Source organism: Lysobacter gummosus, assembly GCF_001442805.1.
Lineage (GTDB): Bacteria > Pseudomonadota > Gammaproteobacteria > Xanthomonadales > Xanthomonadaceae > Lysobacter > Lysobacter gummosus.
This window is the reverse complement of record NZ_CP011131.1, coordinates 5,728,598-5,784,903: the sequence shown is the minus strand read 5'-3', so window position 1 is coordinate 5,784,903 and position 56,306 is coordinate 5,728,598. Positions and strand designations below refer to the sequence as shown.

General features: G+C 67.6%; 53 protein-coding genes (2 of these 53 running past the window's edge). 22 read left to right on the top strand and 31 right to left on the bottom strand.

The window, feature by feature from the left end; all coding sequences use genetic code 11:
• The 4 genes from LG3211_RS23465 to LG3211_RS23450 form a co-directional block, all read right to left on the bottom strand.
• Positions 1-345 carry the 5' portion of a J domain-containing protein gene (locus LG3211_RS23465; RefSeq protein WP_057944960.1) on the bottom strand. It extends 9 nt beyond the left edge of the window, so only the first 345 of its 354 coding nucleotides appear in the window; it begins with the start codon at positions 343-345; its stop codon lies off the left edge, out of view.
• Positions 342-1,052 carry a hypothetical protein gene (locus LG3211_RS23460; protein WP_057944959.1) on the bottom strand — a complete coding sequence of 237 codons (711 nt, stop codon included), beginning with the start codon at positions 1,050-1,052 and terminating at the stop codon, positions 342-344. Before LG3211_RS23460 ends, LG3211_RS23465 begins: the two co-directional genes overlap by 4 nt.
• Entirely contained in the window at positions 1,049-1,912 is an 864-nt protein-coding gene (locus tag LG3211_RS23455) for a DUF2167 domain-containing protein (RefSeq protein ID WP_057944958.1), read from the bottom strand. Before LG3211_RS23455 ends, LG3211_RS23460 begins: the two co-directional genes overlap by 4 nt.
• A 313-nt stretch (positions 1,913-2,225) precedes the next feature.
• Positions 2,226-5,705: a PAS domain-containing hybrid sensor histidine kinase/response regulator gene (locus LG3211_RS23450; protein WP_057944957.1), complete on the bottom strand. Its 3,480-nt coding sequence runs from the start codon at positions 5,703-5,705 to the stop codon at positions 2,226-2,228.
• Positions 5,706-6,587: 882 nt separating this feature from the next.
• Between LG3211_RS23450 and LG3211_RS23445 the strand changes: the two genes are divergently transcribed.
• A complete protein-coding gene (locus LG3211_RS23445) occupies positions 6,588-7,832 on the top strand; it encodes a trypsin-like serine peptidase (RefSeq protein ID WP_057944956.1) in 1,245 nt (414 codons plus the stop codon).
• 447 nt (positions 7,833-8,279) lie between these two features.
• Here LG3211_RS23445 and rpmG read toward each other — a convergent pair whose 3' ends face one another.
• Both rpmG and rpmB read right to left on the bottom strand, forming a co-directional pair.
• Positions 8,280-8,444: a 50S ribosomal protein L33 gene (gene rpmG, locus LG3211_RS23440; RefSeq protein ID WP_031370656.1), complete on the bottom strand. Its 165-nt coding sequence runs from the start codon at positions 8,442-8,444 to the stop codon at positions 8,280-8,282.
• Between the two features lie 13 nt (positions 8,445-8,457).
• The gene (rpmB, locus tag LG3211_RS23435) at positions 8,458-8,694 is read right to left on the bottom strand and encodes a 50S ribosomal protein L28 (protein WP_057916198.1); all 237 of its coding nucleotides are present in this window, start codon (positions 8,692-8,694) and stop codon (positions 8,458-8,460) included.
• A gap of 319 nt (positions 8,695-9,013) precedes the next feature.
• On the opposite strand from rpmB, the gene LG3211_RS23430 reads away from it, so the two are divergent.
• Positions 9,014-9,409 (top strand): GFA family protein, encoded by a 396-nt coding sequence (locus LG3211_RS23430; RefSeq protein WP_057944955.1) that lies wholly within the window; start codon positions 9,014-9,016, stop codon positions 9,407-9,409.
• Positions 9,410-9,430: 21 nt separating this feature from the next.
• Here the strand turns inward: LG3211_RS23430 and LG3211_RS23425 are convergent, their stop codons facing one another.
• From LG3211_RS23425 to LG3211_RS23385, 9 genes are all read right to left on the bottom strand, one after another.
• Positions 9,431-9,766, bottom strand: coding sequence for a lipid-A-disaccharide synthase N-terminal domain-containing protein (locus LG3211_RS23425; protein WP_057944954.1), 336 nt, complete (start codon positions 9,764-9,766; stop codon positions 9,431-9,433).
• A gap of 10 nt (positions 9,767-9,776) precedes the next feature.
• Positions 9,777-10,502, bottom strand: coding sequence for a glycosyltransferase family 2 protein (locus tag LG3211_RS23420; RefSeq protein ID WP_057944953.1), 726 nt, complete (start codon positions 10,500-10,502; stop codon positions 9,777-9,779).
• Positions 10,503-10,885: 383 nt separating this feature from the next.
• The gene (locus LG3211_RS23415; protein ID WP_057944952.1) at positions 10,886-11,851 is read right to left on the bottom strand and encodes an NAD-dependent epimerase/dehydratase family protein; all 966 of its coding nucleotides are present in this window, start codon (positions 11,849-11,851) and stop codon (positions 10,886-10,888) included.
• Between the two features lie 177 nt (positions 11,852-12,028).
• Positions 12,029-12,460, bottom strand: coding sequence for a hypothetical protein (locus LG3211_RS23410; RefSeq protein ID WP_148649123.1), 432 nt, complete (start codon positions 12,458-12,460; stop codon positions 12,029-12,031).
• Positions 12,461-12,670: 210 nt separating this feature from the next.
• Positions 12,671-13,129, bottom strand: a complete 459-nt coding sequence (locus LG3211_RS23405) for a DUF4279 domain-containing protein (RefSeq protein ID WP_187313090.1) — start codon at positions 13,127-13,129, stop codon at positions 12,671-12,673.
• Between the two features lie 16 nt (positions 13,130-13,145).
• Positions 13,146-14,063 (bottom strand): ParB/RepB/Spo0J family partition protein, encoded by a 918-nt coding sequence (locus tag LG3211_RS23400; protein WP_057944949.1) that lies wholly within the window; start codon positions 14,061-14,063, stop codon positions 13,146-13,148.
• Entirely contained in the window at positions 14,060-14,878 is an 819-nt protein-coding gene (locus LG3211_RS23395) for a ParA family protein (protein WP_057944948.1), read from the bottom strand. Before LG3211_RS23395 ends, LG3211_RS23400 begins: the two co-directional genes overlap by 4 nt.
• 178 nt (positions 14,879-15,056) lie before the next feature.
• A complete protein-coding gene (gene rsmG, locus LG3211_RS23390) occupies positions 15,057-15,722 on the bottom strand; it encodes a 16S rRNA (guanine(527)-N(7))-methyltransferase RsmG (RefSeq protein WP_057944947.1) in 666 nt (221 codons plus the stop codon).
• A 207-nt stretch (positions 15,723-15,929) separates the two neighbouring features.
• Entirely contained in the window at positions 15,930-16,526 is a 597-nt protein-coding gene (locus LG3211_RS23385) for a 4'-phosphopantetheinyl transferase family protein (RefSeq protein ID WP_083512794.1), read from the bottom strand.
• Between the two features lie 300 nt (positions 16,527-16,826).
• On the opposite strand from LG3211_RS23385, the gene LG3211_RS23380 reads away from it, so the two are divergent.
• The 3 genes from LG3211_RS23380 (at position 16,827) to LG3211_RS23375 (ending at position 18,746) form a co-directional block, all read left to right on the top strand.
• Positions 16,827-18,113 carry an AMP-binding protein gene (locus LG3211_RS23380; RefSeq protein WP_057945699.1) on the top strand — a complete coding sequence of 429 codons (1,287 nt, stop codon included), beginning with the start codon at positions 16,827-16,829 and terminating at the stop codon, positions 18,111-18,113.
• 13 nt (positions 18,114-18,126) lie between these two features.
• On the top strand, positions 18,127-18,300 hold the full coding sequence (locus tag LG3211_RS26595; RefSeq protein ID WP_187313089.1) for a hypothetical protein: 174 nt from the start codon (positions 18,127-18,129) through the stop codon (positions 18,298-18,300).
• Between the two features lie 164 nt (positions 18,301-18,464).
• On the top strand, positions 18,465-18,746 hold the full coding sequence (locus LG3211_RS23375; RefSeq protein ID WP_057944946.1) for a GlsB/YeaQ/YmgE family stress response membrane protein: 282 nt from the start codon (positions 18,465-18,467) through the stop codon (positions 18,744-18,746).
• Positions 18,747-18,830: 84 nt separating this feature from the next.
• Here the strand turns inward: LG3211_RS23375 and LG3211_RS27610 are convergent, their stop codons facing one another.
• The 4 genes from LG3211_RS27610 to LG3211_RS23360 form a co-directional block, all read right to left on the bottom strand.
• Positions 18,831-19,028: a DUF6053 domain-containing protein gene (locus tag LG3211_RS27610; protein ID WP_222837550.1), complete on the bottom strand. Its 198-nt coding sequence runs from the start codon at positions 19,026-19,028 to the stop codon at positions 18,831-18,833.
• The gene (gene xth / locus LG3211_RS23370) at positions 19,029-19,799 is read right to left on the bottom strand and encodes an exodeoxyribonuclease III (protein WP_057944945.1); all 771 of its coding nucleotides are present in this window, start codon (positions 19,797-19,799) and stop codon (positions 19,029-19,031) included.
• Positions 19,800-19,868: 69 nt separating this feature from the next.
• On the bottom strand, positions 19,869-20,528 hold the full coding sequence (locus tag LG3211_RS23365) for a hypothetical protein (RefSeq protein ID WP_148649122.1): 660 nt from the start codon (positions 20,526-20,528) through the stop codon (positions 19,869-19,871).
• Positions 20,529-20,601: 73 nt separating this feature from the next.
• A complete protein-coding gene (locus tag LG3211_RS23360; protein WP_057944943.1) occupies positions 20,602-22,029 on the bottom strand; it encodes a coniferyl aldehyde dehydrogenase in 1,428 nt (475 codons plus the stop codon).
• Positions 22,030-22,262: 233 nt separating this feature from the next.
• On the opposite strand from LG3211_RS23360, the gene LG3211_RS23355 reads away from it, so the two are divergent.
• From LG3211_RS23355 to LG3211_RS23295, 13 genes are all read left to right on the top strand, one after another.
• Positions 22,263-23,618, top strand: a complete 1,356-nt coding sequence (locus LG3211_RS23355; protein ID WP_187313088.1) for a HEAT repeat domain-containing protein — start codon at positions 22,263-22,265, stop codon at positions 23,616-23,618.
• A gap of 122 nt (positions 23,619-23,740) precedes the next feature.
• Positions 23,741-24,283 (top strand): gamma carbonic anhydrase family protein, encoded by a 543-nt coding sequence (locus LG3211_RS23350; RefSeq protein WP_057944941.1) that lies wholly within the window; start codon positions 23,741-23,743, stop codon positions 24,281-24,283.
• A gap of 65 nt (positions 24,284-24,348) precedes the next feature.
• Positions 24,349-24,867, top strand: a complete 519-nt coding sequence (locus LG3211_RS23345) for an RDD family protein (RefSeq protein ID WP_057944940.1) — start codon at positions 24,349-24,351, stop codon at positions 24,865-24,867.
• Entirely contained in the window at positions 24,867-25,550 is a 684-nt protein-coding gene (locus tag LG3211_RS23340) for an RDD family protein (RefSeq protein WP_057944939.1), read from the top strand. The genes LG3211_RS23345 and LG3211_RS23340 overlap by 1 nt, the downstream gene beginning before the upstream one ends.
• Positions 25,547-26,560, top strand: a complete 1,014-nt coding sequence (locus LG3211_RS23335) for a stage II sporulation protein M (protein WP_057944938.1) — start codon at positions 25,547-25,549, stop codon at positions 26,558-26,560. Before LG3211_RS23340 ends, LG3211_RS23335 begins: the two co-directional genes overlap by 4 nt.
• Complete coding sequence (locus LG3211_RS23330) at positions 26,557-28,206, top strand: hypothetical protein (RefSeq protein ID WP_057944937.1); 1,650 nt, start codon at positions 26,557-26,559, stop codon at positions 28,204-28,206. The genes LG3211_RS23335 and LG3211_RS23330 overlap by 4 nt, the downstream gene beginning before the upstream one ends.
• On the top strand, positions 28,203-29,429 hold the full coding sequence (locus LG3211_RS23325; RefSeq protein ID WP_083512953.1) for a DUF4350 domain-containing protein: 1,227 nt from the start codon (positions 28,203-28,205) through the stop codon (positions 29,427-29,429). Before LG3211_RS23330 ends, LG3211_RS23325 begins: the two co-directional genes overlap by 4 nt.
• Positions 29,426-30,415 (top strand): AAA family ATPase, encoded by a 990-nt coding sequence (locus LG3211_RS23320; protein ID WP_057944935.1) that lies wholly within the window; start codon positions 29,426-29,428, stop codon positions 30,413-30,415. The genes LG3211_RS23325 and LG3211_RS23320 overlap by 4 nt, the downstream gene beginning before the upstream one ends.
• Entirely contained in the window at positions 30,412-31,806 is a 1,395-nt protein-coding gene (locus LG3211_RS23315) for a DUF58 domain-containing protein (protein WP_083512791.1), read from the top strand. Before LG3211_RS23320 ends, LG3211_RS23315 begins: the two co-directional genes overlap by 4 nt.
• Positions 31,807-31,978: 172 nt before the next feature.
• Positions 31,979-32,371 carry a hypothetical protein gene (locus LG3211_RS23310; RefSeq protein ID WP_148649121.1) on the top strand — a complete coding sequence of 131 codons (393 nt, stop codon included), beginning with the start codon at positions 31,979-31,981 and terminating at the stop codon, positions 32,369-32,371.
• A gap of 28 nt (positions 32,372-32,399) precedes the next feature.
• Complete coding sequence (locus LG3211_RS23305) at positions 32,400-35,486, top strand: FG-GAP-like repeat-containing protein (protein WP_148649120.1); 3,087 nt, start codon at positions 32,400-32,402, stop codon at positions 35,484-35,486.
• On the top strand, positions 35,425-38,514 hold the full coding sequence (locus LG3211_RS23300) for an FG-GAP-like repeat-containing protein (protein ID WP_187313087.1): 3,090 nt from the start codon (positions 35,425-35,427) through the stop codon (positions 38,512-38,514). The genes LG3211_RS23305 and LG3211_RS23300 overlap by 62 nt, the downstream gene beginning before the upstream one ends.
• 205 nt (positions 38,515-38,719) lie before the next feature.
• Positions 38,720-41,704 carry an FG-GAP-like repeat-containing protein gene (locus LG3211_RS23295; RefSeq protein ID WP_148649119.1) on the top strand — a complete coding sequence of 995 codons (2,985 nt, stop codon included), beginning with the start codon at positions 38,720-38,722 and terminating at the stop codon, positions 41,702-41,704.
• A gap of 88 nt (positions 41,705-41,792) precedes the next feature.
• Here LG3211_RS23295 and LG3211_RS23290 read toward each other — a convergent pair whose 3' ends face one another.
• From LG3211_RS23290 to aroE, 3 genes are all read right to left on the bottom strand, one after another.
• Positions 41,793-42,047, bottom strand: a complete 255-nt coding sequence (locus tag LG3211_RS23290; protein WP_083512788.1) for a YkgJ family cysteine cluster protein — start codon at positions 42,045-42,047, stop codon at positions 41,793-41,795.
• A 17-nt stretch (positions 42,048-42,064) separates the two neighbouring features.
• On the bottom strand, positions 42,065-42,403 hold the full coding sequence (locus tag LG3211_RS23285) for a hypothetical protein (RefSeq protein ID WP_057944929.1): 339 nt from the start codon (positions 42,401-42,403) through the stop codon (positions 42,065-42,067).
• A gap of 88 nt (positions 42,404-42,491) precedes the next feature.
• Entirely contained in the window at positions 42,492-43,355 is an 864-nt protein-coding gene (gene aroE / locus LG3211_RS23280) for a shikimate dehydrogenase (RefSeq protein ID WP_057945697.1), read from the bottom strand.
• 153 nt (positions 43,356-43,508) lie between these two features.
• On the opposite strand from aroE, the gene LG3211_RS23275 reads away from it, so the two are divergent.
• The 3 genes from LG3211_RS23275 (at position 43,509) to LG3211_RS23265 (ending at position 45,852) form a co-directional block, all read left to right on the top strand.
• Positions 43,509-44,360, top strand: coding sequence for a TolB family protein (locus tag LG3211_RS23275; protein WP_237049801.1), 852 nt, complete (start codon positions 43,509-43,511; stop codon positions 44,358-44,360).
• A gap of 62 nt (positions 44,361-44,422) precedes the next feature.
• Complete coding sequence (locus tag LG3211_RS23270) at positions 44,423-45,328, top strand: TolB family protein (protein ID WP_237049800.1); 906 nt, start codon at positions 44,423-44,425, stop codon at positions 45,326-45,328.
• 218 nt (positions 45,329-45,546) lie between these two features.
• The gene (locus tag LG3211_RS23265) at positions 45,547-45,852 is read left to right on the top strand and encodes a hypothetical protein (protein ID WP_148649118.1); all 306 of its coding nucleotides are present in this window, start codon (positions 45,547-45,549) and stop codon (positions 45,850-45,852) included.
• A gap of 96 nt (positions 45,853-45,948) precedes the next feature.
• On the opposite strand, the gene LG3211_RS23260 is transcribed toward LG3211_RS23265, so the two are convergent.
• The 9 genes from LG3211_RS23260 to LG3211_RS23220 form a co-directional block, all read right to left on the bottom strand.
• Positions 45,949-46,686, bottom strand: a complete 738-nt coding sequence (locus tag LG3211_RS23260) for a hypothetical protein (RefSeq protein ID WP_057944926.1) — start codon at positions 46,684-46,686, stop codon at positions 45,949-45,951.
• A gap of 100 nt (positions 46,687-46,786) precedes the next feature.
• A complete protein-coding gene (gene hemB, locus LG3211_RS23255; protein WP_057944925.1) occupies positions 46,787-47,779 on the bottom strand; it encodes a porphobilinogen synthase in 993 nt (330 codons plus the stop codon).
• A 303-nt stretch (positions 47,780-48,082) separates the two neighbouring features.
• Entirely contained in the window at positions 48,083-49,126 is a 1,044-nt protein-coding gene (locus tag LG3211_RS23250) for a sulfate/molybdate ABC transporter ATP-binding protein (protein ID WP_057944924.1), read from the bottom strand.
• A 35-nt stretch (positions 49,127-49,161) separates the two neighbouring features.
• The gene (cysW, locus tag LG3211_RS23245; RefSeq protein WP_057944923.1) at positions 49,162-50,034 is read right to left on the bottom strand and encodes a sulfate ABC transporter permease subunit CysW; all 873 of its coding nucleotides are present in this window, start codon (positions 50,032-50,034) and stop codon (positions 49,162-49,164) included.
• A complete protein-coding gene (gene cysT, locus LG3211_RS23240; RefSeq protein ID WP_057944922.1) occupies positions 50,027-50,893 on the bottom strand; it encodes a sulfate ABC transporter permease subunit CysT in 867 nt (288 codons plus the stop codon). Before cysT ends, cysW begins: the two co-directional genes overlap by 8 nt.
• A 1,097-nt stretch (positions 50,894-51,990) precedes the next feature.
• Positions 51,991-52,992, bottom strand: coding sequence for a sulfate ABC transporter substrate-binding protein (locus tag LG3211_RS23235; RefSeq protein ID WP_057944921.1), 1,002 nt, complete (start codon positions 52,990-52,992; stop codon positions 51,991-51,993).
• Positions 52,993-53,020: 28 nt separating this feature from the next.
• Complete coding sequence (locus LG3211_RS23230) at positions 53,021-54,472, bottom strand: OprO/OprP family phosphate-selective porin (RefSeq protein WP_057944920.1); 1,452 nt, start codon at positions 54,470-54,472, stop codon at positions 53,021-53,023.
• A gap of 150 nt (positions 54,473-54,622) precedes the next feature.
• A complete protein-coding gene (locus tag LG3211_RS23225) occupies positions 54,623-54,901 on the bottom strand; it encodes a HipA domain-containing protein (protein WP_057944919.1) in 279 nt (92 codons plus the stop codon).
• Positions 54,898-55,434, bottom strand: a complete 537-nt coding sequence (locus LG3211_RS23220) for an RrF2 family transcriptional regulator (RefSeq protein WP_083512787.1) — start codon at positions 55,432-55,434, stop codon at positions 54,898-54,900. Before LG3211_RS23220 ends, LG3211_RS23225 begins: the two co-directional genes overlap by 4 nt.
• A gap of 304 nt (positions 55,435-55,738) precedes the next feature.
• Between LG3211_RS23220 and LG3211_RS23215 the strand changes: the two genes are divergently transcribed.
• Positions 55,739-56,306, top strand: the 5' portion of a protein-coding gene (locus tag LG3211_RS23215; RefSeq protein ID WP_057944918.1) for an ABC transporter permease. The gene runs 293 nt beyond the window's last position; only the first 568 of its 861 coding nucleotides appear in the window; it begins with the start codon at positions 55,739-55,741; its stop codon lies beyond the right edge, outside the window.

Genomic DNA, 56,306 nt, shown 5'->3' with positions numbered 1-56,306 from the left:
GCCGCTCCCGTCGCGGCGCCCGAACCCCAACTCACGCATCGCCGCCGCATATGCGCGATCGATCTGCATGATCCGCCGCTGCGCTTGATTGCGCACGTCCGCGCTCAGATGGGCGACGCGCTCGGGCAGGTGTTCGGCGCGCTTGGCCCGATGCGCGGCGTCGATGGTGTTCCGATCCGCGTCCTCGGCCACGTCCAGCACTTCGTGCCACGGCGGATCGGCTTCGAACAAGGCCGGGCCGGGCGGCGCGTCGCCGCGATCGCGCCACAGCGGCCATACCACCGCGACCAGCCAGTAACCGAGCGCCGCGCCGCCGAGGATGACGATGAATTCGGTCGTGGTCATCGCAGCAGTTCCAGTCGTTGTTTCGCGGCGATCAGGCGGGCATCGCCGTCGTGGAAATCCAGGGCCATCGCCAGCCGGCCGTCGATGGCGTCGGCGATGCCGCCGCGTTCGGCGCCGGTGAGCAGGCGCCGCGCCGCGTCGATGGCGTTGCCGTGCAGGCCGCGCCGCGCGCACAGCCGGCGCACGACGTTGATCGCATGCGGCGGACAGCACAGCAGTTCGAAGCCCAGCGACAGCGCCTGTCTGTCGCTGAGCTCCAGCACCCGGCGATAGCGCCACAGGCGCAGGCCGATCTTGAGCACGACGAGGTAGATCAGCAGCGCCAGGCCGAGCATGACCGTCGGGCTCGCCGAACGCCACAACAACAGCGGCAGCCAGATCAACAGCAGGCTCCACAGTGTCCAGCACGCGGGACGAAAGGTATCCAGCGCCGCGAGATAGTGGCCGAAGCCGGCCCAATGCTCGCGCCGCGTCCGCGCCGGATCGGCCAGCCAGCCGCTGCGGAACAGCGGCGATGCCGGTTGCAGCGGATCGGGCAGATAGGGATAACGCCCGCCGATCTGGCTGGACGAGCCGACCGAAGCCTGCCAGCGGCGGCCGTGGCGCACTACGACGATTTCGTCGTAGTGCAGCAACATCGCCGAGTCCTGCAGATAGAACCCGATCACGCCCAATACCAGCAACAGTTCCAGCGGCGGCAGCGTCATTCCGGGCCGGCGTCTTTCTTGCGGCCGAACAGCTTGGCGATCACGCCGCCGGCGGCGGCCAGACCGACCAGCACCAGCTTCCAGGCCTTGAGCAGGAAGATGCCGATCGCGGCGAAGAAGCCCTTCTTGGTCGCCACCGCGGCGGCGCCGCCGGTGATCAGCGCGGCCAGTCCGAACTCGGCGACGTGATCGCCAGGCTTGAATTCGCTGTACTTCTCGCCGTCGTTGAAGGCGTAGCCCGGCACCAGTTGCTTGAACTGGCCGATGGCCTCCTTCAGGCCGGCCTGATCGGCGACGAGGATCACTTCGGTCACGCCGTGGCGGCCGAGCAGGCGGGTGTTGTAGTTGACGATCTTGTCGGCCGAGCCCGAAGTCGAGGCCAGCACCGCCCATTCCAGGTTGTGCGTGTTCTTGTCGTACTGGGGCTTGAAGCTCCAGCCTTCGATCTTCATCGTTTCCCAGCCGCGCTTGCGACGTTCGACGTTGCCTTCCTCGGTGCCTTCGCGGATCGAATCGAGGATGCCGTCCGGGTCCAGCGATTCCTCGTCCTTCACGTAGCCGATGTCGTTGTAGTGGAAGAACGAAAACCACTTCAGGTCTTTCGGCGCCAGCGTGTATTCGTCGGTGCCGGTCGGCGGGTTGTGCAGCAGCTCGTTGAGCTTGCGGGTGCCGGCGGCATCGAGGAAGGCGTAGCCCTCGGGCACCTTGATGCTCGCCTTTTCGGCGATCGAGCCCTGGGTGGGGCCGACCTTCCAGGCCAGATTGGCCACGGCATCGGCGCCGGAATCCTGCGCGGCGGCCGGCGCGGCGGCGGCGACCAGCGCGAGCGCGGTCAGAACGGATAGCAGGCGCTTCCGCATGGGTGATCTCCCTTTCGATTCAATACGTCTGTGATGAGACGCTGACGAGCATTCCCCGCGCTCGGCCCGCTATCGCGTCCTTGGATAGGCGCGGGCGGCACAAGCTTAGTGTGTTCTGCGTCACGCAAGCAACGATGGCCGGAGGCGGCCATCGCAATCAGCGCGCGCCGGTTCGCGTTTCGCGGTAAGCCGGCGCCGGGACCGGGACTCGCGCGCGCCGTATGCATGCCGGTGGTCCGGTCACCGCCGCGGCGTCGCGCCCATGTCGGCGCGCGTTACGAACGCACGCGACCGCAATCGATCCGCGAACCGATCAGGCCTGCACCGCCCGACGTTGCGCGGCGAGGAAGGCGCGCAGCGAGGCCGGCTTGATCGGCTTGGTCAGCACCCGGCAGCCGCGTTCGCGCGCGGCCAGCTTGAGCGCGTCGCTGCCGTCGCCGGTCAGCAGCGCGGCCGGCAGTGCGATGCCCAGGCGCTCGCGCAGGGCGTCGATGATCGCCAGGCCGTCGAGGCGGTCGTGCAGGTGGTAATCGACCAGGGCCACGTCCGGATGTTGATCGAGCAAGGCCAGCGCGTCGTCGACGGTCGCCGCCAACAGCGCGTTCGCGCCCCACCGGTCCAGCAGCGCGCGCATGCCGTCGAGAATCTCGCGGTCGTTGTCGATGCACAGCACGCGCAGCCCGGCCAGCGAATCGGTGAGGGTGGCGTTGACCGGTTCGGCCGCGACTTCGCGCGGCGGCTCGCCGCACGGCACCGCGATCGAGAACACGCTGCCGTGGCCGATGCGCGAACGCACCCGCAACGGATGATCGAGCGTGCGCGCGATGCGCTGGCAGATCGACAGGCCCAGGCCGAGTCCGCGTTCGCCGCCGATGCCGGGTTGGTCGAAGCGGCGGAACTCGTCGAAGATCTGTTCCAGGTGATGCTCGGGAATGCCCGGGCCGGTGTCCCAGACCTGCAGTTCGATGCGCTGCAGATCCGGCCGCGCGCGCGCGGCCAGCAGCACGCCGCCTTCGCGGGTGTAGCGCAGGGCGTTGGCGAGGAAGTTCTGCAAGGCGCGGCGCAGCAGGCGCCGGTCGCTGCGCACCGGCATGGTGTTCAGCGGCGCGCGCACGCGCAGTTGCAGGCCGCGGCCGGCGGCGCTGGGCGCGTACTGCGCGGCCAGTTCCCGCAGCAGTTCGCCGGCGTCCAGGTCGGCCAGTTCCGGCCGCAGCGCGCCGGCGTCCAGGCGCGAGATGTCGAGCAGGCCGTCGAGCAAGTCTTCGGCCGCGCGCAGCGAGGCGTCCACGCGTTCGGCCAGGCGCCGCTGTTCCTGCGCGTCGTCGCTTTCGCGCAGCGCGGTGGTGAACAGGCGCGCGGCGTTGAGCGGTTGCAGCACGTCGTGGCTGACCGCGGCAAGGAAGCGGGTTTTCGATTGCTGCGCCGATTCGGCTTCCTGCGTGCGTTGTTCGACGCGTTGTTCCAGGGTTTCGTTGGCTTCGCGCAGCGCTTGTTCGGCGCGTTTGTAGTCGGTCACGTCGCTGTAGCTGGTGACGTAGCCGCCGCCCAGCAGCGGCCGGCCGACCAGTTCGATCACCTGCCCGTTGCTGCGCACGCGCTCGAACACGTGCGGCGCGCCGGCGCGCAGGTGGGCGATGCGGCGGCGCACGAGTTCGTTGATGGTGTCTTCGTCGAGCGGCCCGGGGCCCATTTCGCCGCGCTCGGCGTTCCAGCGCAGCAGGTCGCTGACCGGGCGGCCGACGTAGAGCATGCCGTCGGGATAGTCGAACAATTCCTGATAGCGGCGATTCCACGCGACCAGGCGCATCTGCGGATCGACCACGCTGACGCCCTGGCTGATGTTCTCCAGCGTGGTCGACAGCACCTGGCGGTTGAAGCGCAGTTCCTGATTGGCCTCGTCGAGCAGCGCCACCACTTCGCCCAGTTCCATGCCCGAACCGCGCAGCGCGCTGGTCAGGGTCAGGCGCGCGGAAGCCGCGCCGATCGCGGCGGCGAGCAAGCGCTCGGTGAACTGCGCCAGCGCGCGATCGGCCGGCTGCTCGGGCTGCCATTCTCGGCCCTGCTGATGGGCGTAATCCTCGAACGCGCGCCGCGCATGACGCTCGCCGACGATGCGTTCGGCCAGCGCCAGCAACTCGCCGCTGCGCACCGCGCCGGCCCAGCCGCCCGGGCCGAGCGCGGGACGGCGCACGTAGGGATCGAGGAACGGCGCGGCCAGCAGTTGTTCCTGCAGGCGCGGGCGCTGCCGCACCGAGATGAACAAGAACGCGCCGACATTGAACAGCAGCGACCAGAACGTGCCGTGCGTCAGCGCGTCCCAACCGACCAGGCCGAACAACTGCTCCGGCCGCAGCCACAGGATGTCGAGCGGGCCGCTGCTGAGCCAGCCCTCGTCCAGCCAGCCGATCCGTGTCAGCGCCGGCAGCAGCAGGGTGTAGATCCACACCACCGTGCCGGCGAACAAGCCCGACACCGCGCCGGCGCGACTGGCGCCGCGCCAGTACAGCCCGCCGATCAGCGCCGGCGCGAACTGCGCGACCGCGGCGAACGCGAGCAGGCCGTGCTGGGCCAGACCGTTCGCGCCGATCGAGGCGCGGTGGTAGGCATAGGCCATCAGCGCCAGCAGCACGATGGTGATGCGGCGCACCCACAGCACCTGCCGGTCGACGCCGGTGCTTTCGTGCGGCGCGCCTTCGTGCAGCGCGCCGCTGCGCAGCAGCAGCGGCATGACCAGATCGTTGCTGACCATGGTCGACAGCGCGACCGAAGACACGATGACCATGCCGGTCGCGGCCGAGAAACCGCCGATGTAGACCATCAGCGCCAGCGCCTGCTGATCGAACTGCAGCGGCAGCGCCAGCACATAGGTGTCCGGCGACACGCCGCTGCCGCCGAGCATGGCCTGGCCGGTCAGGGTGATCGGCACCACCAGCAGGCTGATCAGCACCAGATAGCCGCCGAACAGCCAGCGCGCCGAGCGCAGATCGTTGGGGTCCTGGCATTCGACCACGGCGACGTGGAACTGGCGCGGCAGGCAGATGATCGCGGTGAAGGCGAGCAGGGTCTGAGTGACGAAACCGGCCGGCAGGCCGGGCTGCATGACCACGCGCGCGGCCTGTTCGACGCGCTGCGCGTAGTTGCCCAGGCCGGGCAGATGGATCAGCGCGAACACGCCGATGGCGATGAAGGCGATCAGCTTGACCAGCGATTCCAGCGCGACCGCCAGCACCATGCCGTGGTGGTGTTCGGTCGCATCGACCCGGCGCGTGCCGAACAGGATCGCGAACACCGCCAGCATCATCGCCACGTAGAAGGCCGGATCGGCGAGCAGGCCGGCATCGGACGGTACCCCGGCCAGCACCTGCACGCTCATCGCCACCGCCTTGAACTGCAGTGCGACGTAGGGCACCGCCGCGGTCAGCGCGACCGCCGCGACCAGCGCCGCCAGCCCGGGCGCGCGGCCGTAGCGCGAGGACAGGAAGTCGGCGATGGAAACGATGCGGTGCTCGCCGGAGATCAGCACCAGCCGCTCCAGGATGCGCCAGCCGAACAGCAGCATCAGCAGCGGGCCGAGGTAAATCGGCAGGAACCCCAATCCGGTGCGCGCTGCGGTGCCGACCGCGCCGTAGAAGGTCCACGAGGAGCAGTACACCGCCAGCGCCAGCGAATACACCGCGGTGCGCAGCCAGCGCGCGCGCGGCGTGCGTTCGCGCTGATCGCCGTAGTAGGCGACCGCGAACAGCAGGCCGACGTAGCCGGCCGATACCAGCAGCAGGATCCAGCCGGGAATCAAGGGCGTTTCAGGCTTGGGTGGGAGGTCGGTCGAGTGTAAGGCCTGGGATTGGGCGCGGGGCCGCGGCGGGGGTTCGACCTTTGGGTAGGTGGGTGGAGGGCGGGTGGCGGGTGGAGTTGGGGCGGCGGTGGCCGGGTGGGTGCGGCTCGGGCCTGGGAGTGGCGGCCAGTGCGTCGACGCGGGGCGATCTGCGCCGAAAGCGGCGCGCCGGCTTGGCTGTCCGGATGTTGTCCCCACCCTCGCAGGCGTCGCATGCAAGGCGAAGCGGCTCGGCGTGTCCGCGCTGCGTCGACAGCGAGATGGACGATTCGGTCTACGACGAACGCGCATCCCTGTCTTGCCTCGCTATTTCATCAGCGATCACGGAATCGGCGCACGTATCCGATCGGCAGTACTGGAAAATTTCGCGAAGACGAGATCGCCGATGCGCATCGAGTGCGCGAGATGCGATTCGCGCAATTGGACGACGCATGACGGCATATGCACGTCGTTTTCGATTTCACCGATCCTGCGCATGCAGCCAACGAAAACGCTCTTCGCGATGGCTGAAAAAGCCAACGCGCACTGGTGGCGAAGCGACGCGACTCACCCCGCAGCGCAGCGCTCAGGCTGAACTTGCCCCACCTTCGGCACGATTCAGCTGAGTCGGCGGTCAAGCTTCCAATCATCGATGCGGCGTAATCCACTGCGATCACGGTTTCGGCCGCGCGCATTTGCCAGTGTCGCCGCGCACGGCAGCCGTCGCTGTCGGTGCGCAATCCAACTCTCACATCGGCGCATGCAACCGCCATGCACGTTCGCCGCCGCGTTCGCGGTGCGCGCCACGTGCGCCTGCCCGTTTCGATTGCGACCGCGCCGCCACCGTTCCAGGAGGAACACCCTATGAAGTATGGACAGTGCAAGCAGTTCGCCCCGGCCCTGCTGCTGGGCGCGTTGTGTCTGGCGTTGCCGGCGCTCGCCGCCGCGCAGACCGAACCGGCCGCGCCGGTGCCGTTGAAGATCGCCGAGCAGCGCAGCATCGACCTGCAACTGGGCGCCCCATCCGGCCGCGTCGGCCGCGCCGGCAATGACGCCGGCACCAAGCCGGTGGAGATCCGCACGCCGGACGCGTCCTTCATCAAGGTGCACTTCGATCGCTTCTCGCTGCCGGCCGGCGTGAGCCTGGAAGTGTCCAGTCCCGATGGTCGCGAGATGTATCGCTACAGCGCGCAGCAACTGGGCCCGCACACCGTCGCGGCCGATCTGGGCCAAGACGGCAAGACCAGTTTCTCCGCGATGTCGATCAGCGGCCCGGTCGCGGTGCTGCGTCTGGTCGGCACCGCGCGCGAACCGTGGCGTGCCGATCACGGCGTGAAAGTGTCGCGTTATCTGGAAGGCTATCCCGAAGACATGCTGCCGGAATTGCAGAACGAAGGCTTGCTCGGCACGCAGGTCGGCGGCAAATCGATCTGCGGCAGCGACGACAAGCGGGCCGCCGCCTGTTACGCCACCAGCGACACGCAGGCCTTCAACGGCTCCAGGCCGGTCGCGCGCGCGGTCATGAGCAGCGGTAGCCTGTGCACGGCGTGGCGGGTGAGTTCGAGCAATCGCATGTTCACCAACAACCACTGCATCAGCACCGCCGCGGGCGTGGCCGGCGCGGAGTTCTGGTTCAACTACCAGCGCAGCACCTGCACCGGCGCGCAGGCGACGGTGACCAAGGTCGCGGGCGATCAGATGCTCAAGACCAACACCACGCTCGACTACACGCTGTTCACGGTGAAGAACTTCGCGAACATCTCCAGCTTCGGCTCGCTGGGCCTGGACGTGCGCGCGGCGAACGCAAACGAAGGCATCTTCATTGCCGGCCATCCGGGCGGACGCATGAAGGAGCTCAGCGTCGCCGACACCCAGAACAGCGGCGGCAAATGCCGCGTCGACGCGCCGAGCGTGACCGGCAACGCGCCCAACAGCGACGTGGGCTATTACTGCGACACCGAGGGCGGCAGCTCGGGCTCGCCGGTGATCGCGCGCGCCACCGGCAAGGCGATCGCCTTGCATCACTTCGGCGGCTGCTTCAATTCCGGCGCGAAGATTTCGCTGATCTGGCCGCAGGTTTCGACGTATTTCGGGGGTGTGATTCCCTGAGGTCGGCGGTTCGGCAATGCGAAGAAACCCGCCTTCGGGCGGGTTTCTTTTTGTGCTTTGGCAGACGGCACCCGACAGGTGGCCGTTGCCGTTGTTGTTGCTGTTCCCCCCCCTTTGAAAAAGGGGGGAGGGGGGGATTCGCTTTTGCTCTTTCTCGCACCCGCCAAATCAAAGCAAATCCCCCGCGCCATCAGCGACGGTCCAGACATCCAGCGGCCGCCGGGCGTCCGCCCCCTTTTTCAAAGGGGGCAACGGTGGCGCGCTTGTTCGGGGTATTCGTTCGTAACGCCGATGCAATTCATCGCAGCGCATCTACGCGCCACGAAATCGTCGGCCAAAAAAAACCCGCCGAGTAGGCGGGTTTCTTCTAAAGGCGCTGGATCCCCGTTTTCGCGGGGATGACGTCTTGGCAAAGCCGTTCGCGCTAAGCGCGAACGGGCCAAGACGTCACTTGATCTTGCCTTCCTTGTAAATCACGTGCTTGCGAACGACGGGGTCATACTTCTTGACCTCCATCTTCGCCGGGGTGTTCTTCTTGTTCTTGTCGGTCGTGTAGAAGTGACCGGTGTTCGCCGTCGAGATCAGGCGGATCTTGTCGCGCTTGGAAGCCATGGTTCGATCCTCCTCAGATCTTTTCGCCGCGTGCGCGGAGTTCGGCGAGGACGGAATCGATACCGTTCTTGTCGATGGTGCGCAGGGCATGGGCGGAAACGCGCAGCTTCACCCAACGGTTCTCACTGGCGACCCAGAAGCGGCGCTCGTGCAGGTTGGGGAGGAAACGGCGGCGGGTCTTGTTCATGGCATGCGAGACGTTGTTGCCAGTCGTCGTTCGCTTGCCCGTTACTTGGCATACGCGGGACATTACGCACCTCGAAAGGAGTCTTGCTTCCCTTGGCCAGGGAGGCGGCGGCCCCGGCACCGCGTTCTTTCGAAGGCTGGCACCGCGCGATACAGGTAAGGATTCTCGCCGTACGTGGCGGCCCGGAATCGCGCTTCCGAGGGCCGCCCGGTGATGCCCCTAAGGGCAGCCGGACACAGCGAGCCGCGCATTATGCCGGCAAATCCAAGTCGGAACAAGCACTTGCCGGCCACGCTCCCGGCGGCCGGGCGGAAAGCCGCGATATTCTCCCGAACTGGGCCGCGAGCCCCTATCCCGTCTCAGCCCAGCTAAGGAGATTCGCATGATCCGTCGCACTGCATCCTGCGATTGCGGCCAACTGAGCCTGACCTGCGAGGGCGATCCGGTACGGGTCTCGGTCTGCCATTGCCTGTGCTGCCGGCGCCGCACCGGCAGCGCATTCGGCTGGCAGGCGCGGTTCCCGCGCGAGGCGGTGGCGATCCAGGGTGAGTCGCGCGAATACGTGCGACAAGGCGACAGCGGCAGCTCGGCGCGGTTCGGCTTCTGCCCGAACTGCGGCTCGACCGTCTACTGGCGCGCCGAAGGCCTGGAAGCGTTCGTCACCGTCGCGGTCGGCGCCTTCGCCGAGCCGGACTTCCCGCCGCCGTGGGTGTCGGTCTACGACGACAGGCGCTCGGGCTGGATCCGGATGCCGGAAGGCTGCGAGATCCTCGAATGATCCGGGCGTCCGGCTCGCGCCTCAGTGGCTGGCGCGGTCGCGGCGCCAGCCGCGGTGCTTGATGTCCAGGTACAGGCTGTAGGCGGCGGTGAAGGCCGGGAACAGGTTCTGGATGACGCCCACCGAGTCCTGCTTCTGCGAGAACACGAAGTAGCTCAGCGTCATCACGCTGCCGAGCAGGCTCATGTACCAGAACGCGCGCGGGATCACCGGCTTGCCGTGGCGCTTGCTGGCGATGAACTGCACCAGCCAGCGGCCGCCGAACATCAGCGCGCCGATCAGGCCGATCAGCTTCCACGGCGACATGTGCAGGCCGGTCCAGGCCAGCCACGCGATCGGCGAATTCATGAAGTCCATGGCGGCGACCTCAGCGTTCGACGATCTGGGTGAGCTTGCCGCGGCGGATCAGCCATGCCACCCCGCGCAGGTCGCTGATGCCGACCAGGGCGCGGTTGAGGTTGTTGTACTTGGACACGCCGGTGCTGCGCTGGCGGTGGTTGACCGGCACGCTCAGGGTCTTCCAGCCGGCGCGCTGCATCAGCGCCGGCAGGTAGCGGTGCATGTGGTCGAAGTAGGGCAGTTCCATGAACGCGGCGCGCTCGAACAGCTTGATGCCGCAGCCGGTGTCGGGGGTGTCGTCGCGCAGCATGCGGCTGCGGATCGCGTTGGCCCACTTCGATGCCCAGCGCTTGCTGCCCGAGTCCTGACGGTTGACCCGCCAGCCGGCGAACAGCTTGACCTCGGGGCCGGATTCGGCGCGCTTGGCCAGCAGCTTGGGGATGTCGGCCGGATCGTTCTGGCCGTCGCCGTCCAGGGTCGCGATCCAGGCGCCGCGCGCGGCCTTGACCCCGTTGCGCACCGCCGTGCTCTGCCCGCTCTGGGTGAGGTGGTGCAGCACGCGCAGTTCCGGCACGCCGGCTTTCAGGGCTTCCAGCGCGGCCAGGGTGCCGTCGCGCGAGTGGTCGTCGATGTAGACGATCTCGAAATCGGCCACGCCGCGCAGGGCAGTGACGATCTCCTGGACCAAGGGGGCGACGTTGTCCTGTTCGTTGAATACCGGGACCACGACGGACAACTGGGGGGTTTGCGTCATGAATGAAGCTCGCGAGTAATACGGGTATTTGCGCCCGAGGCCTTGTCGGCGCGGGGTGATGGTGATGAGCGCGGCGGCTAGGCCGGGCCGGGTCGCATCGAGGCGAGCCCGTCCTGGGGCGACAGCGGACTGCAGAGTGTTAAAGCGTGCCGTGCGCGGACGACAAACGTCACAAGATCTGCAAAAAACACGCGCAGCTTAAGCTTCTGATGTGCCTGAGTGAACGGCCCGGAGGCGGGTTCGGGACGCCGGACCATGAATGAGCCGATGTCGGCGGGATGTCGGCGCGGGATCGATCGACAATCGCGCCGCCCGCCCGCGGCGACCGACGGGCCGAGAACATCGGTGAACTATCGACTTTTCCGCGCTATGCGGCCGAAACGTCAGGCATTGTCGCCGAAATAGCTCCGGCACCATTCGACCACGCGCGGCAGTCCGACCTCGATCGTCGTCGCCGGCTCGAAGCCGAACGCGGCCTGAGCGCGCGAGGTGTCGGCCATGGTCTCGACCATGTCGCCGGGCTGCATCGGCTTGTAGACCTTCTGCGCCGGGCGGCCGGCGGCGTCGGCGATGACCTGGATGAAGCGTTCCAGCTCGACCGGGGTGTGGTTGCCCAGGTTGAATACCCGGTGCGGCGGGTCGGACGCGGGCGGATGGTCGAGCGCGCCGATCACCCCGGCGACGATGTCGTCGATGTAGGTGAAGTCGCGGCGCATCTTGCCGTGGTTGAACACGTCGATCGGCCGGCCCGCCAGCACCGCGCGCGAGAACAGCAGCGGCGCCATGTCCGGCCGGCCCCACGGCCCGTAGACGGTGAAGAAGCGCAGGCCGGTGGCGCGCAGGCCGTACAGATGCGCGTAGGTGTGCGCCATCAATTCGTTGGCGGCCTTGGTCGCCGCGTACAGCGAGCGCGGCTGGTCGATGCGCTGGTCTTCCGAGAACGGCGGCGTGGCCGAATCGCCGTACACCGAGGACGAACTCGCATACGCCAGATGCTGCACGCCGCGGTGGCGGCACAGTTCCAGCAGATTGACGAAGCCGACCAGGTTGCTGTCCACGTAGGCATGCGGATTGGTCAGCGAGTAACGCACGCCGGCCTGCGCGGCCAAGTGCACCACCTGCTCGAAGGCGAACTCGTCGAACAGCGCGGCCAGGCCGTCGCGATCGCCCAGGTCCAGCGCGCGGATATCCACGTCCGCGCACAGCGCGGCAACGCGGTCGCGCTTGATCTGCGGATCGTAGTAATCGTTGTAGTTGTCCAGGCCGACGATCGCGCGGCCTTGCGCGCGCAGGGCGCGGCAGACGTTGGCGCCGATGAAGCCGGCTGCGCCGGTGACTAGGATGGTCATTCGAAGTGGAGTCGGCTGTTGAGGCGCGAAGTGTCGCCTAATTCGTGTTCCGGTTTCGCGTCGATGCGCACGCGGAAAATCCGCCCGGTGCCTGCGGCGTGCGCGGAAAACGCGCTGGCCTGGGCCGCGTGCGCGCTTCCGGGCGGCGTCCGCCCGGCGCGCGCTGCGGCAGCGGGATTACTGCACCGCCACCTGCTTGGCCAGGGCGAAGCCCTCGTTGAGCTGCTCGGCGGTGGCCGCGTCGATCCATACGTAGACCTTGACCTTGCTCTTGGGCTTTTCGCCCGGCAGGTTGACCAGGGTTTCGCGCGAGTACGGACGCAGGTTGTTGACGGTTTGCTTGGTGAACCACTGGACCTGTTGGCTGCCCACGCTGCCCTTTTCGGCGCGGGCCTTCTTGGCCGGCTTGAAGGTGCGCGTGCCCAGGTAGACGCCGAAGCCGGTGCCCGTGCCCAGGCTGTTGGGCAGTTCGAGGTAGCAGATCGTGTAGTTGGCGCCTTGGCGCTGATTCCACTTCAACTCGGGATTCTTCAGTTCCGGGCACGACCCGGTCTGCGCCCAAGCCATAACCGGTGCCAGCATCAATGCGGCGGCGGCCATCCATTTCATGTGTATCTCCTTCTCGGTGGTGTGGTTCGTAGTACGGCGACGACGCTTCGACCCGGCCGGGAAGACCCGACAGGCGTGTTCAGCGAAAGCGAATGCACAAGTTTAGTGGATTACCCCAATCCCGCCGGCGCGAATCGTCACAGGACAGTCGTTTTCCGGCCCGCCTGGCGGCGGTGCGCTCAGGCTAGTGGGAAAGAATCGAGCCGGTGCTCAAGCCGGAGTGTCGCCGGTACCGGGCGGGTCCGGTGGATAAATATCGAATCCGAGCCCGATCCCCAGCGCGGCAGCCTTGGCCATCAGAGCCGGTGACAAAACCAAGCCGGTGTTGGCATCGCAGAACAGGCCGATGAAGAACATGGCGCGCCCACCGTCGTCGTGGAAGGCGCGCAACCGGCCGGAATGTTGGCTCAGGCGGTCGAGCTGCGCTTCCAGGAAGGTTTCCAGAGGCTCGTCGTCCGAGGTCCGGGCGTCGTCGGTTTCGGGAGACAGGTCGCCGCCCCAACTCGATTCGCGGTACGCACCCGGCAGCAGGGTACCTTTCGGGGTGATGCGCCGGTCGCCGGCTTTGACAGCGCGGGTGGGGCGGACTTCCAAAACTTCGCCCAGTTCGCGCAAGTCGGCGTCGGGATGGCTCAGGCTCAAGGAAACACGGTAGCGATAGGGATGCACGTGGCTCGGACGCGGATCAGGCGTCGACCTTGCCGCGCAGCCTCTCCAGCACCCCATCCAGCGAATCCAGGTCGGTGTAGTGGATCACCAGCCGGCCCTTGCCGCCGCGGCCGTGCAGGACGTTGACCTTGGTGTTGAGCGATTCCGACAGCTCGCGCTCGAGCGTGGCGATGTCGGCCTGCGGCTTGGCCTTGACCGGCTTGGCCTTGCCCGACACCGGAATCTTGCCGGCGGCCAGCTGCTGCACGCGGTGCTCGACGTCGCGCACCGACCAGCCCAGTTCGGCGGCCTGGCGCGCCAGCGCGATCGCCGCTTGCGGCTGCAGGGTCAGCAGGGCGCGGGCGTGGCCCATCTCCAGGGCGCGGGTCTCGACCAGGACGCGGATCTCGCCCGGCAGTTCCAGCAGGCGCAGCAGGTTGGACACCGCCGCGCGCGAACGGCCGACCGCTTCGGCGGCCTGGGCGTGGGTGAGGTCGAATTCGTCGATCAGCCGCTGCAGCGCGGTGGCTTCTTCCAGCGGGTTGAGGTCTTCGCGCTGGATGTTCTCGATCAGCGCCATCGCGACCACGGTGCGGTCATCGACTTCGCGGATGACCACCGGGATTTCCGCCAGCCCGGCCAGGCGCGAGGCGCGCCAGCGGCGTTCGCCGGCGATGATTTCGTAGGTCTTGCCGCCCTTTTCGCCGATCTCGCGGACCACGATGGGCTGGATCACGCCCTGGGCCTTGATCGATTCGGCGAGCTCGGCCAGCTTGGCTTCGTCCCAGTGCTTGCGCGGCTGGTACTTGCCGGCGCTCAGCGAATCGACCGGCAAGTTGCGCAGCATGTCGCCGGGCTGGGCTTCGACCAGGGTCGGCGCCTCGGCGGCGGCTTTCGGGCCGAGCAAAGCTTCCAGGCCGCGGCCCAGGCCGCGCTTCTTGGCGGGGTTACTCATGCAGGGGTCTCCGCGCCCACGGCGGTCTTGGCGGCTTTGGCGGCTTGTTCGCGTTCGCGCTGGCGGCGCAGCACTTCGCCGGCCAGGCCCAGGTAGGCGATGCCGCCACGGCTGGTCTTGTCGTAGCCGACGATGCTCTGGCCGTAGCTGGGCGCTTCGGCCAGGCGCACGTTGCGCGGCACGATGGTGCGGAACACGCGGTCACCGAAGTGGGTGGTCAGGTCGGCCGACACGGCATTGGCGAGGTTGTTGCGCACGTCGAACATGGTGCGCAAGACGCCTTCGATTTCCAGTGAAGGGTTCAGGTTGGCCTTGAGCGCCTCGATGGTATCGACCAGCGCGCTCAGGCCTTCCAGGGCGTAGTACTCGCACTGCATCGGCACGATGATCGAATCGGCCGCGGTCAGCGCGTTCAAGGTCAGCAGCGACAACGCCGGCGGGCAGTCGATCAGGATGTAGTCGTAGTTGCCGCGCAGCGGCGCCAGCGCGCGCTTGAGCCGCTGCTCGCGCGCGTCCTGGTTCATCAGGCTGATTTCGGCCGCGGTCAGGTCGATGTTGGCCGGCAGCAGGTCGAAGTCTTCCGGCGCGCGCACGATGGTCGCGGCGGCGTCGGCTTCGCCGAGCAGGACGTCGCAGACCGTGTCCTCCAGCTGGCGCTTGTCCACGCCGCTGCCCATCGTGGCGTTGCCTTGCGGGTCCAGATCGACCAGCAGCACCCGCTTGGGCGTGCGTGCGAGCGCGGCGGCCAGGTTGACCGCGGTGGTGGTCTTGCCGACCCCGCCTTTTTGATTGGCGACGGCGATGATGCGGGCCATGCGGCTCGTCCCCTGCTTGTTGCGGAGTGAATTGAGTAACGACGGCGTCCGGCGCCAGGCGCCGACCGGACTGGGGATTATGCCCGCGCCGGCTGCCTCGCGCTTGACGCGGGCTCGCGGCCGGGTGAGCCGCGCGAGACAGACGGTTGCGCGGCCCGGCGTATGGTCGCAGGCGGGCTCAGCCTTCGCCTTGGCGGCCGATCACGACCATGTGGCGCTCGGCGGCCAGCCCGGGCACCGTCATCGGCTCGACCGCGCGGACTTCCCAGCCCTTGGGCAGCGCGGCGATTTCCTCGTCCGGGCGCTGGCCCTTCATCGCCAGCAGCACGCCGCCGGGCTTGAGCAGGTGGCCGCCGAGTTCGAGGATCAGCGGCAAGGTGGCCAGGGCGCGCGCGGTGATGGCGTCGTAGGCGCCGGGTTCGGCGAAGGCCTCGATCCGGGATTCGGCCACCCGCGCGTCCTTCAGGCCGAGCTGGCGCAGCGCCTCGCGCATGAAGCGGGCCTTCTTGCCGGCGCTTTCGACCAGGGTCACGCGCAGGCCGGGCTTGACGATCGCCAGCGGAATGCCGGGCAGGCCGGCGCCGGTGCCCAGGTCGGCCAGGGCGCCGCCGCGCGCGGCCAGCGCATCGACATAGCGGTGCATGGCCAGCGAATCGAGCAGGTGCTTGCCGACCATGTCCTGCGGATCGCGCACCGCGGTGAGGTTGTAGGTGCGGTTCCAGCGCGCGAGCAGGGCCAGGTAGTCCAGCAGCGGCGCGGCCAGGGCCGGGTCGAGGGCGAGCGCGGACAGGCCGGCTTCGAGCTCGGTGCGCAGCCCGGGCGGAAGGGAGACGGGGGTATTCATCGCGGCGATTATCGCCGATGGCGCGGGTGCCTGGAGTTGCGTCGCGGCTTGGGTCGGGGCTGAAGCTCCCTTCCTCGGAGACATCGGCGATTGCGCCGCGAACATCGGAGACGTTGCCGGGGAGTCTGCGTGCGCTCGGAATCTATTGTGAGAGGGAGCTTCAGCCCCGACTCGAACCCCACTTGCGACGAAACCGCAGCCGGCCCCTCAACCCCAAGGCCGCCACGCCAACGCACCCAGATATCCCGGTGCCGGCTCGATCTCGCAAAACCGCCATTGCTGCGGCATTCCAAGGCCCGGATCGCATTCGACCAGCACCAGCCCCCCGCCGCGTTCCTCGAAACGCAACTTGTCCAGGCCGTACGACAGCCCGTGCCCATGCGCCTTCAGCACCGCCTCCTTCGCGCACCACAGGCGCAGGAAGGCGAGATCGCGATCGGCGTGCGCGGTCAGCCACTGCGCTTCGGGCGCGGTGAAGTAGCGCTGGGCGATCTCGACCGCGCGCGGCCGCCGGTGCAGCCGCTCCAGGTCCACGCCGACCTGGGCGCGATGCGCCAGCGCGACCAGCAGGTGCTCGCCGCTGTGGCTCCAGTTGCAGTCGTAGTCCTGGTGCGGCGGGTCCAGGTGCGGGCGTTGGCGATCGTCGCGCGACAGCGTCAGTCCGGCATCGTCCAGTTGCCCGGCGAGCCAGCCGCGCGCCTGCGGCTCGGCCGGCGCGCCGTGCGGGTGCGGCAGCCAGACCCAGCGCGGCGTCGCGTCGCCGGACGCGGCGACGGACGAAGGTGAACGAGCGGACAGGGACATGAACGAGGGCAGTTTGGCGGGTGGCGGCCCAGTCAGCGTAAGCTAAACGCCTGGGGACCGGGTTCGTTCGAGGTGTGCACGCGGGGGCGTGGCATCGTTGCTGAAGTGGAGCTGGGCGGCCGCGACGGCCGTCAGCCTGCGATCAGGCGCAGCCGGGCAAGTTGCAGGCAATGAAAGCGGCCATGGCCGCGGGAAACCATATTGATGTCAGCGGTTATCGATCCGAGCCAGGTTCCGCTCAGCCAGGGTCTAGCGCGCAGCGCGCAGTGGTTCGATCTGGTCGCCGGCGCGCCCGGTCGCATGCTCGCCTTCGGCGGCGGACCGCGGATCGAGCGCGAACGTTTCGAGCGCGAAGTGCGCGCCCTCGCCGCGCGCCTGCCGCAGGCCGCGTGCGCGGTGAATCTGTGCGAGAACCGCTATCGCTTCCTGGTCGCGCTGTGCGCGGTGGCGCTGCGCGGGCAGGCCAATCTGCTGCCGTCCTCGCGCGCCCCGGCGGTGATCGACGACGTGCTGGTGCGTTACCCGGACAGTTACTGCATCGGCGATCTGCCGCTGGACCCGACGCCGCCGCGCTATCTGCATCTGGCGCAGACGCTGGAACAGGCCGAGGGCGAACCGCTGCAGGTCGATGCGCAGGCCTTGCTGGCGATCGGCTTCACCTCCGGCAGCACCGGCCAGCCCAAGCCCAATCACAAGACCTGGGACGCGTTCCGCACCAGCACCGCGCAGAACCTGGCCGCGCTGCAGGACCTGCTGCGCGCCGGCGAGATCACCCCGCTGGTCGCGACCGTGCCGCCGCAGCACATGTACGGCATGGAGATGTCGGTGCTGCTGCCGCTGCTGGGGCCGGTCGCGGTGCACGCGCATCGGCCGTTCTTTCCCGGCGACGTCGCCCGCGCCCTGAGCGATGCGGATACGCCGCCGCTGTTGGTGACCACGCCGGTGCATCTGCGCGCGCTGGTCGAATCCGGCATCGAACTGCCGGCGTTGGCCGGCATCGTCTCGGCCACCGCGCCGCTGCCGGTGGAACTGGCCCAGGCCGCCGAAGCGCGTTACCGCTGCGAAGTGCGCGAAGTGTTCGGTTCCACCGAGACGTGCGTGTTCGCGCGCCGCCGCACCGCGCTGGAAGCGGCGTGGACGCCGCTGCCCGGCGTGCGCGTGTGCCCGCAACCCGACGGCACCGCGATCCACGCGCCGCATCTGCCCGAGCCGGTGGTGCTGGCCGATCTGATGGAAGTCGAAGCCGACGGCCGCTTCGTGCTGCGCGGCCGCAGCGCCGATCTGCTGGAGATCGCCGGCAAGCGCGCTTCGCTCGGCGATCTCACCCGCAAGCTGCTCGCCATCGACGGCGTTCGCGACGGCGTGGTGTTCCAACTCGATGCCGCCGACCATTTCGGCGTGCGCCGCATCGCCGCGCTGGCGGTCGCGCCGGGCCTGGGCGAAGCGCAGATCCTGCATGCGCTGCGGCAGAGCATCGACCCGGTGTTCCTGCCGCGCCCGCTGCGCTGCGTGAGCGCGTTGCCGCGCAACGAAACCGGCAAGCTGCCGCGGCATGCGTTGGAAGCGATGCTGCATTCGCAGGAGTAAGGCGGTTGCGCGGGTGAACGATTCATCCGCGTCGCGGCCTTCATCGCGCGGCATCGACGATCGTTTTCGCGCGCATCGCCGCGCCGCGCGCGGCTATCGCCATGATGCAGAAGTGAAGCGCGGCCGGGTTTTTCATTACTGCAACGACGTCGAAACCCGCCGCGTCACGGCTCGTTCATCTGCATGAAAAGCCGTGCGTTTCTTCACGGATCGCTGATGCGAACTTCGACGTTGCCATCACGTAGCACGCTCCAGACTGCCTGTGTCGCCCGTTCAGGGGGCAGCGATCGATAGTGCGCTCAGGCACACGATCGCTGTATGCATTCATCAGGAATCGTCAGGAGAACGCGCATGAGCATTACCGGCTTAATCATCTGGCTTGTCGTAGGCGGCGTCATCGGCTGGATCGCCAGCATGATCATGAAGACCGATGGGCAGCAGGGCATCTTCCTCAACATCATCGTCGGCATCGTCGGTTCGTTCCTCGGCGGCTGGCTCGGCGGCGTGGCCGGCATCGGCGGCGGCACCATCAACAGCGGCGCGTTCAATCTGTCCGGATTGCTGCTGTCGCTGGTCGGTGCGGTGGTGCTGCTGGCGATCGTGAATCTGTTCCGTCGCGGACGGGTGCGCTGATCGCGGCTTAGCGGCCCGACATCGATACGCGATAAAGCGAAGGCCCGGCGCAAGCCGGGCCTTCGTCGTGAGAGGGATCGGATTTTACCGGCGAGTTTTTGTAGGAGGGGCTTCAGTCCCGATGCTTTCCGTTCCGATCGCAGCGGCTGATCGAAAGGCATCGGGGCTGAAGCCCCTCCCACAAAAGACCTCGCTGCTTTCGCAGAATCTTACGATTCCCGATTCCCGATTCCCGATTCCCGATTCCCGATTCCCGATTCCCGATTCCCGATTCCCGAACAATCAGCCCGCCAACTCCACCCACGCCGGCGCATGATCGCTCGGCCGATCCCAGGTGCGCGGTTCGCGATCGATGCCGGCGGCCACGCAACGCGCGCGCAGCGATTCGGAGATCAGGGTCAGGTCGATGCGCAGGCCTAGGTTGCGGCGGAAGCCGGCCTGGCGGTAATCCCACCACGAAAACTGGCCGTCTTCCTGGTTGTGCAGGCGATAGGCGTCGTGCAGGCCCAGCGCGAGCAGGCGCTGCAACGCGTCGCGCTCGGCGGTGGAGGTGAGGATATGGTTCTCGTTCCACACCGCCGGGTCGTGGGTGTCGCGCGCTTCCGGGGCGATGTTGAAATCGCCGAGCACGATCAGGTCCGGATGCTGCTGGATTTCCTGCGCGACCCAGGCATGCACCGCATCGAGCCAGCGCAGTTTGTAGGCGTACTTGTCCGTGCCCACGTCCTGGCCGTTGACCACGTAGAGATTGACGATGCGCACGCCGCCCACGGTCGCGGCGATCACGCGCTTTTGCTCGTCCTCGAACCCGGGGATGCCGACTTGCACGTCCTGCGCGCTCTCGCGCGAGAGGATCGCCACGCCGTTGTAGGTCTTCTGCCCGGCGAACACGCTGCGGTAGCCGGCGCCGATCAGCGCGGTGTCCGGGAAGCGGCCGTCTTCGAGCTTGGTTTCCTGCAGCGCGACCACGTCGGGCGCGAACCCGGCCAGCCACTGTTCCAGATGCGGCAGGCGCACGTTGAGGGAGTTGACGTTCCAGCTGACGATTTTCATGGGCGAAGTGTAGCCGCAGGGCGGCGCGATGTCGGCACACGCAAGGCGGCCGCAGTGCCGGCTTCGGGTTCAATCGACGAATTCGACCGTCCGCAGCACCTGCTTGATCGACTCCAGGCCTTGTTTCCGCCCGCTGGGGTAGTTCGCCTGCCCCATCAGCGTGTTCGCGCCCACGGCGCAGAAGGTCAGCGAGCGCAGGCCCGGGGTTTTGGATTCGAACGACACCACGAACCCATCCCAGCCCTTGCCTTCGATCGGCTCGATCGCGGCCTTGGGCAACCGCGCCGCCGCCTCGGTCAGGATCCAGGCGCCGCCTTGCTTCCGCGCCGGGCAGTTGGCGTCGACATAGGTGGACGGCTCGGCGGTGCTGGCCGTGCAGCGCAGGCCGAACCAGGGCTCATCGTGCGGCCTGGGTTTTATGTAGTCCCAGTACACGCCGGAGTACGTCTCCACATCCGGCTTCTGCAGATACGGCGCGTGCGCGCGGGTGAATTTTCCGTCCGGCCGGTAGAACACCGCGTCGGCGGACGAAGGTGAGGTCCAGAAATAGTCGCCGCCATCGATCTTCAGGCGGATGCGGCACTCGTCCACTTTCGCCACGACTTCGTTCGCGCCATGCCTGAGCTCGATATCGGACGGAACCCGGACGCGTTCGGCCGCGCCGGCCGCGAGCGAAGCGGCGAGCACGGCAGGGCAGGTGGCCGCGACAAGGCTGGCTGGGAAGTTCATCGAGGCCTTCGCTGATGAGTAAGTCCGGATCGAACGCTGCATCGGCCCGGCGCGGCATCTTATCCGCCGCCGCTCACTTCGCCAGCCAGCGGATCATCGCGTCGATCCTGCCGCGGTACGGCGGCTTGATCATGTCGCTGCCGGCCTTGGAGCGCTGATAGAACACCGGCAGCAGCTTGCTGAAAGTATCGAAGCCGTTGCGGCCGTGGATGGCGCCGATGCCGCTGGGGCCGATGCCGCCGAAGGGCAGGTCGTGGGCGCCGAAATGCAGCAAGGTGTCGTTGACGGTGACGCCGCCGGACAGGGTCTGGGTCAGGATCTTTTCGATCTGCGCCGAGTCGTGGCCGAACGGATACAGCGCCAGCGGACGATCGAGCGCGTTGATGCGGGCGATGGCTTCATCGAGCGTGCGGTAGCTCAGGATCGGCAGGATCGGCCCGAAGATTTCGTGCTGCATCACCAGCGCGTCCATGCCCGGTTCGATCACCAGCGCCGGCGGGAAGATGCGTTCGGCTTCGCGCTGCTCGCGCGGGGCGGAGTCGGCGAACGGTTCTTCGATGCGCAGGCCGCGCGTGCGCGCATCGTCGAGGTAACTCGACAACCGCGCGTACTGGCTGGCGTTGATGATGCGGGTGTAGTCGCGCGGCTCCACCAGATCGCCGTAGCGCTGCTGCAACTGCCGCAACAGCGCCGCGACCAGTTCGTCGCGGCGCGCCGCATCGACCAGCACGTAGTCCACGCCGATGCAGGTCTGTCCGGCGTTGAACCACTTGCCGCTGGCGATGCGCGCGGCGGCCTGTTCGATCGGATAGTCGGCGCAGATCAGCGCCGGCGCCTTGCCGCCCAGTTCCAGCGTCACCGGGGTGAGGTTGGGCGCGGCCGCGGCCATGACCTTACGCCCGACCGCGGTCGAGCCGGTGAACAGCAGATGGTCGAATGGCAGCGCGGAAAATGCCGCGCCGACCTCGGGCCCGCCGATCGCCACGGCCACGCGGTCTTCCGGAAACACTTCGGCCAGCAATTCGCGCAGGAACCGGGCGACGCGCGGGGTGTGTTCGGACGGCTTGAGATAGACGTGATTGCCGGCGGCGATCGCCGACACCAGCGGCACCAGGGCCAGGTTCACCGGGTAATTCCACGGCGACAGGATGCCGACCACGCCGACCGGCTCGGGCCGGATCTCCGCGCGCGCCGGCCAGAAGCGCCAGCCGACCGAAGCGCCGCGCGGGCGCATCCAGCGGCGCAGGCGGGCGAGCGCGTGGTCGATCTCGGCCTGGGTGATCATGACTTCGGACAGCAGGTTCTCGTGACTGGAGCGATGGCCGAAGTCGCCGCGGATGGCCGCGTCCATTTCCGGGCCGCGCTCGCGGAACACATCGCGCAGGCGGATCAGATCGGCACGGCGCTGAGTGTAGTCGGGCTTGCGCGCCTGCCAGGCGGCGCGCAGGCGCTCGCGGGTGGCGGCAAGGTCGGCGATCGGGGTGTCGGCGAGTATGTCCATACGCAGCAGTGTAGTCGTCCCGGCGGCGCGGAAGTGTGCCGGCGACGGGGCGCGAGAGGACAAGCAAGGGGGCGGCGGCGGCCGTTGTGCGGCGCGGGCGCGAGTCGATCGCGGATCCGCGTTGCCGCCTGCGCCGTTCGCGCCGTGCATGGGCGGACGATGACAGCGGCCACTGGCCGAACCGCCCGCCGCTCGGGCAGGCTGCGCGCCACAGCCGGACGCGGGAGCCGCCGTTGATCGATTGGAACGCCGTCGAAGACTGCTTCGTCGCCGATGCGACGGCGGCGCTGCGCGCATTGTTCGCGCGCCATCCCGAGCAAGCCTTCTACGTGGCCGCGCTGTACGGCGCGTACCGCGAACTCGACGGGCCGATCTATCTGCCGTCGCTGGCCGCCAACAGCCTGCAGGCGCTCGGCCGCGATACGCCGATGAGCGATCCGCCGTGCGAATTCCACAGCGAGGCCTGGAATCCGCCGGACTGGCAGTGGCCGGATCTCGACTTCGCCGGCCCGGCCCTGTGCGAGTGGGCCGCGCGGCTCGATCGCCACGCCCGCGACGCCAGCCGCGAGCAGTGGCTGGACAGCGAACGGCGCTGGTTGCAGGTGCTGGTCGCGGCTTGCCGCAGGATCGCCGAGGCGCTCGCCGCGCTGCCGATGCGGGCGCCGCTGTTGGTCGTGTTCGTGCACGACGAAGAGCACGTCGAAACCTTGCTGCGTCAATGCCTGGATGAGCCGGTCTTCGCGCGCTTGTTTCCCGGACAACTGGCGATCGAGCGAGAACGCGCGCGCCTCGACGCGCTGGCGCCGTCGGCGCGCGCCGAGGCCCTGCTCGAACTGGCGCAACGCCACGACAGCCTGCTGGGCTGGCAAGAAATCGACGAGCGCTTGTGCGCGATCGGCGCCGCGGCGGTGCCGGCGTTGCTGGCGCGCTTGCGCGCGGACGCGCGCGACTGGCGCGCGGCGATGCTGCTCGGGCGCATCGGCGAGGCCACGACGGAGGTCGTCGAAGCCTTGCGGCGGCAGGCGGGCGAACGCGGCGAAGCCTCCGCGCGCGCCTGGGCGGCGCGTTCGCTGGCGCTGCTGGGCGACAACGACTGGTTGTTCGCCCAACTCGAACGCGGCGCCGGCACTCCGGCGCTCGAAGGCCTGTGCGCGCCGTACCGGCATTCGCGCGACGGCAGCCGCTGCCGGCTCGATTACGCGGTGCTGGAGCGCCTGCTCGCCGGGCCGGCGCGAACCGCGGCGCAGGCGCTGGAGATCCTCAAGCCCGGCAGCGGATACGGCAGCCTGCGCGCGCAGGACATCGACGAAGCGCTGCGCGGACTGCGTTCGGGCTTCCCGTTCGTGCGCCGGCATGCGGCGATCGTGCTGAGCGAGCGCGGCCTCGGCGCGCGCGCCGGCGAGCGCATCCTGCCGGCGCTGGCCGAGCGCATCGGCCGGGACGAAGATCCCGAGGTGCGCTGGTTTTCGGTCCTGGGGCTGGGCGACTGGAAGTCCGATGCGCGGCCCTGGCACGCGGCGGCCGAGGCCGCCCTGGCCGACCCGGACCCGCGCGTGCGCGATGCCGCGCGGCGCTGCCTGGACGGCTGAGCAGCCGGGCCGTGGGCGCAGGCCGTTCGACCGCCGCGCCGCGATCCATCCGCCGCCTTGCCGGCTGAGCCCAAACCGCGCCGCCGCGGCTGTTCGCCGCGCGCACCGCTTACAATGCCCGCATGAGCCTGCGCCCCTATCTCGACAGTTTTCCCACCCTCGGCGAACGCGTTTACGTCGATCCCGCCGCCACCATCATCGGTGCGGTCACCCTGGCCGACGACGTCTCGATCTGGCCCGGCTGCGTGGTCCGCGGCGACGTCAACTCGATCGCCATCGGCGCGCGCACCAACATCCAGGACGGCAGCATCGTCCACGTCACCCACGAAGGCCCATTCACTCGCCCCGGCGGGCTGCCGACGGTGATCGCCAACGACGTGACCGTCGGCCACGGCGCCATCATCCACGCCTGCACCGTGGATGAGTTCGCCCTGATCGGCATGGGCGCGAAGATTCTCGACGGCGCCCGGATCATGCGCTTCGGCTTCGTCGGCGCCGGCGCGGTGATCGCGCCGGGCAAGGTGGTCGGCGAGGGCGAGCTGTGGGTCGGCAATCCGGCCCGGCTGGCGCGCCGCCTCAGCGAGCGCGAGATCGAGCAACTGCAATACAGCGCGCAGCACTATGTCCGCCTCAAGGACCGCTACCTGGGCATGTTGTCGGGCTAGTCAGGCCCGGCGGCCGCGTTTACAGTCGCGGCAGGGGAAAGCAGGACTCAGGGAGTCATCGCGACATGGAAGAAACGCAGAATCCGTACGCCGCGCCGAGCGCGCCGCCGCCGTTGCCCGCCGAAATGTGGGACCAAAGCGTCAGGGCCGATCGCGGCATCCGCCTGGTCGCGCGCCTGATCGACTGGGGCCTGCAGATGGCCTGCCTGATTCCGTTGATCGTGATCGTGGCGATGAATCCGCAACAAAACGGCGAGACCCCGGATTTCACTCCGCTGCAGATCACCGGCATGGTGATTTGCGGCTTGGCCGTGCTGGGCCTGGCGATCTATCAGCTGGTGCTGCTGTACCAGACCTCGCAGACGCTGGGCAAGCGCTGGATGAATATCAAGATCGTGCGCAACGACGGCTCGCCGGCCAGCTTCGGCCGCATCCTGGGCCTGCGCATGGTGGTCACCGGGGTGATCGAGCAAGTGCCCTGCCTCGGCGGCCTGTTCGCCCTGGCCAACGTGCTGTGGATCTTCGGCGAGGAAAGCCGCTGCCTGCACGACCTGCTCGCCGACACCAAGGTCGTCAACGCCTGATGCTCGACACGTACCGCCAGGTGGTGACACCCGAAGGGGTGGCCCTGCACCTGCGCGCGGCCGGTCCGGTGCCGCGGGCGCTGGCGTACGCGATCGACCTGGCCGCGCGCGGCGCCATCTACACCGCGTTTCTGCAGGCGCTCGTAGGCCTGTTCGGCGGCGCCGGCTACGCGCTGCTGATGCTGATCAGCTTCGTGCTGAGCTGGTTCTACGCGGTGCTGTTCGAAGTGCTGATGCAGGGCCGCACGCCCGGCAAATGGGCGCTGGGCCTGCGCGTGGTCGCCGCCGACGGCGCGCCGGTCGGCTGGATGGCGTCGTTTACCCGCAATCTGTTGCGCGTGGTCGATGCCTTGCCGGTCGGCTATGCGGTCGGGCTGACCACGTGCCTGATCGATCCCTGGGGCCGTCGCCTCGGCGACATGGTCGCCGGTACCCTGGTGGTGCACGCGCCGCGCCAGCAGATCCTGCATGAGGCCGCGGTGGCGCCGGCGATCGCGCCGAACCAGATGCTGCTGCAGCACGAACAAGCCGCCGTGGTCGCCTTCGCCGAACGCGGCCCGCGCCTGACCGCGGCGCGCCAGGCCGAGCTCGCCGATCTGGCCGAGCCGCTGGTGCACGCGCGCGGCGAAACCGCGGTGACGCGGCTGTACGGCATCGCCAACTGGCTGCTGGGGCGACGATGAGGCAGGAGCGTTTCGTCGAGCGTCATCAGGCCGAGTGGCGCGAGTTCGAATTCTGGCTGGAGAAGCGTTCGCTCAGCGCGCGCGATGCGCGCAGGCACCGGCGCTCGTGGACCGGCATCGGCGACGATGAAATGCCCGCGCGCCATCGACGCCTGTGCCAGCAACTGGCGCTGGCGCGCCGGCGCGGCTACAGCGCGGTGGTCACCGACCGCCTGCAGTCGCTGATGCAGCGCGGCCACAGCGTGCTGTACCGGACCAAGCCGGTGCACTGGCGACGCGCGATCGAATTCCTGCTGGCCGGTTTCCCGCGCCTGGTACGCGCCGAATGGCGCTGCATGCTGACGGCGGCGCTGCTGTTCGTGATTCCGCTGGTGAGCATCTTCGTCGCCATCCAGATCAAGCCCGACCTGGCCTCGGGCCTGTTCGACGCGCAATCGCTGGCCAGTTACGAGCAAATGTACGACCCGGCCTCCAAGCGCCACCTGGGTCGCACCGACGAAGACGACCTGCAGATGTTCGCGCACTACATCGGCAACAACGTCGGCATCGGTTTCCAGACCTTCGCCGCCGGCCTGCTGGCCGGTTTGGGCACGGTGTTCGTGCTGATCTTCAACGGCATCACCATCGGCGGGGTTGCCGGGCATCTGCAGGCGGTCGGCCACGGCGATCCGTTCTGGCGTTTCGTCGCCGGGCATTCGGCGCCGGAACTCACCGCGATCGTCATCGCCGGCGGCGCCGGCCTGCGCATGGGCCTGAGCCTGCTGGCGCCAGGCCAGCGCCGCCGCGTCGATTCGCTGATCCACGGCGGCCGCCGCGGCGCCAAGATCTGTATCGGCGTGTTCGCGATGCTGGTGTTCGCCGCCTTCGTGGAAGCGTTCTGGTCCTCGATCGCGAGCGTGCCGGCGTCGATCAAGTACACGGTCGGCGCGGCGTTGTGGGTGCTGGTGTTCGCCTGGCTGGCGCGCGGCGGCCGCAACGCGATCCATCAGGACGACGAAGACGCGCAATGAAGCTCGAAGCGCTCACCGTCGCCCTGCGTCCGCGCACCTCGTGGGAAGCCTGCGAACTCGGCATGGCCCTGGTCCGCCGCCATGCCGGCGCGATCTGGAAGCCGTGGCTGCTGGTGACCTTGCCGCTGCTGGTGCTGCTCAACGCCGCCGGCTGGGCGCTGGACCTGCTGTGGCTGTCGGGCCTGCTGATGTGGTGGCTCAAGCCGTGGTTCGACCGCATTCCTCTGTTCGTGATTTCGCGCGCGGTATTCGGCGAAACCCCGAGCACGCGCCAGACCGTGCGCGCGCAGCTGCGCTGGGGCGCGCGCTGGTGGCTGCCGTACCTGACCTGGCGCCGGCTGGGCCCGGCGCGTTCGCTGTATCTGCCGGTGGATCTGCTCGAAGGCGGCGACGGTTCGGAAGCGCGCCAGCGCCGTTCCGCGCTGGGCGCGCCGGTGTACGGGGTGTGCGCGCTGCTGACGCTGGTGTGCGCCAACTTCGAAATGCTGATCGTCCTCGGCACGGTGTTCGCCGGGCTGGTCATCATTCCGTTCGACTATCTGCCCGACACGCTGAAGTCGCTGTGGGATTCCTTCCTCGAACAGCCGCACTGGATGAACGCGTTGTTCAACGGCCTGATCTGGATCGCGGTCAGCGTGATCGAGCCGTTCTACGTCGGCGCCGGTTTCGGCCTGTACCTCAACCGCCGCACCGAGATCGAAGGCTGGGACATCGAGATCGTGTTCCGCCGCCTGCGCGCGCGCCTGGCCGCGGCCGCCGCGCCGACGCTGCTGGCGTTGTGCCTGATGGCCGGCTGGCTGCCCGATGTCGCGGCGCAGATCGCCGCCAGCGATGAACCCGCCGCCGCGGCGCAGGTCGCGGACGCGCCCATCGAGGCGAGCGAGGAAGACGATTCCGAGGAAGAACCGGAGCCGTCGCACACCCGCACCGCGCCGATCCGCGAATTCGACAGCAGCAAGAAATCCAGGCGTCTGCCATCTACGCTGGGCGAGTTGTACGGCGATGCCCGCGCCGACGACCGCAGCCTGCGCGACGCGGTGGCCAAGGCGATGGTCGAGCCGAGCGTCGCGCCCAAGCACAAGCAGACAGTGTGGAAGGCCAAGAACGAGGTCGCCAAGGACGAGCCCAAGGCGCGCGACGCCGCCTTGTTCAAGGAACTGGGCGAAGGACTGGCGTCGGCGCTGCGGGTGGTGCTGTGGGGCATCGTGGCGGTGATCGTCGGCCTGCTGTTGTTCACCGCCGGACGCTGGCTGGGCTGGTTCCGCGGCGGCGGCGAGGAGGACGCGCCGGCGCCCGGCGAAGTGCGCACCGCCGCGCTCGCCGAGCCCGAGCCGCTGCCCGACGACATTCCCACCGCGATCCGCCGCCTGTGGCACAGCGGCCGCCATCGCGACGCGTTGGCGCTGATGTACCGCGCCGCGGTCGAATCGATGGCCGCGCGCGCGCAGATCGTGCTGGTGCCCGGCGCCACCGAGGCGCAGTGCCTGCGCGCCTCGCGCAAGCTCGGCGCGGCCGAAGACCGCGACGTGTTCGCGCGCGCGGTGCGCACCTGGCAGTACGCGGCCTATGCGCAGACGATGCCCGGCAGCGAGGATTTCGACGATCTGGTCGGCCAGTTGGCGCAGCGCTTCGGGTGGACGGCATGAACCGCGGCAACGCAGTGTTCGTCGCCGTCGGCGCGGTCGTGGTGATCGCGCTGGCGCTGATCATCGGCGTGATCTGGAAGCGCGGCTACGTCAAGGTCGAGGAAACCGTCGATAGCCCGCGCACCGGCGAGGCCGCCAGCAATCCGCTGTACGTGCTCAAGCTGGCCTTGCAGAAGGACGGGGTGAAGGTCGACGCGCGCCAGCGCCTGCTGTTGTCCACGCACACGTTGAAGCCGCGCGACACGGTGCTGATCTATCGCGATCCGCGCACGCTGTCCGCGTCCGACGCCGATGCCTTGCTGGCCTGGGTCGAGCACGGCGGCCATCTGATCGTGCGCACGCCGCCGTGGCGCGAAAATATCGGCAGCTCGCCGGTGCCGGTGCTCGACGCGCTCGGGGTGACCCTGCTCGACGCCGACGACGTGCCCGACGCCGAGGATCAGCGCGACCAGTGCGTGGGCCTGTACGAGCGCAGCACCGCGCCGCAGGACTTGTTCTGCGACGCGCGCCGGTTCTATTTCTACAACAGCGAGGTCGATCCGGACTTCGCCTGGGGCGATGAGGACAGCGCCTACGTCTACGCGCGCTTCCCTTTCGGCGAGGGCAAGGTCGATGTGCTGTCGGACCTGGATTTCCTGTCCAATCGCGGCGGCACCGGCAATTCGTTTCTCGACGGCCTGGGCATGGGCGGGCGCGATCGCATCGCCAAGCCGGGCAGCGCCGCCCTGGCGCGGCAGGTCCTGGCGCCGAATTACCGCGCCGGCACCATCCACCTGATCTACGCCGCTGAAGTTCCGTCGCTGTGGAAGACCCTGATCGTCAACAGCTGGATGGCGTGGCTGCCGCTGCTGCTGTGGCTGCTGGGCTGGCTGTGGCAGCGCATGCAGCGGCTGGGGCCGTTGCGGCCGGCGCCGGCGATGGAGCGGCGTTCGCTGCTGGAACATATCGTCGCCAGCGGCGAACACATCTACCGCTACGGCTACGGCCCGAGCCTGCACGCGGCGGTGCGCGCCGCGTTCCTGGCGCGATTGCGCCGGCGCGATCCGTATGCCGCCGCGATCCAGGGCGAGGCGCAGATCGACCTGCTCGCCCAGCGCTACAAGAACGAACCCAACCTCGACGTCGCCGCGATCCGCGACGCCCTGGCCACTCCGCTGGCGCGCGACCACGCCGCGTTCCGCGCCCGCATCGCCACTTTGATCCGCATGAGAAACCGCTTATGAGCCTCGACGCCGCTCCGCTCGTTCCGATCACCGGCGCCGCGCTGGCGCAACGCGCCGCCGAAGTGCGCGAGCAAGTCAGCAAGGCCTTCATCGGCCAGGCCGACGTTCTCGACCAGATCCTCATCGCCTTGCTCGCCGGCGGCCACGCGCTGCTGGAAGGCGTACCCGGCCTGGGCAAGACCCTGGTGGTGCGCGCGCTGTCCAAGGCCCTGGACTGCGGCTATGCGCGCGTGCAGTTCACGCCCGACCTGATGCCCAGCGACATCAGCGGCCACGCGGTATACGACCCCAAGACGGAGAGCTTCAACATCCGCAGGGGCCCTGTTTTCACCAATCTGCTGTTGGCCGACGAAATCAATCGCGCTCCGGCCAAGACCCAGTCGGCCTTGCTCGAAGCGATGCAGGAACTGCAGGTCACCATCGAAGGCCACAGCTTCGAGCTGCCGCCGCCGTTCCTGACCCTGGCCACGCAGAATCCGGTCGAGCAGGAAGGCACCTACCCGCTGCCCGAAGCGCAGTTGGACCGGTTCCTGCTCAAGATTCTGATCGACTACCCCAGCCGCGCCGACGAGAAGCGCATGGTCACCGCGGTCAGCCTGGGCCGCAGCGCGTCGGATTTCGATCTCTCGCAGGTGCAGCGCGTGCTCGGCCCGGAAGAGATCGTGGCGATGCAGCAAGGCACCGCGCTGGTGCGGGTGGACGAGGCGGTGATCGACTACGTCGTGCGCATCGTCGGCAAGACCCGCGACTGGGCCGGCATCGCGCTCGGCGCCGGCCCGCGCGGCAGCCTCGGGCTGGTGCGCGCGGCGCGCGCGCAGGCGGTGCTGTCGGGCCGCGATTTCGTCACTCCCGACGACGTGCGCGAAGTCGCCAAGCCGGTGCTGCGCCATCGCATCGCGCTGGCGCCGGAGTTGCAGATCGAGGGCCAGTCGCCCGACGACGTGCTGCACACCCTGCTCGCCACGGTGGAAGCGCCGCGTCAATGAAATCGGCCTTGCCGCCGCCGCTGCCGGTTGCATCGAGCGACGCCGATCTGTCGGTGCCGCGCGATCGCGCGCTGCCGCGGCGCGGTTGGGCGCGGCCGGCGCCGCGCTGGGCGTGGCTGGTGCTGCCGTGGTCGGCGCTGGGCCTGGCGGCCAGCGCGGGCTGGCTGCAGACGCAGGCATGGCAGGCGGCGACGATCGTGGTGTTGCTGATTGCGCTGATCGACCTGGCGCGACTGTTGCGCGCGCCGACGCCGCAGGCCGCGCGCAAGATGCACGACACCTGGGCGATCGGCGTGGAGCGTCCGGTCACCCTGACCGTGGAAGCGAGCCAGCGCCGGCAGCGCGTGGACGCATTCGATCTGCATCCTGGCGGCTGGGCGATGCGCGATCTGCCGCGCCGTCTGGATCTGCGCCGCGGCGAGGCGGCGATCTTCGATTACCAGTTGCGCGCCAACATGCGCGGCGACTTCCAGTTCGACGGCGTGCAACTGCGCATGCATTCGCCGTGGGGCCTGTGGTGGCAGTCGCGGGTGACCGGCGAAATCCAGCGCGTGCGCGTGTTTCCCAATTTCGCCCCGCTGGCCAAGTTCGCGATGTTCAGCGCCGAACAGGCCTCGCGGCTGGTCGGCGCGCACGTCAAGCGCCGCCGCGGCGAAGGCACCGATTTCCACCAGATGCGCGAGTATCGCGTCGGCGACAGCCTGCGCCAGATCGACTGGAAGGCGACCGCGCGCGCGCGTCGGCTGATCTCGCGCGAGTACCAGGACGAACGCAACCAGCAACTGGTGCTGATGCTCGACACCGGCCGCCGGCTGATGGCGCGCGACGGCGCCTTGTCGCATTTCGATCACGTGCTGGACGCGGCGCTGGTGGTGGCGTATCTGGCGCTGCGTCAGGGCGACGGCGTCGGCTTGCTCGCCAACGGCGGCCAGAGCCGCTGGGTGCCGCCGCAGCGCGGCGTCGGCGCGATCGACAACCTGCTGCGCGCCAGCTACGCGCTGCAGCCGCAGCCGATCGCCACCGACTTCCTCGCCGCGGCCACCGAATTGTCGCTGCGCCAGCGCCGCCGCTCGCTGGTGATGCTGGTGACGAATCTGCGCGACGAAGACATGGACGATCTGCTCGCCGCCGTGCGCATGCTGCGCGGGCGTCACCTGGTGTGCGTGGCCAGTCTGCGCGAAGGCTCGCTCGACCAGGCGCTGGACGAAGAGGTCGACGACCTGTCCGGCGCGATACGCGCCGGCGCCACCGCGCAATACCTGGAACACCGCGTGCGCGCGCACGAAGCCCTGCGCAATCATGGAGTCATGGTGCTGGACGTGAGCTGCAGCCAACTGGCGGCGTCGTTGGTGGAGAAGTATCTCGCGGTTAAGCGAGACGGGTTGCTGTAGGCCCAACGGGCTATTCAGAAAATTTCGGGCGACATATTCCCTATATCCCTGTGATATCCGTCACTTTCCCTTATGATCGCGCCCACGGGGCGGCCGACGTCCGCGCCGACAAGGACGCGGCCCGGCAATTCATCGCCACGGCATAGGGATCGTGCTGGCTCAGGGGACATCGGTGGGTATTTTCAAGCTATTGGCGGTCGGTGCGATGTGCGCCGTATCTTCTTTCGCCGCGCCCGCGACCATCGTCGCCGGTAGCGGTCAGGGCGGCCATTGCGCCATCTGCAACGGCGTGGCGATCATTCCCGCCGCCGACATCTATCTGGCCGGATCCAGCAACGGCTACAAACTGGACCCCGGCGCTGCCATGAGCACGGCCATCGGCCCATCGGGCTACTACGCCGCCGAACCCGGCGACGGCAAGCCAGCACCCAGGCGCGGTTTCGAGGCGCATCGGCGATCGCAGTGGACGTCAGCGGCGCGTTGTGTTTCGCCGACATCGGACAACCGTGCAGCAGACCGCCTCAGGGGTCGTTCGACGATGTGGATCGGCGGCACTTTCAAGTAAGGCGTGGGCCGGCTCGTGCCATGGCGTTTTGAGTTTCAAACGCGCGCGGGCGGGAAGCTCGCCGTATTCGGATACGGGCGCGGGTACGCGTCTGGCACAGATTAATCAGGAGGGCATGATGCGGACTCTCGGACTGCTAATCATCGGCGCGATCTGCGCTGCGTTTTCTGCCGCGTCGCAAGGCGCGATCATCACCTCCGTCGCCGGCGGCGGCAGCGGCGGCAGTTATGCCACGCGGCAAAGTCTGTTTCAGCCCAAGGCGATCGCCATCACGCCGAACGGCGACATGTACGTGGCCGAATATTCGCAGATACGCAAGATCACGCCCGACGGCGTCGCCACAATCATCGCCGGCGCCAGCTATCTGGGCTACGGCGGCGATGGCGGGCCCGCCGTCGACGCCGTGCTCAATCAACCTTCCGCGATCGCGGTCGATCCTGCGGGCAACATCTATATCGCCGATACCTACAATCATCGTATCCGCAAGATCGACACCAGCGGCATTATCCGCACGATCGCTGGCACCGGTGTGGCCGCTGCGTCGGACGACGGCGTCGCTACGGCCACGTCGTTGAATTATCCCGGCGGCGTTGCGTTCGGCGGCCCCAAAAATACGTTGTATATCGCCGACACCCAGAATCACCGTATTCGCCTGCTCGACACGGACGGCAGACTGGTGACCGTCGCTGGCGATGGCGTCGCCGGCTTCAGCGGCGAGGGCGTGCCGGCAGAGCAGGCGCGGGTATCCGCCCCGACCGGCTTGGCCACCGATGTCGCCAACTTGTACATCGCCGATACCGGCAACGAGCGCGTTCGTCAGATCGATTTCGTCGGTCGCATCCGGACGTTGGCCGGTGGCGGCAGCAGCGACACGACCACCGACGCGCTCACGGCGAGGTTGCGTGAGCCGCGTGCCCTGGCCATCGAACCGGGAACTCCTTTTTTGTTCGTGGCCGAAGCCGGCAGTTCGGTCGTGCGTCAGATCTCGGGAGGCTGGATCAGGCCGTTTGCCGGCGTCGCCAACAGTCCCGGCTATGCCGGCGACGGTGGCGATGCGACCCTGGCGACCTTCAATCGGCCGGCCGGTGTGGCATTGGACAGCGATGGCAACATCTATGTCGCCGATACCGGCAACCAGCGGGTACGCAAAGTCGCGCTGAGAAGCGCAGGCCTGCCTCGCGTGGGCGGCAGCAAGTTCCTGGGCTATTCCGTCATCCCCGTTCCCGCCACGGTGACGCAACGGTATGCAAGACTGGCTGTGGGCGATGTGACCGGCGATGGACTCGACGATGTCGTCGTGGCAACCGGACGCGAATCCGGCAGCGATCCGCAGACATTGAAGGTGATGTTGTTCTCCGGCCTGGCCGGCGGCGGTCTGGCCGCTCCGCAGACCGCGTACTACGCCAGCGAAGGCAGTGTCGTCGTTCCCAATATCGTGCTCGCCGATATGAACAACGACGACATCCTCGATATCCTGATCGGCGAACGCACGGGCCTTTCGATTTTCCCAGGAAATGGCAACGGCGCTCTGTCGGGCACGCATTATTCGCTGCCGATCCCAGGCGGCGTGGCTGGCGCCTTGGCGGTGATGGACGTCAATAACGACAGTACGCCCGATGTCGTGCACTACCTCGACGATCTGGGCGACCAAGTCGCGCGCGATCTGCAAGTGTTCCTGGGCAGCGGCGGCGGTCGTCTGGCGGCTCCCTATGCCGTGAACAGCGCGCTGGCAGGTGGGTCGAATATCCGCGCCGGCGACGTCAATGGCGACGGTTTCAAGGATCTGGTGGTGACGACGAAGTACGCTCAGATCTACGTGTACGAACACGACGGCATCAACAATTTCAGGCCTGAGCGCTCGGCCGGAGTCGGCGGGAACATCGCTTTAGGCGATTTCGATCACGACGGACGCACGGACATTCTTTCCGCGATCTACGGCAACGGCAGCAGCACCATGGTCGTGAGGTACAGCGCCGATGGCCGTTCCGAAATGAGCTCCATACCGGAAGTGGCGCTCGATCTGAATGCGGGCGATTTCAATGGCGATCGCCGCGACGACTTGCTGCTGACGAGATACGACGAATTGGTGGCCTACCGTCAGACCCCGCTGGGCCTGTCCGATGAAGTGGCTTATTCGGCTCCTGGCGCGATCGGCGTGGCGCGAGGCGAAATCAGCGGCGACGGTTGCCGCGATGCCGTGGTTCTGAGCAGCCAGGGCCTGTTGCTGTTCCCGGGACGCAACTGCGTGGAAGGCACGCTCAATGATTTGAATGGCGATGGCAAATCGGATCTGGTGTGGCGCGACGACAGCCGCGAGCATCTGGTGACCTGGCGGATGGACGGTGCGACCCGCGTCGAAGGCATGAGCCGCCTGGTATCGCCGGAGTGGCGAGTGTTGGCGACCGGCGATTTCCAGGGCGACCACAAGCTCGATCTCATCTGGACCGACGGCATGCAAATGCAGCTGTGGGAGGGAGACGGCAAAGGCGGATTCACCGGCGTGCAGATGCGCAGTTACCCGGTTGGCTATCGCGTGGTTGCGGTGGGCGACGTCAACGGCGACGGCAACACCGATCTGCTGTGGCGTGGCGACGACAATACCGCTGTCGGCCTGTGGGTTATGAAGGGCGCGCAGATCATCGACAGCGCCTCCTACAGTGTGAAGAAGACCTGGTGGGTCGCCGGCAGCGCGGACATGACCGGCGATGGACGCATGGACGTGGTCTGGACCGATGGCACGTTCATGAGCTTGGCGCAGGCGGACGAAGGTCTGACTTTCAAGTTTGTGGAGATGCCCGGCTATCCGCAGGGTTGGGAACTGGCCGCGGTCGGCGACATCAACGGCGACGGCAAGGGCGACCTGATGTGGCGTTATCCGGACGAAGGCTACCTGGTGACTTGGGCGATGGACGGCGCCACGCGTTTGTCCGGACGGACTTATCAGCCCGGCGCGGCCTGGCGAATCGTCCAGACCGGCGATTTGACCGGCGACGGCCGCACCGACGTGATCTGGACCGATGGCCATCAGATGCAGTTGTGGCAATCGCAGGGCGATGGATTCGTCGGTGTGCCGATGCTGGATTATCCAGTCGGCTGGTCCACCGTGCGGCGCTGACGGCGATCGCATCGCTGCACGCGATCGTCACGAACCAATATTAAATCAGGGGGCCACAGTGCGAATCGGACATCTTCTCGGCTTTGGCGCGTTGTGCGCGGCGTTGTGCGGCACGGGTCAGGCCGCGATCATCACCTCGGTCGCCGGCGGCGGATGGAATGGCCAATACGCCACGCGCATCTCGCTGCAATACACCAAGGCTATCGCGATCACCGGATCGGATCACATGTACGTGGCCGATCTTGTCCATGTCTACCGAATTGATCCCGATGGCCTGACCCAGGTGATTGCCGGCACCGACACGCCCGGTTATAGCGGCGACGGCGGGCCGGCCACCGCTGCGCAGATCAACGACCCCACCGCGCTCGCGGTGGATGCGGCGGGCAACGTCTACTTCGCCGATACGGGCAACAACCGCGTCCGCAGGATCGGTACCGATGGGATCATCACTACCGTCGCCGGCACGGGCGCGATCGGTGCTGCGGTCGATGGGCCCGCCACGGCGAGCCCGGTGAGCTATCCCAGCGGCTTGGCGATCGGCCCCGACGGCCTGCTCTATATCGCCGACAGCGGCAACGAACGCGTGCGCCGGCTCAACGCCGACGGGACCTTGCAGACCGTCGCCGGTGGCGGCAGCAACGGCTTCGGCGACGGCGGTCCGGCCACCGGCGCCTATATATCCACGGTCAGGGGACTGGCGTTCGATCGCGCCGGCGCCCTGTATCTGGTGGGCAGCGAGCGAATTCGCCGGATCGGTACGGACGGCATCATCACCACCGTGGCCGGCGGCGGCTTCAGCACGGACGATGGTCCGGTATTGAATGCGCTATTGAGTTCCCCTTGGGGCCTGACTGTGGATGCCTTCGGCAACCTCTATGTGGCCGAGTCCGGAACATCGCGCGTACGCAAGATCGCCAACGGCTCGATCGTCACGGTGGCCGGGCGCATGAACGGCGGGTACCTGGATGGGGACGGCGGTGAAGCCACCCTCGCGTCGCTCAATCGACCCCACGCCGTAGCCACCGACAGCGAGGGCAATGTCTACATTGCCGATTCGCTCAACGCACGGGTACGTAAACTAGCGCTGGCCGGAACTGGATTGCCGCGTACCGGCGAGTTCCCCTTCCAGGCCGCACAGGGGATGAACGTCGCCATCACGCCGATGCGGGTGAAAGTCGGCGATGTCACCGGCGACGGCCGCGACGACATCGTCCTGGTCCAGGGTTCTGCCAGCTCGATCAATCCGGCCATCGACAATCGGGTCGCGGTGTACCCGCGCAAGCTGGGAGGCGGCTTTGCCGATCCGATCATCGTCAAGTTCTTTCCGGATCAGCGACTGATTACGCCCGATCTGCATCTGGCCGACATGAACCGAGACGGCATCGACGATATCGTCATCGGCCACCGTCTCGGCGTGAGCATCCTGTTGGGCAATCGCAACGGGACGTTGACCAGCCGCAATTCCTACCTGTCCACTCCGAGCAGCCTCGACGGCAGCGTCGCCGTGCTCGACGTCAATCGTGACGGCTACCTGGATGTCGCGCATCAGCGATCGGACGTGGGCAATCCCGGCGCGCGCGATTTCAATGTGTTCTTCGGCAACCCGGGCGGGGCCATCATGTCGTTGGCCCCGATCAATACCTCGTTGCGTGGTGGTTATCCGCTGCATGCGATCGACGTCAACGACGATGGGATCAAGGACTTGGTGGCGATGGTCGGAGGGCGCCTCTACTTGTTTCTGCACGACGGCATAAGCGGGTTCAAGAGCGAGGTTTATTTCGGCGAAGGCGTGGCTTCCATCGGCAGCGGAGACTTCGACGACGACGGCCGCATCAACATCGTTGAATCCGCAGGAAACGAGCCCAGCTACGCGGTATGGGTGCTCGGTCAGCGCATGGTGACCAACTACCTGCTCAGTGAGCTGACAGGAGCCGATATGGATGGCGACGGCCGCGACGACCTGGTAGCCGTCGCGAAAGACAAGCTGTTCTTTTACAGGCAGAACGATTTCGGTTTGAGCGAAGCATCCATTGCCTCCGCCAGCCTGGGCCGGATCGCGGTCGGCGATCTGAACGGCGATGGTTGCAAGGATGTGGTCGGAACGACCGCGAACGCGAGCTTCGTGCAGATCCACTATGGCAAGAACTGCGTCAATTCCAAGCCCGCATCGTCGGACATCGAAGGCAACGGTCGCAGCGACTTGATCTGGCGCGACGATGCGCGTCAGCACGTCGCGATCTGGGGCATGAGCGGCGCTGAGCGGTTGTACGGCGTCGGCCACAACGTGCCGCCGGAATGGCGGGTGATCGCCACCGGCGATTTCAACGGCGATCGCAAGCTCGACCTGATCTGGACCGACGGCGTCAGCATGCAGTTGTGGCAGGGTCGCGGCGACGGCTATTTCGACGGCGTGATGATGCGCGGCTATCCGACCGGTTACCGCGTGGTCGCGACCGGCGACATCACCGGAGACGGCAACGCCGACCTGCTGTGGCGCAACGACGCCAACACGGCGATGGGGTTGTGGGCGATGAACGGGGCGCAGGTGATCGACAGCCAAAGTTATTCGACCAGTCCCGACTGGTGGGTGGCCGGCAGCGGCGACCTCAGCGGCGACGGCCGCCTGGACCTGATCTGGACCAACGGCGCCTCGATGCAATTGTGGCGTGCGGTCGGCGACAAGATTTTCGCCGGCGACACCATGCCGGACTTCCCACAAGGCTGGGAACTGGGCGCGGTGGGCGATGTCACCGGCGACGGCAAGGCCGACCTGCTGTGGCGTCTGCCGGGCCAGCCGCACGTGGCGGCGTGGGCGATGGACGGCGCCGCGCGCCTGAGCGGCGCGCCGTACTTGATCGACGCCAACTGGCGCATCGCTCAGAGCGGCGATTACAACGGCGACGGCGTGACCGACCTGATCTGGACCGACGGCAGCCGCATGCGTCTGTGGCAGGCGGTCCCGGGCGGCGGCTTCGGCGAATTGGAAATGCCGGCGTATCCGCTGGGGTGGTCGACGATCCGCCGTTGAGGCCGGCGCCGGCGTATCGCCAGCGTAACCGCTGAGGTTGCGCGGGAGGACGCGGTCGGCCGAACCGGATCCGCGGGCAGTTCTGGTAGGCCTGCGGCACAGTATTTATCATCCCCAAGCGCACACGGCTGGGGAGCTGGTGTGGTCAAGGACCGGAGGCGACGTGTCGCCTGCGCGCACAGGGAACTCACGACAAGGGGGCGTAGTGAAACTCTTCAAATTGCTGGCCATCGGCGCGGTCTGCGCCGCGTTTTCCTCCGCCTCGCAAGGCGCGATCATCACCTCCATCGCCGGCGGCGGCAGCGGCGGCCACTACGCCACACGGCAAGCGCTGGCGCAGCCGAGAGCCATCGCGATCACTCCGGCGGGAGACATCTACCTCGCGGAGAAGGCGCGCATCCGCAAGATCCGCGCCGACGGCGTCGCCAGCGTCATCGCCGGCAGCGGCGAGACGGGCTACGGCGGCGGTGACGGCATACCGGCGACTCAGGCCTGGGTGTCCCAACCCTCGGCCATCGCCGTGGACGCCGCCGGCAACGTCTACATCGCCGATACTTACAACCAGCGCATCCGCAAGATCGGCAGCGACGGCATCATCCGCACCATCGCCGGCACCGGCGCCATCGGCCCGGCGATCGACGGCATCGCGACCGCAAGCTTGCTCAATCACCCGGCCGGGTTGGCGATCGGCGGCGACGGCCTGCTGTACATCGCCGACACCGGCAACCACGTCGTGCGCAGGCTCAATGCCGACGGCAGGCTGGTGACCGTGGTCGGCAACGGCACCGACGCGTTCCAGGGAGACGGCGCTGCGGCGCTGCAGGCCAGCTTGTCGCGGCCGAACGGGCTGGCGTTCGATTCGCACGGCGCGCTGTTGATCGCCGACACCGGCAACGAGCGCATCCGCAAGGTCAGCAACGGCATCATCACCACTGTTGCCGGCGGCGGCACCGAGGAGACCGACTCCAGCGCGCTGGACGCCGCGCTGATCACGCCCTACGCCATCGCGGTGAACGCCGACGACGACTTGTTCGTGATGGAGAACTACGCCAGTCGCGTGCGCAGGATCCATGCCGGCCAGGCCAAGATAGTGGCCGGGCTGTCGTATGTGAACGGCGGCAGCGGCGACGGCGGCGAAGCGACCCAAGCCACTCTCGGCCAGCCCTATGGTGTGGCGACGGATGCCGAGGGCAATCTCTATGTCGCCGACACCAGCAACAATCGCGTGCGTAAAGTCGCATTGGTAAGCGCGGGCTTGCCGCGAGCCAGCGGCAGCACGTTGGCGCCGTCCTCGTTCGCCGCCGACGCGATGTCCGCCAATGCCAGGGTCGTGGCGCTGGGCGACGTCACCGGCGACGGGCGCGACGATATCGTCCTGGCCACGTTCACCAGCGGCGACGCCGCGGTGGCGGGAAAACTCGCGGTGTACGCGACGTTGGCCGACGGCGGCCACGCCGCGCCGATCACGGTGTCGTACTCCGATCTGGATTCGGGGCAGGTGTCGAACCTGCTGCTTGAGGATCTCAACAAGGACGGCATCAAGGACATCGTGCTGGCGGACAGCAACGGCGCGACGATATTTCTCGGCAATCGCACCGGCGCCTTCAGCGGCCGGCGCTATGGGCTCGATAGCGGCATCCCGGAAGCGTCGATGGCGATCATGGACGTCAATCTGGACGGCAATCCGGACATCGTCCACCAGGCGGGGAATTTCGATCAGACGCCGCACAGGATCACGATCCTGCTGGGACTGGGCAACGGGCGGTTCACCTCCACCGATCCGCTCAATACGCCCATGCGCGGCGGCACGTGGATGGCGGCCGGCGACGTCAATGGCGACGGTTTCAAGGATCTGGTGACTACCGACACTGCCGGGCAGGTGTATTTGTTCGAGCACAACGCCGTCAACGGGTTCAAGCCGGGGCAGGCGGTCGCGTCGGGAATGCGGGTCGCCGAGATCGGCGATTTCGATCACGACGCCAAGGCCGAGCCGATCTACCTGCGCATTAATTCGACCACCACCACGATATTCGCCCGGCTGCCTGGGGGCGATGGATTCGAGCAGATTCCGAGTCGGGATTCGGCCTATAACCCGCAGGTGGCCGATCTCAACGGCGACCGCCGCGACGATCTGCTGATCGCCCGCGCCGGCGAGCTGGTGGTGTATCAGCAGACCGATTACGGCTTGTCGGAAGAGCGTGCATATGCGGTGCCGAATATCCGCGACCTTTCGGTCGGCGACCTCGACGGCGACGGCTGCAAGGACGTGGTCGCGCTCAGCGCCATCCAGGGCGTGATGGTGTTCCTGGGGCAGGGGTGCGCCAAGGCCGCGGCCAGCGACGTGGACGCTAACGGCAAGTCCGACCTGCTGTGGCGCGACGACGCGCGCCAGAACTTCGCGATCTGGACGATGGACGGCGCCACGCGCGTGACCGGCATCGGTCACGCGGTGCCTTCGGAATGGCGGGTGATCGCGACCGGCGATTTCAACGGCGACGGCAAGCTCGATCTGGTGTGGACCGACGGCACCAGCATGCAGTTGTGGGAAGGGCGCGGCGACGGCTATTTCAATGGCGTGCAGATGCGCAGCTATCCGACCGGCTGGCGCGTGGTCGCCAGCGGCGACGTCAACGGCGATGGCACTACCGACCTGCTGTGGCGCAACGATGCCAACACCGCCGCCGGGATGTGGGCCATGGGCGGCGCGCAAATCATCGACAGCGCTTCGTATGGGACCAGTGTCGAGTGGTGGATCGCCGGCAGCGGCGATTTTAGCGGCGACGGCCGCATGGACGTGGTCTGGACCAACGGCGTGCAGATGCAACTGTGGCGCGCGAGCGGCGACCTGCGTTTCACCGGCGATGCGATGCCGGGCTATCTGCAAGGATGGGAACTCACCGCGACCGGCGACGTGACCGGCGACGGCAAGTCCGACCTGATGTGGCGCCATCCGGATCTGGGCTATTTCGCGGTATGGGGCATGGACGGCGGTGTGCGCATGTCCGAGATGAGCTATCAACCCGGCCCGGCCTGGCGCGTGGCGCAGACCGGCGATTTCACCGGCGATGGCCGCACCGATGTGATCTGGACCAACGGCAGCCTGATGCAACTGTGGCGGTCGCAAGGCAGCGGCTTCACCGGCCTGTCGATGGCGAACTATCCATTGGGCTGGTCGCTGATCCGGCGTTGAGGACCTCGCGCACTCACGGTCCGCAACACGGATCGTGAGTGCAGCGATACCGGGCCGAGATGCCGCGCAGGCTCAATGCGCGGCGTTGCTACGGCCGCGTCGCGATTTCCAATGCCGTCAACATCCCCATCGCGTCGGCACGCGTAACCCCGCACATCGACTCCGACGGCCGCAACGACGCGCAGAACGCCGGCCGCTCCGGCTTGCCGAACAAACGGCAACGCAATTCGTCGTCCAGCTGCACGCAGGGAATTCCGGCCGGCTTGCCGTGCGGCATGCCGGGAATCGGCGAGGTGATCGAGGGCGCGATGCAACACGCGCCGCATTGGTCGCGGCAATGCATCGCCACCGGCCTCAGGCCTATGGCGCCGGCCGCCGCGCCAGTATCGCGGCGACCAGCAGCGTGGTGGCGAGCAGGGACAGCAGCATGTGGGACACGCCGACCACGCCGGAGATCACCGCCATCGAACTGGCCGGCATCCCGGAAGAGATCGCCCGGTAGCTCCAGGCCTGGCCCGCCAGACTCAACAACACGCCGGCGATCAGCAGGGCGAACGCGATCGCCGCGTAAGTCGAGGCGACGCCCAGTTGGCGTCGCCGTGTCAGGCACAGCGTCAGGCCGGCGGCATAGACGATCAGCAACGGCGTCATCATCAGCGCCTGAGTCGCCAGCGCGGGCAGCCAATCGCTGAAACTCATGCGCCGCTCCCGGCCGCCGCGCACGCGATGCGTAGCGCGCCGGGAACAAGGCCGCCGCCGGGCGCGGTGTGCGCACGGATCATGCCGCTCAATCCGCCGTAACCAGCGACAACGCGCCCTGGCGCAGTTGCGCGTACACCGGGTCGGTATCCGGACGCTTGCGGTGCCAGCGCTCGAAGCTTTCCGCGGCCTGTTCGACCAGCATGCCCAGGCCGTCGATGCGATCGTGCGCGCCGGCGACCTTGGCCCAGGCCAGGAACGGAATCGCCGCTTCGCCGTAGCTCAGGTCCACCGCCGCGGTGCGCGGCGTGGCCAGGCTCATCGGCAAGGTCGGCATGGCATCGTCGCGCGCGGCCGAGGTTGCGTTGACGATCAGATCGAAGTTGCCGAGCGTGCCGACGTCGGACAAGTAACGCGGATGCACGCGGCCGGGCAGGCCGAGCGTGTCGGCGAGCGCGTCGGCGCGTTCGGGCGTGCGGTTGACGATGAACAGATCGCCGATGCCGGCATCCAGCAGCGCCGGCGCCACGCCGCGCGCCGCGCCGCCCGCGCCGATCAGCAAGGTGCGGCGTTCGCGCAGGTCCAGGCCGTGGCGTTCGGTGAGGTCGCGGATCAGGCCGACGCCGTCGGTGTTGTCGCCTTCCCAGCCGGTGGCGCTGCGGATCAATGTGTTGACCGCGCCGGCGCGGCGGGCGCGATCGCTCAGGTGCGAGCAGATGCTGGCGGCGCGGGTTTTCAGCGGCAGGGTGATGTTGGCGCCCAGCCCGCCCTCGGCGGCGAATTCGGCCAGGGCCACGTCGAAGCGCTCCGGCGCGGCGTCCACGCCGACGTACTCCAGCGCGATTCCGAACTGGCGCGCGAACGCAGCATGTATGCGCGGCGACAGCGAGTGGGCGACCGGATGGCCGAAGACCGCGTAACGCAGGACCGGGCTGGACGAACTGGAATCCATCGACATGAGCGCGCCTCGTTCTAGACTGTGGACCCTTCCGTTGGGAGACGCATAATGCGGCACGCCAGGGTCTGGTTAGGATCGAGTGTACTCCTCGCCTGTGGGCTCGCCAGCACGGTCCACGCGGGCCTGAGCGAATTCGGCATAGAAGGCATGGGCATTGTCTCGACCCCGCACAGCGAAGTGCGCGCGAGCGTGAGTCCCGACGGACGGCGCATCGTCTGGGGCAGCAGCGACCGCCCCGGCGGACCGGCCGGGCGCGACCTGTGGCAGGCCCGCCGGGTCGATGGCCGCTGGCAGGACCCCGAGCCGTTGTCGATCAACACCCCGTCCAAGGACTACGATCCCATGTTCAGCGGCGACGGCCGCTGGCTGTATTTCTTCTCCGACCGCCCCGGCGGCCTGGGCAACGAAGACCTGTACCGCGCCGCGGTCCTCGACGACGGCGGCTACGGCCCGGCCGAGAACCTCGGCCCAGGGGTCAACACCTCCGGCAGCGAATGGGCGCCGGCGCCGAGCCGCGACAGCCAGCACCTGATGTTCGCCAGCGACGGACGCGGCGGCGCCGGCGGCCAGGATCTGTGGATCGCGCGCTGGGACGGCAAGGCCTTCGTCGACCCGCAACCGGTTCCGGGCATCAACACCGAGGCGGACGAATTCGACGCGACCTGGCTCGGCGATGGCCGCGCGATCGTGTTCACCCGCTCGGACGACGTCAAAACCAAGGCGGTGCGTTTGTTCGTCGCCCAGTGCGACGGCAGCCAGTACGGCCGGGCCGAACTGTTGCCGTTGTCGTTCAACAGCGAGGACGGTTTCACTTACGGCCCGGTGATCGACTGGAACAAGCCCGGCGAGTTGTTGCTCAACGGCACCGCCAAGTCGCCGAAGGCCGGCAAGCAGGACATCTACCGGATGAAGGCGCCGGCGGTGACCGGGCAGGGCGGCTGCGTCGCCGACGCGGTGCTCAAGGAAGGCCGGCAGCGCGCGCTGCCGCGGATTCGATGAGCCTGCCTCGCCGGCTGGAAACGATGGCCGTGCCGATGAAAACCAGGATGCGTCCCGCGCCGATGTCCTCGCTGCGATTCGCTGCCGGCCTCGCGCTTTGCGCGCTCGCCGGCGGCGCCTGGGCCTTGTCGGAATTCGGCATCGAAGGCATGGGCGTGGTCTCCACGCCGCACAGCGAAGTGCGCGGCGCGGTGCATCCCGACGGTCAGCGCATCGTCTGGGGCAGCACCGATCGCGGCGGCGGCGCCGGCGGTTGGGATCTGTGGCAGGCGCGCTGGATCGACGGTCGCTGGCAGCAGCCCGAACCGCTCGCCATCAACAGCGCGGCGAACGATTTCGATCCCTTGTTCAGCGCCGACGGCCGCTGGCTGTATTTCTTCTCCAACCGCGCCGGCGGCCAGGGCGGCGACGATCTGTATCGCGCCGCGGTGCGCGCCGACGGCAGCTACGGCGCGGCGGAAAACCTCGGGCCCGGCGTCAACAGCCGCGGCGACGAATGGGCGCCGACGCCGAGCCGCGATGGCCATCGTCTGTTGTTCGCCAGCGACGGCTTCGGCGGCGCCGGCCGTCACGATCTGTTCGTGGCGAGCTGGAACGGCAAGGCCTTCGCCGATCCCAAGCCGGTGCCGGGCATCAATACGGCGCAGGACGAATTCGACGCCGCCTGGCTCTTCGATGGCCGCGCGATCGTGTTCGCGCGCTCGAAGAACGTCGCCGACGATCCGATCCGTTTGTACATAGCGCAATGCGATGGCGACGCGTATTCGCAGGCGGCGCCGCTGCCGTTGTCGTTCAACACCCACAGCGGCTACACGCTCGGGCCGGCCTTGGATTGGAACAAGCCCGGCGAACTGTTGATCAGCGGTTCGGCGAAATCGCCGAAGGCGGGGAAGATGGATATCTACCGGATGAAAGCGCCGGCGGCGACGGGCAAGCCCGGCTGCGGCGCGTCTGCCACGTCGAAATAACGCGCAGCGGCCAGCCATTCGTCGGGCGCCAACGGTCGTGCGCGTTTGATGCAGTGCATGAGGATCGCGCGCGCGCACCGCGCCGCGATTCCGCCGATCCGCGTCCATTCGCCGCCCATCGGATACGCGCATGCGCACGCGGCCTCGCCCGGCGGCGAGTGCCTATGCTGCGCCGGCCACACTCGGTGGCTGACCAAAAAGGACTTTCGATGCGCAACATGAAACGTCGTACAGGGGGCTTGTTGTTGTCGTTGCTGTTGACGCTCGCCGCGGCGCCGTCGCTGGCCGCTCCGATCGGCGGCACCAACCCGCAGCCTCCGCAACCCAGTTGGGGCACCTGGGACGCGACCGTGCGTTGGGTGCAACCGCATACAGTTCCCGGCCCGGACGGCCCGCTTCGTTACACCTACACCTATGCGCACATCTCCGCCGCTTCGCAAAGCGATTGCGAGACGCAACTGTATGGCTATGCCAGCCAGCCCGGCGTCACCGTGATCGACTTCTGCACTTTCCACTCGTTCTGACGTAGTTCGCCGCGGGGCCGTGCGGCCGGCCTCGTGGTATGGGGATGATCGTGAGATTGCGTGCTGCAGGTTTGGCTATTCGAAACCGATGCCGACTCAGTACGGCGCTTCCAGCGACGCCCACGTCAACGGATTGAAATCGTAGATCTCGCGCTGCTCGCACAGACCCTCGGCATCGATCCGCGCGCTCAGCAAACGCCCGCGCTCTACCCACAGCAAACGCTCGCCGTCGACCTCGGCCCAGTCCCACCGCGGCAGTTCGATCAACCGACCGGTGCGGCGATTCCACAAGGCGTGTTCGTCGCTGTCGTGACCGGTTCCCTCGCGGCGGATCCAGCCGGAGTGGGCGATCTTGCGCAGTACCCAATGCCCGCGCAGAGGTTTCTCGAAGGTAGTCACCTCCTCCCCGGAACTCGCATCGGTATGTTTCATCGCCCAGCCGTCGCGCTGCAGGCGGATGTAATAGATGCTGCTGCAGCCGCCCTTGCCGTAGCTTTCGTGCCAGGGCGAACGCATGGACCGGCGCAGGCCGGAGTCGTCTCGGGCGAGGCGGTGCAGGTTGTAGCGATCGTTGAGCCAGTAATCGCGATCGTCGAAAAACAGGCCGCCGCCTTCGTAGCAATCGCCCTTGGGCAGGAAGGTCAGCGCCTTGAGATAGGGCGCGCGCGAAATCGCCGACCACGAGCCCTTCGACTCCGAGCGCCAGCGCGCGTTGCTGGCGAAGTAGATGAAGTGACGGCCGTCCGGCGACAGATCGCAGCGGCGTTCGTAGATGCGGCCCTTGAGCCATTGGCCGACCTGGATGCGGTCGGTCTTGCGGTTCCAGCCGAGCACGCAGGTCTGCTTGCTCGGCCGCGGCGAATGATCACCGCGGTGTCGGCGGCGAGCGCAAGCAGGATGTGGACGCGCGCCGGCGGCGTGGGCTTGCCCGGATTCAGTTCGCCTCGCGCATCCACCGCGCCGCATCCAATGCGAAATACGTCAACACGCCGTCGGCGCCCGCGCGCTTGATCGAGGTCAGCGCTTCCATCACGCAGCCGCGTTCGTCCAGCCAGCCGTTCTGGATGGCCGCGCGCAGCATCGCGTACTCGCCGCTGACCTGGTAGACGAAGGTCGGCACGCCGAATTCGTCCTTGGCCCGGCGCACGATGTCCAGGTACGGCATGCCCGGCTTGACCATGATCATGTCCGCGCCTTCTTCCAGATCCAGCGCGATCTCGCGCATGGCCTCGTCGCTGTTGGCCGGGTCCATCTGGTAGGTGTACTTGTTGCCCTTGCCGAGCGCGCCGGCCGAGCCAACCGCGTCGCGGAACGGGCCGTAGAAGCTGGAGGCGTACTTGGCGCTGTAGGCGAGGATGCGGGTGTGGATGTGGCCGTCGAGTTCCAGCGCGTTGCGGATCTGGCCGATGCGGCCGTCCATCATGTCGCTGGGCGCGACGATGTCGGCGCCGGCGACGGCGTGCGACAGCGCTTGCTTCACCAATGCCTCGACGGTTTCGTCGTTCATGACGTAGCCGCTGTCGTCGATCAATCCGTCCTGGCCGTGGGTGGTGTACGGGTCCAGGGCGACGTCGGTGATCACGCCCAACTGCGGGAAGCGCTGCTTGAGCGCGCGCACGGCGCGCTGGCACAGGCCGTCGTCCTGCCATGCGGCTTCGGCGGTCAGCGACTTGGCGTCCGGCGCGGTCACCGGGAACAGCGCCAGCGCGGGCACGCGCAACTCGCTGGCCTGTTCGGCCACGCGCAGCAGTTCGTCGATCGACAGGCGGTCGATCCCGGGCATGGAGCCGACCGGCGCGCGGCCGTCGAGTTCGTGCACGAAGACCGGATAGATCAGGTCGTTGGCGGTGAGAACGGTCTCGCGCATGAGTCGGCGCGAGAAGTCGTCGCGGCGCATCCGCCGCGGGCGCGAGTAGGGATAGGTCATGGCGGCTAGTTTACCCCTGCGCGGCGGGGCGGCCTGCGACCGGCGGTCGCGTCCGGGCGGTGACGCTGTGTTCTGCCCGATCCGGCAAGCTTGCTTATCTCCCTCTCCCGCTCCCTCTCCCTCTCCCGCTCGCGGGAGAGGGCTGGGGTGAGGGGATAAGCGCCGTAGGCGCGAATGCTGCTGCTTGGATTTCTGCGACTGCCCGCGCCCCTCACCCCAACCCCTCTCCCGCGAGCGGGAGAGGGGCTCTTATTTGGCGTTGGAGGGAATCAAAGCCACCGGCAGAGCTTCGATCCGATATCCCTAATCCGAATACACCCGATACCGCAGCGGCCGCACATGCACGGTGCTGCCCGAAGCCGGGGTCACCGCGTCCGGCGTTGCCACCAGGTCCAGCTCCAGGGGCCGCTGCTGGCCGTCGATGCTCAGTTCCAGGGTGATCCGCTCGGCCAGGCGGTGCGAGGACAGCACCCGCGCCGGCAGGCCCTCGCCGTCGCCGACCAGGGCCATGTCGTGCGGCCGCACGTACAGGCGCGCGCGGCTGCGGCTGTTGCTGTCCACCGGCAGGCGCAGGGCGTGGCCGTTGACCGACAGCTCGCCGCCCTCGGTCTGGCCTTCGATGACGTTGGCGCGGCCGATGAAATCGAACACGTACGCCGAGGCCGGCGCGCTGTAGATCTCGTCGGGCGTGCCGATCTGTTCGATCCGGCCGTCCTTGAGCACGACCACGCGGTCGGCCAGTTCCAGCGCTTCTTCCTGATCGTGGGTGACGAACAAGGTGGTCTGGCCGGTGTGATCGTGCAGCCGGCGCAGCCAGCGACGCAGTTCCACGCGGACCTTGGCGTCGAGCGCGCCGAAGGGTTCGTCCAGCAGCAGCACGGTCGGGTCGATCGCCAGCGCGCGCGCCAGCGCGACGCGCTGCTTCTGCCCGCCGGAGAGTTGTTCCGGATAACGCCCGCCCAGTTCCGGCAACTGGATCAGCCCCAGCAATTCCTGCACGCGCCTGGCGATGGTCGCCTTGTCCGGCCGCCGCGAACGCGGCCGGCTGCGCAGGCCGAAGGCGATGTTCTCCGCCACGGTCATGTGCTTGAACAGCGCGTAGTGCTGGAACACGAAACCGACGTTGCGCTCGCGCAGGCTCAGCCGGGTCGCGTCCTGATCGCCGAACAGCAGCTGGCCCGAATCGGGTTGCAGCAGGCCGCCGATGACCCGCAACAGCGTGGTTTTGCCCGAGCCCGAAGGCCCGAGCAGCGCGACCAACTCGCCGGAGGCGACATCCAGGCTCACCGCATCCAGGGCGGCGACGGTCGCATAACGCTTGGCGATGGCTTTGAGGTGCAGATCCATTCGTGGCGATACCTAGTGAAACGATGCTCGGTGAATCAATGCCTGCGGTGCGAACGCGCGAGCGCGTCGCCATGGCGCGCTTCCAGCCAGATCTTGATCACCAGCGTGACCAAGGCCAGGCCGGCCAACAGCGAAGCCACCGCGAACGCCGGAGTCGGGTCGCCGGGGTGGTTGAACAACACTTCCACATGCAGCGACAGCGTATTGGTCTTGCCGACGACGTTGCCCGACACCACCGTGACCGCGCCGAACTCGCCCATCGCCCGCGCGCTGCACAACAGCACGCCGTAGAGCAGGCCCCATTTGATGTTGGGCAGGGTCACCCGGAAGAACATGCTCCAGGCATTGGCGCCGAGCGAGCGCGCGGCCAGTTCCTCGTCGCTGCCTTGCTGCTCCATCAGCGGAATCAGCTCGCGCACCACGAACGGGAAGGTCACGAACATCGTCGCCAGCACGATGCCGGGCGTGGCGAACATGATCTTGAGATCGTAGGCGTTGAGAAAATCCGCGAAGAAACCGTGCGACGGGCTGAACAACAGGATCAGGCACAGGCCGGCGACCACCGGCGACACCGCGAACGGCAGATCGATCAGCGCCAGCAGCATGCGCTTGCCGCGGAATTCGAAGCGGGTCAGCGCCCAGGCCGCGAACACGCCGCAGATCGCGTTGACCGGCACCACGATCGCGGCGGTGAGCAAGGTGAGTTTCAGCGCCGCCACCGTGTTGGGTTCGGTGACCGCGTTCAACCAGGCCTTCAGGCCGTTGCCGAAGGCGGTGCCCAGCAGCATCAGCAACGGCAGCACCACGATCAGCAGCATGATCGCGCCGGCCGCGCCGATCAGCAGCCAGCGCACCCAGGCCGGCTCCTGCAGGGGATCGCGTTGCGGCGGCAGGCGCGGCTCAGCCATCGCGGCGATTACCGTGCGAGAACAACGCGGACGCGGCATTGATGGCGACCAGGCAGGCGAACGACATCAGCAGCAGCAAGGTCGCCAGCACGATCGCGGCGTTGATGCCGTTGTCTTCGAACAGGCGGATGGTGATCAGCAGCGGCGCGATCTGGGTTTTCATCGGCAGGTTGCCGGCGATGAAGATCACCGAGCCGAACTCGCCCAGGCCACGCGCGAACGCCAGCGAGAAACCGGTCAGCAGCGCCGGCAGCAATTCGGGCAGGACCACGCGGCGCAGCGCGGTCAGGCGCGAGGCGCCGAGCGAGATCGCGGCTTCTTCCTGTTCGCGGCCCAGCGCTTCCAGCACCGGCTGCACCGTGCGCACCGCGAACGGCAGGCCGATGAAGATCAGCGCGATGACGATGCCGGTGATGTTGTTGACCAGCTTGATGCCGAAGGGCTGCACCAGTTGGCCGATCCAGCCGGTCTCGTCGTAGATCGCCGCCAGGGTGATGCCGGCGACCGCGGTGGGCAGCGCGAACGGCAGATCGACCAGGGCGTCCATCAGGCGCCGCCCGGGAAAGCGGTAGCGCACCAGCACCCAGGCGATCAGCGCGCCGAATACCAGCGCGATCACCGCGGCGATGAAGGCGCTCAAGAAGCTGACCCGCAGCGAGGACAGCACCAGCGGATCGGAGATCGTGCGCAGCCATCCGGCCACGCCGAGGCCGCCGGAGCGCAGGATCAGCGCGGCCAGCGGCAGCAGGACGATCAGTCCGAGCCACGTCATGCCGATGCCCAAGCCGAGGCCGAGACCGGGTAACGGCCGGCGCCAGCGGGTGGCGGAGGTCGGCAGGGGAAGGGCGTGCTCGCTCATGTGGCGTGGGCGGCAGAGGTTTTGTGAGGGCGAAGGGAGGTGACGCTATCGCAGATCGCCGGACCTTTGGAAATGTGCGTTGGTTGTTTCGAGGTGCGAGATGGCGATATGGCTGGGGATTGTGGCGTTGGGGTGGTTCCGGGGAGGTGAATGGGGGTTGTGAGTGTGTCGGGGCGTGATGTCGGCGATTTGACGGGTTCGGGGCGAGATGTCGTGTCGCCGCTCAGATTGTTGTTGCCCTCGGCTGTTGCTTTGATCCTTAGCCTTGCCTTGCCTTGCCTTGCCTTGCCTTGCCTCTGCTCTTGCTTTTGCTGTGGCTATTGCCTCGCTCTGGCTTGGCGCCGCTAGTAACTCGCGAGACCAGGGACACCCGGAGGGCGGCGCACATGGACGTGCGCCGGGTCCCACCTTGGGCAGGATGCCCAATGTGGGACCTGCCTGCGTCGGCATCGCACTCGTGGCTTTTGATTCGAAACAGTTAAAGCCTTTTCTTTGGTTACTTTTGACCGAAGGAAATCCCGTGGGACTTTGTCGCTTTGGACAAAGAAAGTGACCCGCCGTTCTATGGCGGAAGCTTTAGGCGTTTGATCTTGCTCTTGCTCTTGCTTCTGCTTGAGGCTTCTTTTGCTCGTCATTCCCGCGAACGCGGGAATCCAGCGACTTCAAACGTTCTCGCACGAAAGGCACTGGATTCCCGCTTTCGCGGGAATGACGGTAGGAGGGAGTGCGCAGATCTGGTTGTTTCGGTCAGGGGCGTTGGGCTCTTAGAAGCCTCAAGCAAGATCAGAAGCTTCGAACAAGATCAAAAGCCACAAGCAAGATCAAACGCTAAACGCTTCCGCCATAAAGCGGCGGGTCACTTTCTTTGTCCAAAGCGACAAGGTCCCACGGGATTTCCTTCGGTCAAAAGCAACCAAAGAAAACGCATTGACTGTTTCGAGTCAAAAGCCACGAGTGCGATGCCGACGCAGGCAGGTCCCACATTGGGCATCCTGCCCAAGGTGGGACCCGGCGCACGTCCATGTGCGCCGCCCTTCGGGTGTCCTTCGGTCTCGCGAGTTACCAGCCGCGCCGGGCCAGAGCTGAGCCACAGCCAATCACTTCGGCAAATAGATCTTGTCGAAGAAACCACCATCGGAGAAATGCGCCGACTGCGCCTTCTTCCAGCCGCCGAACGCACTGTCGATGGTGACCTGCTTCACTTCCGGGAACCTGCTCAGCTCCGCCGCCGGCACCTTGTCCGGCTCCGACGGGCGATAACCGTGCTTGGCCGCCAGGCGCTGGCCTTCCGGGGTGTAGAGGAAACGCAGATAGGCCTCGGCCTGTTTGCGCGTGCCGTGCTTGTCCACGTTCTTGTCGATCCAGGCCACCGGCGGCTCGGCCTTGATGCTCAGGCTCGGCACGACGATCTCGAATTGGTCGCGGCTGCTGGGCTGGGCCAGGGTCAGCAACGCCTCGTTCTCCCAGGCCAGCAGCACATCGCCGATCTTGCGATCGACGAAGGTGGTGGTCGAACCGCGCGCGCCGGTGTCGAGCACGGGCACGTTCTTGAACAACTGCGTCAGGAAGTCCACGACCTTGTCGCCGTCGCGGTACTTGGTCGACGCCCACGCCCACGCGGCCAGATAGTTCCAGCGCGCGCCGCCGGAGGTCTTCGGATTGGGCGTGATCACGCTGACGCCGGGCTTGACCAGATCGCTCCAGTCCTTGACGCCCTTCGGATTGCCCTTGCGCACCAGGAACACGATGGTGGAGGTGTAGGGCGAGCTTTGATGCGGCAGGCGCGTCTGCCAGTTGGCCGGCAACTGCTTGGACGCGGCGATGGTGTCGATGTCGCCGGCCAGCGCGAGCGTGACCACGTCGGCCTCCAGGCCATCGACGACCGCGCGCGCTTGCTTGCCCGAGCCGCCGTGCGAGGCGCGGATGTTGAGGGTTTCGCCGGTCTGCTGTTTCCACTGCGCGGCGAACACCTGATTGACCTCGGCGTAGAACTCGCGGGTCGGATCGTAGGACACGTTGAGCAGTTCGGCGTCCTTGGCCGAGGCTGCGCCCGCGGCGAGCGCCAGGCTGAGCAGCATCAGTCGGAAAGCGGTTTTCATCGTAGGTTCCTCTGCTGGGTAGCGGTGCTCAGAAAGCGAGCTGTGCGCGGGTGAAGAAGGCTTTTTCGTCTTCGCGGTCGCGGCCCGCAGCCGCGCCGCCGTCGAATTGGGTCTGGGTGTAGTTGGCGACGAGTTTGAGGTTGCCGGTCAGGTACCAGTTCAAGCCCAGGCCCCACGAACGCGCCGCCGCGGCGACGACATTGGGGTCGGCGTAGCGCGGGAAGGCGTCGTCGTCGATGTCCAGGCGGCCGTAGCGCGCGACCAGTTCGAATGCGCCCCAGCCTGCACCACCGACCGTAAAAGCTTGGTTAGGCCGGGCCACGCCCTTGTAGCCGGCGTCTTCGCCGGTCAGCACCAGGCCGGCGGTGAGTTGCCAGGCGCGATGGTCGAGTTCGGTGTCGAACGCGCCGACCCGTACTTCCTGGCTGGAACTGACGTACTCGCCGAGCAGGCTGAACGCGTTGCGGTAGTAATACGCCTGCGGCGACCAGCGCTTGCCGGCGCCGTCGGCGAGCACCGTGCTGCGGTAGTTGAAGAACTGCGCCTGGCCCGGCGTGCGATAGCGCGGCAGGAAGTTGTTGCCGCTGCCGGCGCGGTCGCCGGCACTGGCGCCGACACCGAAGCCCAGGCCCGACAGCGCGTTGCTGGCGTTCTTCCACGGCTCGAAGAAGATCCGCCCGGCGTACTCGAATTCGTTGTCGGGATTGGTGGTCGGACTGTCGCGGCCATCGACCGCGCCGTTGAACACGCCGAGCGCGTAGGACACGGTGGAGCCGGCGAATTCGCCCTGCAACTGCAGGCCCAGATCGCGGTTGGGCGTGAGTTCGGAAGCCAGGCCCAGTTCGATCAGGCCGGTGGAACCGCTCGACTGCAAGCGTTCCAGGCCGACCGGACTCTTGAACTTGCCGATGCGCAAGGTCGCGCGCGGATCGAATTTCAGATCGAGGTAGGCATCGTTGATGGTCGCGCTGTCGCCGGCGAACTCGGTCAGGATGCGGAAGCCGATCAGCGAGCCCCAGGTGCCTTCGATGCTGGGCTGGATGCGGCGGAACAGGAAGGTGTCGTTCTGCGGCACTTGCTCGTCGCCGATGAAGAAGCGGCCGTCGGCCTGCACCAGCGCCTTGACCTTGACTTCGACATCGCCCGGCGGCGGCGACTTTACCGACAGGCCCTTGCTCGCGCTCAGCGACACCGTGGGCGTGCTGGCGGCGCGAGCCGCGCTTTCCTCGGCCTGCAGTTCCAGCTTGCGTTCGATCACGCGCAGGCGCTGATCCAGGTCGGTCAGGTCGTTGCCGGCGCTGGCGTTGTCGTTGCCGCTGGCGGTGCCGAGGCGTTGCTCGATCGCCTTCAGCCGTTGCGCGAGTTCGGCCACGGTGGGCTCGCCGGCCTGCGCGGGCAAGGCCAGGACGCAGGCGAGCGCGCTGCACAGCGAAGTGGCTGCGATGCGTGAGGTTCGCGCTGGTCGTACCCGGATTCGCATGATGTGCTCCTTGGATCGGTGCTGACGATGGATGAGCCCGCGCGGCGCGCAGGAAAAACAAACGAGGTGAAGTGGCCGGACATCGCAGCCGCCGGCGGACACGCTGTGTAACTTCGCCGGACCAGGTCCCCCCTGGGTCCGGCGCCCCGCTCAAGTCCAGGATTCGCCCGCCACTTCGACCGGCACGCGTTGGCTGCGCGTGATCTCGACGATGCGCGAATCCTGGACGACGACTTCGATCTTGCCCGCGCCCAGTTCGCGCACGGCCTTGAGCAGCACGTACTCGGTATCGCAGAGGTTGACGATGTTGATTTCCGGCTCGGGATCGCGCGCGATCTCGTAACGCACGGTCGACACCTGCGGTTCGGTGCCGGCCGCCGGCTTGCGCGCGCGGGTGGCGGCGGGTTTGCGGGCGCTTTCGCGGCTCATGCGCGGTCTCCGCCGTAGGCCCGCGTCGCCACCGGCAGGAAGGTCGCGTCCAGCAGCGCGGGATCGAGCGCTGCGGCGCCGAAGTCCGGCGCCAGCGCGAGTTCGTGCAGGCTGCGGCGGTCGAGCACGGATGAAAGGGCGTCGCGCGCCTCGCGCATCAGCGAGCGCAGGCTGCAGGCGTCGGGATCGGCGCAATCGGCGCAGGGCTGGTAGGCGCTGACGCTGGCGCAGCGCACCGGCGCGAGCGGGCCGTCGATGGCGCGGATCAGGTCGCCGACCATGATCTGGTCGGCCGGCCGCGCCAGGGCGTGGCCGCCTTTCTGGCCGCGGCGGCTGTCGATGAAGCCGGCTTCGCGCAGGTCCACCAGGATGGATTCGAGAAACTTGCCGGGCGCGCCGCTGTGTTCGGCGATCGCGCGGGCCTGCAGGCGGCCGTGGCGCGGCGCATACGCCGAGTCGGCGAGCCGGCCGCCTTCGGCGCGCGCGAGCGCGCACATCGCCCGCAAAGCGTACTTGGCCTTCATCGTCAGCATTTCCCAGTCACCATGTAGGAAATGTGGCCGCGGGCGGTGGTTCAGGGGAAAAGGTAATGCTTCATCTGCTTATGACGAGGGGGTATGTGGCGGGGGGGGGGGCTCACCGCTGCCCACCCGGCCCGAATGCATAGCGTTCGGGCGTTCGGTGCCGCGCGAGCCGATGGCTCGCAGCGCGGCCCCTCACCCCGCTTGCGGGAGAAGGTGCCCGGAGAGCCTGCCCCCGCGAAGGCGGGGGGCGGATGAGGGCGCGCGCGCCGAACGACGGCCGCACCGCCACGCCATCCCGTTACGATGCCCTCCAATGCATTCCCTCAAATCGCTCCCGCCCCTCGCCCGCACCTGTCTGGCCGTGCTCGCCGCCCTGGCCGCCGTGTGCTGGCTCGCGCCGCTGCTCAGCCGCTACGGCCCGGTCCTGCCGGACTGGGAGTCGCTGTCCGCGGTCCCGGGCAGCGCCGGCCACTGGTTCGGCACCGACGCCATCGGCCGCGACGTATTCGCCCGCACCCTGGCCGGCGGCCGCCTGTCGCTGGGCATCGGCTTGCTGGCCAGCGTGGTCGCCCTGGTCATCGGCCTGAGCTACGGCGCCGTCGCCGGGCTGGCCGGCGGCCGTGTCGAACGGTTGATGCTGCGCGTGCTCGACGTGTTCTCGGCGCTGCCGTTCCTGCTGGTGGTGATCCTGCTGCTGACCTTGTTCGAACGCTCGCTGTGGCTGCTGCTGGCGGCGATCGGCGGCTATGTCTGGATCGATCTGGCCCGGGTCATGCGGGCGGAGGCCGCGCGCCTGCGCGAGGCGCCGTTCGTGCTCGCCGCGCAGGCCGCCGGCGCGAGTTTCGGCCAGCGCCTGCGTTGGCATGTGCTTCCGAACCTGA

Bases quoted from the DNA above. Each gene is read 5' to 3' on its own strand.
- LG3211_RS23425 (WP_057944954.1), bottom strand. From the start codon at position 9,766: ATGGACTTCATGAATTCGCCGATCGCGTGGCTGGCCTGGACCGGCCTG.
- LG3211_RS23445 (WP_057944956.1), top strand. From the start codon at position 6,588: ATGAAGTATGGACAGTGCAAGCAGTTCGCCCCGGCCCTGCTGCTGGGC.
- LG3211_RS23380 (WP_057945699.1), top strand. From the start codon at position 16,827: ATGCTCGCCTTCGGCGGCGGACCGCGGATCGAGCGCGAACGTTTCGAG.
- LG3211_RS23315 (WP_083512791.1), top strand. From the start codon at position 30,412: ATGAAATCGGCCTTGCCGCCGCCGCTGCCGGTTGCATCGAGCGACGCC.
- LG3211_RS23290 (WP_083512788.1), bottom strand. From the start codon at position 42,047: ATGCATTGCCGCGACCAATGCGGCGCGTGTTGCATCGCGCCCTCGATC.
- LG3211_RS23400 (WP_057944949.1), bottom strand. From the start codon at position 14,063: ATGAGTAACCCCGCCAAGAAGCGCGGCCTGGGCCGCGGCCTGGAAGCT.
- LG3211_RS23460 (WP_057944959.1), bottom strand. From the start codon at position 1,052: ATGACGCTGCCGCCGCTGGAACTGTTGCTGGTATTGGGCGTGATCGGG.
- LG3211_RS23385 (WP_083512794.1), bottom strand. From the start codon at position 16,526: ATGTCCCTGTCCGCTCGTTCACCTTCGTCCGTCGCCGCGTCCGGCGAC.
- LG3211_RS23360 (WP_057944943.1), bottom strand. From the start codon at position 22,029: ATGGACATACTCGCCGACACCCCGATCGCCGACCTTGCCGCCACCCGC.
- rpmG (WP_031370656.1), bottom strand. From the start codon at position 8,444: ATGGCTTCCAAGCGCGACAAGATCCGCCTGATCTCGACGGCGAACACC.
- LG3211_RS23375 (WP_057944946.1), top strand. From the start codon at position 18,465: ATGAGCATTACCGGCTTAATCATCTGGCTTGTCGTAGGCGGCGTCATC.
- LG3211_RS23410 (WP_148649123.1), bottom strand. From the start codon at position 12,460: ATGAAATGGATGGCCGCCGCCGCATTGATGCTGGCACCGGTTATGGCT.
- LG3211_RS23230 (WP_057944920.1), bottom strand. From the start codon at position 54,472: ATGCGAATCCGGGTACGACCAGCGCGAACCTCACGCATCGCAGCCACT.
- aroE (WP_057945697.1), bottom strand. From the start codon at position 43,355: ATGGATTCCAGTTCGTCCAGCCCGGTCCTGCGTTACGCGGTCTTCGGC.
- LG3211_RS23345 (WP_057944940.1), top strand. From the start codon at position 24,349: ATGGAAGAAACGCAGAATCCGTACGCCGCGCCGAGCGCGCCGCCGCCG.
- LG3211_RS23285 (WP_057944929.1), bottom strand. From the start codon at position 42,403: ATGAGTTTCAGCGATTGGCTGCCCGCGCTGGCGACTCAGGCGCTGATG.
- LG3211_RS23430 (WP_057944955.1), top strand. From the start codon at position 9,014: ATGATCCGTCGCACTGCATCCTGCGATTGCGGCCAACTGAGCCTGACC.
- LG3211_RS23220 (WP_083512787.1), bottom strand. From the start codon at position 55,434: ATGCTGACGATGAAGGCCAAGTACGCTTTGCGGGCGATGTGCGCGCTC.
- LG3211_RS23455 (WP_057944958.1), bottom strand. From the start codon at position 1,912: ATGCGGAAGCGCCTGCTATCCGTTCTGACCGCGCTCGCGCTGGTCGCC.
- LG3211_RS23340 (WP_057944939.1), top strand. From the start codon at position 24,867: ATGCTCGACACGTACCGCCAGGTGGTGACACCCGAAGGGGTGGCCCTG.
- cysW (WP_057944923.1), bottom strand. From the start codon at position 50,034: ATGGCTGAGCCGCGCCTGCCGCCGCAACGCGATCCCCTGCAGGAGCCG.
- cysT (WP_057944922.1), bottom strand. From the start codon at position 50,893: ATGAGCGAGCACGCCCTTCCCCTGCCGACCTCCGCCACCCGCTGGCGC.
- LG3211_RS23325 (WP_083512953.1), top strand. From the start codon at position 28,203: ATGAACCGCGGCAACGCAGTGTTCGTCGCCGTCGGCGCGGTCGTGGTG.
- LG3211_RS23275 (WP_237049801.1), top strand. From the start codon at position 43,509: ATGGGCATTGTCTCGACCCCGCACAGCGAAGTGCGCGCGAGCGTGAGT.
- hemB (WP_057944925.1), bottom strand. From the start codon at position 47,779: ATGACCTATCCCTACTCGCGCCCGCGGCGGATGCGCCGCGACGACTTC.
- rpmB (WP_057916198.1), bottom strand. From the start codon at position 8,694: ATGTCCCGCGTATGCCAAGTAACGGGCAAGCGAACGACGACTGGCAAC.
- LG3211_RS23250 (WP_057944924.1), bottom strand. From the start codon at position 49,126: ATGGATCTGCACCTCAAAGCCATCGCCAAGCGTTATGCGACCGTCGCC.
- LG3211_RS23365 (WP_148649122.1), bottom strand. From the start codon at position 20,528: ATGAACTTCCCAGCCAGCCTTGTCGCGGCCACCTGCCCTGCCGTGCTC.
- LG3211_RS23350 (WP_057944941.1), top strand. From the start codon at position 23,741: ATGAGCCTGCGCCCCTATCTCGACAGTTTTCCCACCCTCGGCGAACGC.
- LG3211_RS23300 (WP_187313087.1), top strand. From the start codon at position 35,425: ATGGATTCGTCGGTGTGCCGATGCTGGATTATCCAGTCGGCTGGTCCA.
- LG3211_RS23330 (WP_057944937.1), top strand. From the start codon at position 26,557: ATGAAGCTCGAAGCGCTCACCGTCGCCCTGCGTCCGCGCACCTCGTGG.
- LG3211_RS23235 (WP_057944921.1), bottom strand. From the start codon at position 52,992: ATGAAAACCGCTTTCCGACTGATGCTGCTCAGCCTGGCGCTCGCCGCG.
- xth (WP_057944945.1), bottom strand. From the start codon at position 19,799: ATGAAAATCGTCAGCTGGAACGTCAACTCCCTCAACGTGCGCCTGCCG.
- LG3211_RS23335 (WP_057944938.1), top strand. From the start codon at position 25,547: ATGAGGCAGGAGCGTTTCGTCGAGCGTCATCAGGCCGAGTGGCGCGAG.
- LG3211_RS23395 (WP_057944948.1), bottom strand. From the start codon at position 14,878: ATGGCCCGCATCATCGCCGTCGCCAATCAAAAAGGCGGGGTCGGCAAG.
- LG3211_RS23265 (WP_148649118.1), top strand. From the start codon at position 45,547: ATGAAACGTCGTACAGGGGGCTTGTTGTTGTCGTTGCTGTTGACGCTC.
- LG3211_RS23415 (WP_057944952.1), bottom strand. From the start codon at position 11,851: ATGACCATCCTAGTCACCGGCGCAGCCGGCTTCATCGGCGCCAACGTC.
- LG3211_RS23320 (WP_057944935.1), top strand. From the start codon at position 29,426: ATGAGCCTCGACGCCGCTCCGCTCGTTCCGATCACCGGCGCCGCGCTG.
- LG3211_RS23420 (WP_057944953.1), bottom strand. From the start codon at position 10,502: ATGACGCAAACCCCCCAGTTGTCCGTCGTGGTCCCGGTATTCAACGAA.
- LG3211_RS23270 (WP_237049800.1), top strand. From the start codon at position 44,423: ATGTCCTCGCTGCGATTCGCTGCCGGCCTCGCGCTTTGCGCGCTCGCC.
- rsmG (WP_057944947.1), bottom strand. From the start codon at position 15,722: ATGAATACCCCCGTCTCCCTTCCGCCCGGGCTGCGCACCGAGCTCGAA.
- LG3211_RS23225 (WP_057944919.1), bottom strand. From the start codon at position 54,901: ATGAGCCGCGAAAGCGCCCGCAAACCCGCCGCCACCCGCGCGCGCAAG.